The sequence below is a fragment of the Pseudomonas sp. genome (genome assembly GCF_032058845.1).
Classification (GTDB): Bacteria; Pseudomonadota; Gammaproteobacteria; order Pseudomonadales; family Pseudomonadaceae; genus Aquipseudomonas.
Window position 1 is genome coordinate 1 of record NZ_DAMCCR010000004.1, and the last position, 55,577, is coordinate 55,577.

The 55,577-nt window shown below is 62.1% G+C and carries 58 protein-coding genes and 1 pseudogene (1 of these 59 running past the window's edge); 19 read left to right on the forward strand and 40 right to left on the reverse strand.

Annotation, left to right across the window (positions count from 1 at the left end):
* The 17 genes and pseudogenes from RT028_RS01365 to rpmH all read right to left on the reverse strand — a co-directional run.
* Positions 1–1,007, reverse strand: a pseudogene (locus tag RT028_RS01365) (F0F1 ATP synthase subunit beta); the annotation flags it as partial.
* A gap of 27 nt (positions 1,008–1,034) precedes the next feature.
* On the reverse strand, positions 1,035–1,895 hold the full coding sequence (gene atpG / locus RT028_RS01370) for a F0F1 ATP synthase subunit gamma (protein WP_312931582.1): 861 nt from the start codon (positions 1,893–1,895) through the stop codon (positions 1,035–1,037).
* Positions 1,896–1,944: 49 nt separating this feature from the next.
* Complete coding sequence (atpA, locus tag RT028_RS01375) at positions 1,945–3,489, reverse strand: F0F1 ATP synthase subunit alpha (RefSeq protein WP_312931583.1); 1,545 nt, start codon at positions 3,487–3,489, stop codon at positions 1,945–1,947.
* A 21-nt stretch (positions 3,490–3,510) separates the two neighbouring features.
* Positions 3,511–4,047: a F0F1 ATP synthase subunit delta gene (locus RT028_RS01380; RefSeq protein ID WP_312931585.1), complete on the reverse strand. Its 537-nt coding sequence runs from the start codon at positions 4,045–4,047 to the stop codon at positions 3,511–3,513.
* Positions 4,048–4,059: 12 nt separating this feature from the next.
* A complete protein-coding gene (locus tag RT028_RS01385; protein ID WP_312931587.1) occupies positions 4,060–4,530 on the reverse strand; it encodes a F0F1 ATP synthase subunit B in 471 nt (156 codons plus the stop codon).
* A 58-nt stretch (positions 4,531–4,588) separates the two neighbouring features.
* Positions 4,589–4,846 carry a F0F1 ATP synthase subunit C gene (atpE, locus tag RT028_RS01390; protein ID WP_003097235.1) on the reverse strand — a complete coding sequence of 86 codons (258 nt, stop codon included), beginning with the start codon at positions 4,844–4,846 and terminating at the stop codon, positions 4,589–4,591.
* 142 nt (positions 4,847–4,988) lie between these two features.
* Entirely contained in the window at positions 4,989–5,858 is an 870-nt protein-coding gene (gene atpB / locus RT028_RS01395; protein WP_312931590.1) for a F0F1 ATP synthase subunit A, read from the reverse strand.
* Between the two features lie 7 nt (positions 5,859–5,865).
* A complete protein-coding gene (locus RT028_RS01400; RefSeq protein ID WP_312931592.1) occupies positions 5,866–6,282 on the reverse strand; it encodes a F0F1 ATP synthase subunit I in 417 nt (138 codons plus the stop codon).
* Positions 6,283–6,430: 148 nt separating this feature from the next.
* Positions 6,431–7,303 (reverse strand): ParB/RepB/Spo0J family partition protein, encoded by an 873-nt coding sequence (locus RT028_RS01405; RefSeq protein WP_312931594.1) that lies wholly within the window; start codon positions 7,301–7,303, stop codon positions 6,431–6,433.
* A gap of 9 nt (positions 7,304–7,312) precedes the next feature.
* Positions 7,313–8,104, reverse strand: a complete 792-nt coding sequence (locus RT028_RS01410; RefSeq protein ID WP_312931596.1) for a ParA family protein — start codon at positions 8,102–8,104, stop codon at positions 7,313–7,315.
* Between the two features lie 18 nt (positions 8,105–8,122).
* Positions 8,123–8,773 (reverse strand): 16S rRNA (guanine(527)-N(7))-methyltransferase RsmG, encoded by a 651-nt coding sequence (gene rsmG / locus RT028_RS01415; RefSeq protein WP_312931598.1) that lies wholly within the window; start codon positions 8,771–8,773, stop codon positions 8,123–8,125.
* Entirely contained in the window at positions 8,770–10,662 is a 1,893-nt protein-coding gene (gene mnmG, locus RT028_RS01420) for a tRNA uridine-5-carboxymethylaminomethyl(34) synthesis enzyme MnmG (protein ID WP_312931600.1), read from the reverse strand. The genes rsmG and mnmG overlap by 4 nt, the downstream gene beginning before the upstream one ends.
* Before the next feature lie 532 nt (positions 10,663–11,194).
* Positions 11,195–12,565 carry a tRNA uridine-5-carboxymethylaminomethyl(34) synthesis GTPase MnmE gene (gene mnmE / locus RT028_RS01425; RefSeq protein ID WP_312931603.1) on the reverse strand — a complete coding sequence of 457 codons (1,371 nt, stop codon included), beginning with the start codon at positions 12,563–12,565 and terminating at the stop codon, positions 11,195–11,197.
* Positions 12,566–12,659: 94 nt separating this feature from the next.
* A complete protein-coding gene (gene yidC, locus RT028_RS01430) occupies positions 12,660–14,342 on the reverse strand; it encodes a membrane protein insertase YidC (protein WP_312931605.1) in 1,683 nt (560 codons plus the stop codon).
* 2 nt (positions 14,343–14,344) lie between these two features.
* A complete protein-coding gene (gene yidD / locus RT028_RS01435; protein WP_081673786.1) occupies positions 14,345–14,590 on the reverse strand; it encodes a membrane protein insertion efficiency factor YidD in 246 nt (81 codons plus the stop codon).
* Positions 14,583–14,987, reverse strand: coding sequence for a ribonuclease P protein component (gene rnpA, locus RT028_RS01440; protein WP_312931772.1), 405 nt, complete (start codon positions 14,985–14,987; stop codon positions 14,583–14,585). The genes yidD and rnpA overlap by 8 nt, the downstream gene beginning before the upstream one ends.
* 13 nt (positions 14,988–15,000) lie before the next feature.
* On the reverse strand, positions 15,001–15,135 hold the full coding sequence (gene rpmH / locus RT028_RS01445; protein ID WP_002551315.1) for a 50S ribosomal protein L34: 135 nt from the start codon (positions 15,133–15,135) through the stop codon (positions 15,001–15,003).
* 589 nt (positions 15,136–15,724) lie between these two features.
* Here rpmH and dnaA point away from each other — a divergent pair.
* From dnaA to gyrB, 4 genes are read left to right on the forward strand one after another with little or no spacing between them, the layout of a single operon-like run.
* Positions 15,725–17,254: a chromosomal replication initiator protein DnaA gene (gene dnaA / locus RT028_RS01450; RefSeq protein WP_312931611.1), complete on the forward strand. Its 1,530-nt coding sequence runs from the start codon at positions 15,725–15,727 to the stop codon at positions 17,252–17,254.
* A 40-nt stretch (positions 17,255–17,294) separates the two neighbouring features.
* Complete coding sequence (dnaN, locus tag RT028_RS01455; protein ID WP_312931612.1) at positions 17,295–18,398, forward strand: DNA polymerase III subunit beta; 1,104 nt, start codon at positions 17,295–17,297, stop codon at positions 18,396–18,398.
* A 16-nt stretch (positions 18,399–18,414) separates the two neighbouring features.
* A complete protein-coding gene (gene recF / locus RT028_RS01460) occupies positions 18,415–19,518 on the forward strand; it encodes a DNA replication/repair protein RecF (protein ID WP_312931774.1) in 1,104 nt (367 codons plus the stop codon).
* A 4-nt stretch (positions 19,519–19,522) separates the two neighbouring features.
* Complete coding sequence (gene gyrB, locus RT028_RS01465) at positions 19,523–21,943, forward strand: DNA topoisomerase (ATP-hydrolyzing) subunit B (RefSeq protein ID WP_312931615.1); 2,421 nt, start codon at positions 19,523–19,525, stop codon at positions 21,941–21,943.
* 77 nt (positions 21,944–22,020) lie between these two features.
* Here the strand turns inward: gyrB and RT028_RS01470 are convergent, their stop codons facing one another.
* From RT028_RS01470 to glyQ, 5 genes are all read right to left on the reverse strand, one after another.
* Positions 22,021–22,458, reverse strand: a complete 438-nt coding sequence (locus RT028_RS01470; protein ID WP_312931617.1) for a hypothetical protein — start codon at positions 22,456–22,458, stop codon at positions 22,021–22,023.
* 324 nt (positions 22,459–22,782) lie between these two features.
* Complete coding sequence (locus tag RT028_RS01475; RefSeq protein ID WP_312931619.1) at positions 22,783–23,553, reverse strand: lysophospholipid acyltransferase family protein; 771 nt, start codon at positions 23,551–23,553, stop codon at positions 22,783–22,785.
* 63 nt (positions 23,554–23,616) lie between these two features.
* Positions 23,617–24,144, reverse strand: coding sequence for a D-glycero-beta-D-manno-heptose 1,7-bisphosphate 7-phosphatase (gene gmhB, locus RT028_RS01480; protein WP_312931621.1), 528 nt, complete (start codon positions 24,142–24,144; stop codon positions 23,617–23,619).
* A gap of 3 nt (positions 24,145–24,147) precedes the next feature.
* Complete coding sequence (gene glyS / locus RT028_RS01485; RefSeq protein WP_312931623.1) at positions 24,148–26,202, reverse strand: glycine--tRNA ligase subunit beta; 2,055 nt, start codon at positions 26,200–26,202, stop codon at positions 24,148–24,150.
* Positions 26,199–27,146, reverse strand: coding sequence for a glycine--tRNA ligase subunit alpha (gene glyQ, locus RT028_RS01490; RefSeq protein WP_312931625.1), 948 nt, complete (start codon positions 27,144–27,146; stop codon positions 26,199–26,201). The genes glyS and glyQ overlap by 4 nt, the downstream gene beginning before the upstream one ends.
* 83 nt (positions 27,147–27,229) lie before the next feature.
* Here glyQ and RT028_RS01495 point away from each other — a divergent pair, with 83 nt between their 5' ends.
* Positions 27,230–27,781 (forward strand): DNA-3-methyladenine glycosylase I, encoded by a 552-nt coding sequence (locus tag RT028_RS01495; RefSeq protein WP_312931627.1) that lies wholly within the window; start codon positions 27,230–27,232, stop codon positions 27,779–27,781.
* Between the two features lie 40 nt (positions 27,782–27,821).
* Positions 27,822–28,709 (forward strand): lysophospholipid acyltransferase, encoded by an 888-nt coding sequence (locus RT028_RS01500; protein ID WP_312931629.1) that lies wholly within the window; start codon positions 27,822–27,824, stop codon positions 28,707–28,709.
* A gap of 364 nt (positions 28,710–29,073) precedes the next feature.
* On the opposite strand, the gene RT028_RS01505 is transcribed toward RT028_RS01500, so the two are convergent.
* The 5 genes from RT028_RS01505 to def are packed head-to-tail and all read right to left on the reverse strand — an operon-like array spanning position 29,074 to position 33,597.
* On the reverse strand, positions 29,074–29,385 hold the full coding sequence (locus RT028_RS01505) for a tetratricopeptide repeat protein (RefSeq protein WP_312931630.1): 312 nt from the start codon (positions 29,383–29,385) through the stop codon (positions 29,074–29,076).
* A 9-nt stretch (positions 29,386–29,394) separates the two neighbouring features.
* On the reverse strand, positions 29,395–30,768 hold the full coding sequence (gene trkA / locus RT028_RS01510) for a Trk system potassium transporter TrkA (protein WP_312931632.1): 1,374 nt from the start codon (positions 30,766–30,768) through the stop codon (positions 29,395–29,397).
* A 22-nt stretch (positions 30,769–30,790) separates the two neighbouring features.
* The gene (rsmB, locus tag RT028_RS01515) at positions 30,791–32,101 is read right to left on the reverse strand and encodes a 16S rRNA (cytosine(967)-C(5))-methyltransferase RsmB (RefSeq protein WP_312931634.1); all 1,311 of its coding nucleotides are present in this window, start codon (positions 32,099–32,101) and stop codon (positions 30,791–30,793) included.
* Complete coding sequence (fmt, locus tag RT028_RS01520; protein WP_312931635.1) at positions 32,098–33,030, reverse strand: methionyl-tRNA formyltransferase; 933 nt, start codon at positions 33,028–33,030, stop codon at positions 32,098–32,100. Before fmt ends, rsmB begins: the two co-directional genes overlap by 4 nt.
* A 60-nt stretch (positions 33,031–33,090) precedes the next feature.
* Positions 33,091–33,597, reverse strand: coding sequence for a peptide deformylase (gene def / locus RT028_RS01525; RefSeq protein WP_312931636.1), 507 nt, complete (start codon positions 33,595–33,597; stop codon positions 33,091–33,093).
* Between the two features lie 208 nt (positions 33,598–33,805).
* Here def and dprA point away from each other — a divergent pair, with 208 nt between their 5' ends.
* Positions 33,806–34,915, forward strand: a complete 1,110-nt coding sequence (gene dprA / locus RT028_RS01530) for a DNA-processing protein DprA (protein ID WP_312931638.1) — start codon at positions 33,806–33,808, stop codon at positions 34,913–34,915.
* Between the two features lie 39 nt (positions 34,916–34,954).
* Positions 34,955–35,512: an L-threonylcarbamoyladenylate synthase gene (locus tag RT028_RS01535; RefSeq protein ID WP_312931640.1), complete on the forward strand. Its 558-nt coding sequence runs from the start codon at positions 34,955–34,957 to the stop codon at positions 35,510–35,512.
* Between the two features lie 150 nt (positions 35,513–35,662).
* Here RT028_RS01535 and RT028_RS01540 read toward each other — a convergent pair whose 3' ends face one another.
* Positions 35,663–36,640: an NADPH:quinone reductase gene (locus tag RT028_RS01540; protein ID WP_312931645.1), complete on the reverse strand. Its 978-nt coding sequence runs from the start codon at positions 36,638–36,640 to the stop codon at positions 35,663–35,665.
* Positions 36,641–36,790: 150 nt separating this feature from the next.
* Between RT028_RS01540 and hemF the strand changes: the two genes are divergently transcribed.
* Positions 36,791–37,714 (forward strand): oxygen-dependent coproporphyrinogen oxidase, encoded by a 924-nt coding sequence (gene hemF, locus RT028_RS01545; RefSeq protein WP_312931647.1) that lies wholly within the window; start codon positions 36,791–36,793, stop codon positions 37,712–37,714.
* Positions 37,715–37,730: 16 nt separating this feature from the next.
* Positions 37,731–38,555, forward strand: a complete 825-nt coding sequence (gene aroE / locus RT028_RS01550; RefSeq protein WP_312931649.1) for a shikimate dehydrogenase — start codon at positions 37,731–37,733, stop codon at positions 38,553–38,555.
* Positions 38,556–38,581: 26 nt separating this feature from the next.
* Here aroE and RT028_RS01555 read toward each other — a convergent pair whose 3' ends face one another.
* The 3 genes from RT028_RS01555 to betC all read right to left on the reverse strand — a co-directional run bounded on the left by RT028_RS01555 (position 38,582) and on the right by betC (position 42,836).
* Positions 38,582–40,147, reverse strand: a complete 1,566-nt coding sequence (locus RT028_RS01555) for a SulP family inorganic anion transporter (RefSeq protein WP_312931651.1) — start codon at positions 40,145–40,147, stop codon at positions 38,582–38,584.
* A gap of 230 nt (positions 40,148–40,377) precedes the next feature.
* Positions 40,378–41,304, reverse strand: a complete 927-nt coding sequence (gene choX, locus RT028_RS01560) for a choline ABC transporter substrate-binding protein (RefSeq protein WP_312931653.1) — start codon at positions 41,302–41,304, stop codon at positions 40,378–40,380.
* A 14-nt stretch (positions 41,305–41,318) separates the two neighbouring features.
* Positions 41,319–42,836 carry a choline-sulfatase gene (gene betC / locus RT028_RS01565; protein ID WP_312931656.1) on the reverse strand — a complete coding sequence of 506 codons (1,518 nt, stop codon included), beginning with the start codon at positions 42,834–42,836 and terminating at the stop codon, positions 41,319–41,321.
* A 109-nt stretch (positions 42,837–42,945) separates the two neighbouring features.
* On the opposite strand from betC, the gene RT028_RS01570 reads away from it, so the two are divergent.
* Together RT028_RS01570 and RT028_RS01575 are read left to right on the forward strand one after the other, a co-directional pair.
* On the forward strand, positions 42,946–43,848 hold the full coding sequence (locus RT028_RS01570; protein ID WP_312931777.1) for a choline sulfate utilization transcriptional regulator: 903 nt from the start codon (positions 42,946–42,948) through the stop codon (positions 43,846–43,848).
* A gap of 47 nt (positions 43,849–43,895) precedes the next feature.
* Entirely contained in the window at positions 43,896–44,228 is a 333-nt protein-coding gene (locus RT028_RS01575) for a DOPA 4,5-dioxygenase family protein (RefSeq protein ID WP_312931658.1), read from the forward strand.
* 9 nt (positions 44,229–44,237) lie between these two features.
* Here RT028_RS01575 and RT028_RS01580 read toward each other — a convergent pair whose 3' ends face one another.
* From RT028_RS01580 to trpB, 3 genes are all read right to left on the reverse strand, one after another.
* Entirely contained in the window at positions 44,238–44,579 is a 342-nt protein-coding gene (locus RT028_RS01580; RefSeq protein ID WP_312931660.1) for a hypothetical protein, read from the reverse strand.
* Positions 44,580–44,694: 115 nt separating this feature from the next.
* The gene (trpA, locus tag RT028_RS01585; protein ID WP_312931662.1) at positions 44,695–45,501 is read right to left on the reverse strand and encodes a tryptophan synthase subunit alpha; all 807 of its coding nucleotides are present in this window, start codon (positions 45,499–45,501) and stop codon (positions 44,695–44,697) included.
* A complete protein-coding gene (trpB, locus tag RT028_RS01590) occupies positions 45,498–46,715 on the reverse strand; it encodes a tryptophan synthase subunit beta (protein WP_312931664.1) in 1,218 nt (405 codons plus the stop codon). Before trpB ends, trpA begins: the two co-directional genes overlap by 4 nt.
* A gap of 108 nt (positions 46,716–46,823) precedes the next feature.
* Here trpB and RT028_RS01595 point away from each other — a divergent pair, with 108 nt between their 5' ends.
* Positions 46,824–47,720: a LysR family transcriptional regulator gene (locus RT028_RS01595; RefSeq protein ID WP_312931666.1), complete on the forward strand. Its 897-nt coding sequence runs from the start codon at positions 46,824–46,826 to the stop codon at positions 47,718–47,720.
* 12 nt (positions 47,721–47,732) lie between these two features.
* Here RT028_RS01595 and RT028_RS01600 read toward each other — a convergent pair whose 3' ends face one another.
* Entirely contained in the window at positions 47,733–48,056 is a 324-nt protein-coding gene (locus RT028_RS01600; protein WP_312931668.1) for a DUF883 family protein, read from the reverse strand.
* A gap of 150 nt (positions 48,057–48,206) precedes the next feature.
* Between RT028_RS01600 and RT028_RS01605 the strand changes: the two genes are divergently transcribed.
* Positions 48,207–48,422, forward strand: coding sequence for a dodecin (locus tag RT028_RS01605; protein ID WP_312931670.1), 216 nt, complete (start codon positions 48,207–48,209; stop codon positions 48,420–48,422).
* Positions 48,423–48,685: 263 nt separating this feature from the next.
* A complete protein-coding gene (locus tag RT028_RS01610) occupies positions 48,686–48,907 on the forward strand; it encodes a DUF1161 domain-containing protein (RefSeq protein ID WP_312931676.1) in 222 nt (73 codons plus the stop codon).
* Between the two features lie 55 nt (positions 48,908–48,962).
* Here RT028_RS01610 and RT028_RS01615 read toward each other — a convergent pair whose 3' ends face one another.
* The gene (locus RT028_RS01615; RefSeq protein ID WP_312931699.1) at positions 48,963–49,967 is read right to left on the reverse strand and encodes an LLM class flavin-dependent oxidoreductase; all 1,005 of its coding nucleotides are present in this window, start codon (positions 49,965–49,967) and stop codon (positions 48,963–48,965) included.
* Between the two features lie 204 nt (positions 49,968–50,171).
* Here RT028_RS01615 and RT028_RS01620 point away from each other — a divergent pair, with 204 nt between their 5' ends.
* Both RT028_RS01620 and RT028_RS01625 read left to right on the forward strand, forming a co-directional pair.
* Positions 50,172–50,603: an OsmC family protein gene (locus RT028_RS01620; protein WP_312931701.1), complete on the forward strand. Its 432-nt coding sequence runs from the start codon at positions 50,172–50,174 to the stop codon at positions 50,601–50,603.
* A gap of 73 nt (positions 50,604–50,676) precedes the next feature.
* Complete coding sequence (locus RT028_RS01625) at positions 50,677–50,910, forward strand: DUF1161 domain-containing protein (protein ID WP_312931704.1); 234 nt, start codon at positions 50,677–50,679, stop codon at positions 50,908–50,910.
* 48 nt (positions 50,911–50,958) lie between these two features.
* On the opposite strand, the gene RT028_RS01630 is transcribed toward RT028_RS01625, so the two are convergent.
* Together RT028_RS01630 and RT028_RS01635 are read right to left on the reverse strand one after the other, a co-directional pair.
* Positions 50,959–51,372: a hypothetical protein gene (locus tag RT028_RS01630; RefSeq protein WP_312931706.1), complete on the reverse strand. Its 414-nt coding sequence runs from the start codon at positions 51,370–51,372 to the stop codon at positions 50,959–50,961.
* A 52-nt stretch (positions 51,373–51,424) separates the two neighbouring features.
* A complete protein-coding gene (locus RT028_RS01635; RefSeq protein ID WP_312931708.1) occupies positions 51,425–51,838 on the reverse strand; it encodes a hypothetical protein in 414 nt (137 codons plus the stop codon).
* A gap of 81 nt (positions 51,839–51,919) precedes the next feature.
* On the opposite strand from RT028_RS01635, the gene RT028_RS01640 reads away from it, so the two are divergent.
* Complete coding sequence (locus RT028_RS01640; protein WP_312931779.1) at positions 51,920–53,011, forward strand: aminopeptidase; 1,092 nt, start codon at positions 51,920–51,922, stop codon at positions 53,009–53,011.
* On the opposite strand, the gene RT028_RS01645 is transcribed toward RT028_RS01640, so the two are convergent.
* Positions 53,001–53,651 carry an HAD family hydrolase gene (locus RT028_RS01645; RefSeq protein WP_312931710.1) on the reverse strand — a complete coding sequence of 217 codons (651 nt, stop codon included), beginning with the start codon at positions 53,649–53,651 and terminating at the stop codon, positions 53,001–53,003. The genes RT028_RS01640 and RT028_RS01645 overlap by 11 nt on opposite strands.
* Before the next feature lie 40 nt (positions 53,652–53,691).
* Positions 53,692–54,240 (reverse strand): gamma carbonic anhydrase family protein, encoded by a 549-nt coding sequence (locus tag RT028_RS01650; RefSeq protein WP_312931712.1) that lies wholly within the window; start codon positions 54,238–54,240, stop codon positions 53,692–53,694.
* Between the two features lie 104 nt (positions 54,241–54,344).
* On the opposite strand from RT028_RS01650, the gene prlC reads away from it, so the two are divergent.
* Positions 54,345–55,577: the 5' portion of an oligopeptidase A gene (gene prlC / locus RT028_RS01655; protein ID WP_312931714.1), read on the forward strand. It continues 819 nt past the right edge of the window; the window shows 1,233 of its 2,052 coding nt (coding positions 1–1,233); its start codon is at positions 54,345–54,347; the stop codon falls past the right edge of the window.

The following is a 55,577-nucleotide window of genomic DNA, read 5'->3' on the forward strand; positions in this document are numbered from 1 at the left end:
GCGACAGGAAACGCTGCATCTTGCGGGCGCGTGCGACGACCAGCTTGTCTTCCGGTGCCAGTTCGTCCATGCCCAGAATCGCGATGATGTCACGCAGTTCCTTGTAGCGCTGCAGGGTGTTCTGCACGGCGCGCGCGGTGGCGTAGTGCTCTTCACCGACGACCAGCGGATCCAGCTGGCGCGAGGTCGAATCGAGTGGGTCGACCGCAGGGTAGATACCCAGCGAAGCGATGTCACGCGACAGAACGACGGTCGAGTCCAGGTGGGCGAAGGTGATGGCAGGCGACGGGTCGGTCAAGTCATCCGCAGGGACGTACACGGCCGGTCAGCGCGACGCGCAGACGGTTGCCTGGTGGCTCGTTCATCTGACCGTAGACCATCGCCACTTTCGAGTTGGCTGGGTTTTCCAGGTCGACGACTTTTGCATCGGCCATTTCGTGGTAGAAGTCGTTACCTTCACGGGTACGCTCACCCACGCCGGCGAACACGGACAGACCCGAGTGTGCCTTGGCGATGTTGTTGATCAGTTCCATCATGTTGACGGTCTTGCCGACGCCGGCGCCGCCGAACAGGCCGACTTTACCGCCCTTGGCGAACGGGCAGACCAGGTCGATGACCTTGATGCCGGTTTCCAGCAGGTCGTTGCCGCCCGCTTGCTCAGCGAAGGAAGGCGCGGCACGGTGAATGCCCCAGCGCTCTTCTTCACCGATCGGACCGGCTTCGTCGATCGGGTTGCCCAGGACGTCCATGATGCGGCCCAGGGTAGCCTTGCCGACCGGCACGGAAATGGCAGCACCGGTATCGGTGACACCCAGACCGCGCTTCAGGCCTTCGGTAGAGCCCATCGCAATGGTACGAACCACGCCGTCGCCCAGCTGCTGCTGAACTTCGAGGGTGGTTTCCGCGCCTTGTACTTTCAGCGCGTTGTAAACACTCGGAACGCCGTCACGTGGGAATTCCACGTCGATGACGGCGCCGATGATTTGAACGATACGTCCGCTACTCATAGCTGGATCCTCTGAATATGTGAACCGTTAAACCGCGGCAGCGCCGCCGACGATTTCCGAGATCTCCTGGGTGATCGCAGCCTGACGCGCCTTGTTGTAGATCAACTGGAGTTCGCTGATCAGGTCACCGGCGTTGTCTGTGGCGTTTTTCATCGCGATCATCCGGGCCGCTTGTTCAGCAGCGTTGTTCTCGACCACCGCCTGATAGACCTGCGATTCCACGTAACGCACCATCAGGCCGTCAAGCAGCTCTTTGGCATCGGGTTCGTAGAGGTAGTCCCAGTGGTGCTTGAGTTCTTGATCCGGGGTTGCAACCAACGGTACCAACTGCTCGACCGTGGGTTTTTGCGTCATGGTATTGATGAACTTGTTCGATACCACGCTGAGACGGTCAATGCGGCCATCGAGGTAGGCATCGAGCATCACTTTGACGGAGCCGATCAGATCATTGATCGATGGCGCCTCGCCCAAGTGGCTGATGGCTGCTACGACGTTGCCACCAAAGCTGCGGAAGAATGCCGCACCCTTGCTGCCGATCACGCACAGGTCGACTTCAACGCCCTGTTCGCGGTTGTCGTTCATGTCCTTGACCAAGGCCTTGAACAGGTTGGTATTCAAGCCACCGCACAAGCCACGGTCACTGCTCACCACGATATAACCGGCGCGCTTCACAGGGCGATCGATCATGAACGAGTGGCGGTATTCCGGGTTGGCGTTGGCCAGATGACCGATCACCTGGCGGATACGCTCCGCATAAGGACGGCTAGCAGCCATGCGCATTTGAGCCTTGCGCATCTTGCTGACCGCCACTTTTTCCATGGCGCTGGTAATCTTTTGCGTGCTTTTGATGCTCGCAATCTTACTGCGAATCTCTTTTGCGCCTGCCATGTATCACCTATCAGGTTAGCAAGCGGGGGCACCAGGCCCCCGCTGCGGCTTACCAGGTCTGGGTGGCCTTGAACTTCTCGATGCCGGCCTTGAGGCCTGCGTCGATTTCGTCGTTGAAGTCGCCCTTGACGTTGATCTTGGCCATCAAATCAGCGTGATCGCGGTTGAAGAAGCCGATCAGTGCTTGTTCGAAGCTGCCGATCTTGGCGATTTCGACGTCGGTCAGGAAGCCACGCTCAGCGGCGTACAGCGACAGCGCCATGTCCGCGATGGACATCGGAGCGTATTGCTTCTGCTTCATCAGCTCGGTAACGCGCTGACCATGCTCAAGCTGCTTGCGGGTGGCTTCGTCCAGGTCAGAAGCGAACTGGGCGAATGCCGCCAGTTCACGGTACTGAGCCAGAGCGGTACGGATACCACCGGAGAGCTTCTTGATGATCTTGGTCTGTGCAGCACCACCCACACGGGATACCGAGATACCGGCGTTGACGGCCGGACGGATACCCGAGTTGAACATGGCCGATTCCAGGAAGATCTGACCGTCGGTGATGGAAATCACGTTGGTCGGAACGAACGCGGAAACGTCGCCAGCCTGGGTTTCGATGATCGGCAGAGCGGTCAGGGAACCGGTCTTGCCAGTCACGGCGCCATTGGTGAACTTCTCGACGTACTCTTCGGAAACGCGCGATGCACGCTCCAGCAGACGGGAGTGGAGATAGAACACGTCGCCTGGGTACGCTTCACGTCCTGGTGGACGGCGCAGCAGCAGGGAGATCTGACGGTAGGCAACGGCCTGCTTGGACAGGTCATCGTAGACGATCAGAGCGTCTTCGCCGCGGTCACGGAAGTACTCGCCCATGGTGCAACCGGAGTACGGTGCCAGGAACTGCAGTGCAGCCGATTCGGAGGCGCTGGCGGCAACGATGATGGTGTTGGCCAGGGCACCGTTTTCTTCCAGCTTGCGCACGACATTGGCAATGGTCGACTGCTTCTGGCCGATGGCCACGTAAACGCAGAAGATGCCGCTGTCTTTCTGGTTGATGATCGCGTCGATCGCCAGAGCGGTCTTGCCGATCTGACGGTCACCGATGATCAGCTCACGCTGACCACGGCCGACCGGGATCATGGCATCGACAGCCTTGTAGCCAGTCTGTACAGGCTGGTCTACCGACTTACGCCAGATCACGCCAGGCGCCACTTTCTCGACAGCGTCGGTCTCAGTGGTGGCCAGTGGGCCTTTGCCGTCGACCGGGTTACCCAGGGCGTCGACAACGCGGCCCAGCAGGCCTTTACCGACTGGGACTTCCAGGATGCGGCCGGTGCACTTGGCGCTCATGCCTTCGGCCAGGGTAGCGTACGCACCCAGGATTACGGCACCAACGGAGTCTTGCTCCAGGTTCAGCGCCATACCGTAGACACCGCCTGGGAACTCGATCATTTCACCGTACATGACGTCGGCGAGACCGTGGATCCGGACGATACCGTCAGAAACGCTGACGACGGTACCTTCGTTGCGGGCTTGGGAGCTGACATCGAGGTTCTCGATGCGGCCCTTGATGATTTCACTTATTTCGGAAGGATTGAGTTGCTGCATTGCTCTGCTGCCCCTTCAAACTCAAGATTTCAATGCTTCGGCCAGTTTCGCGATCTTGCCGCGAACAGAGCCATCGATTACCAGGTCGCCTGCGCGGATGACGACGCCGCCGATCAGGCTGGCATCCTCCGACGCGTGCAGGCGAACTTCCTGCCCTAGCCGTGCACTGAGAACCTTGGCGAGTTTGTCTTGCTGTTCTTGGTTCAATGCAAAAGCACTGGTGACTTCCACATCCACGGATTTTTCTTGCTCGGCCTTGTACAGCTCGAACAGCGACGCGATCTCCGGCAGAAGCAGGAGGCGGTCGTTTTCCGCGACGACGTGAATGAAATTACGTGCCTTTACATCGAACTTGTCACCGCACACGTCAATGAACGTGGCGGCCTTTTCTGCGCTCGTCAGTCGCGGGGCCTTGAGCAGGCGCTGCATCGTATCGTCTTCCGATACCGCAGCAGCCAGGCCGAGCATGGCTGACCAATTGGCCAGTTGCTGCTGGGCCTGGGCATGCTCAAAAGCAGCCTTAGCGTAAGGTCGGGCCAACGTGGTCAGTTCTGCCATGATCGCCCTCGCTTAAATTTCAGCGGCCAGTTTATTAACCAGCTCCGCATGCGCGTTTTGATCGATTGTGGCGCCAAGGATCTTTTCAGCACCGCCGACAGCCAGGGCACCCACTTGGGCACGCAAGGCATCTTTGACGCTGTTCAGTTCCTGTTCGATCTCGGCCAGAGCCTGAGCTTTGACGCGGTCAGCTTCGACACGAGCCTGTTCACGGGCCTCGTCTACAAGCTGAGCAGCACGTTTCTTGCTTTGCTCAATGATTTCAGCTGCCTGTGCTTTTGCTTCGCGCAGTTGCTGACCCGCTTTTTCTTGGGCCAGCTCCAGGTCACGAGCAGCGCGGTTGGCAGCGTCCAGGCCGTCGGCAATCTTCTTTTGACGCTCATGCAGAGCAGTGATGACCGGAGGCCATACGTACTTCATGCAGAAAACGACAAAAATCAGGAAGGCAACGGATTGGCCAATCAGGGTTGCATTAATATTCACGCCAACACCTCGCTCGGTCTTCGTTCATCACAGCCATTCACTCGTTGGAAACGAGTGATTAGCCGGCGATCTGACCAACGAAGGGGTTTGCGAAGGTGAAGAACAGAGCGATACCAACGCCGATCATGGTCACGGCGTCGAGCAGGCCCGCAACGATGAACATCTTGACCTGCAGCATCGGAACCATTTCTGGCTGGCGAGCAGCGCCTTCCAGGAATTTGCCGCCCAGCAGGCCGAAACCAATGGCGGTGCCCAGAGCGCCCAGACCGATCAGCAGAGCAACAGCGATAGCGGTAAGACCAACTACAGTTTCCATCTTTCCTCCCGACTTTTACGTCGTATTGGTTAGGTTTTTAGTTTGAAGCGGTAAAACAGGATCGTTTTGTACAACTGCCCTTGCGGACGTTTTAAGCCCTCCCCCGACAGCGGGGGAAGACTATCAGACACGCCAGGCGGTCTTAATGATTATCTTCGTGGGCCATCGACAGGTAGACGATGGTCAGCATCATGAAGATGAAAGCTTGCAGGGTGATGATCAGGATGTGGAACACCGCCCACGCCCATTGCAGCACCACGCCCAGGCCGCTCAGCCACAGCAGGCCGGAACCGAACATCACGGCGATCAGGATGAACACCAGCTCGCCGGCGTACATGTTGCCGAACAGTCGCAGTGCCAGCGAGATCGGCTTGGCGATCAGGGTGACGAACTCGAGCAGGAAGTTGATCGGGATCAGCAGGATCTGCACGAAGATGTTCTTGCTACCGAACGGGTGCAGGGTCAGCTCGCCGATGAAGCCGCCGATGCCCTTGACCTTGATGCTGTAGAAGATGATCAGCGCGAAGACGCTCAGGGCCATGCCCAGGGTCGCGTTCGGGTCGGTGGTGGACACGGCGCGGAACGGGATGTGCGGATCGCCCGAAATCAGGATCGCCAGTTGCGGGATCCAGTCGACCGGTACCAGGTCGACGGCGTTCATCAGGAACACCCAGACGAAGATGGTCAGCGCCAGCGGTGCAATCACCGGGCTGCGGCCATGGAAGGAGTCCTTCACGCTGCCGTGGACGAAGTCCACCATCACTTCGACGAAGTTCTGCAGGCCGCCTGGCTGGCCGGAAGTTGCCTTCTTGGCGGCCATGCGGAAGATGAACAGGAAGATCAGGCCCAGAGCGACCGACCAGCCAAGGGTGTCCACATGGAACGCCCAGAAGCCCATTGCCTTGGCTTCTGCAGCCGTATGGGCAAAGCCCCAGCCGCCGTCTGGTAGTTGACCGTAGGTCAGGTTCTGCAAGTGGTGCTGGATATAGCCCGAAGCGGTTTCTGCTGCCATGGTTGCCTCAAACGCCCTTAGGTCTCGAAAGTCTTGTATTCATGAGCAGAGGTGAGAACCAACTGACCAGAAGGGTCAGTACGAAGACGCCGAATACTGCCAGCGGCTCCAGGGGTTTCACGCCTGCGAAGGTCAGTGCGAACAGCACTGCCGTCAAAATCATCTTGCCTGCCTCGCCCGCATAGAACGACTTGACGATGGCCTGCGCTGCCCGGGCTCCGCTGAAGCGAAAAGCCTTCCAGGCGAAATACAGATTCGGCAGCCAGGCAATCAATCCTCCGCAGAGGCCTGAATAACCGCTGACCGTGCCTTGCCACAGCCACAACACCAGAGTCGCCAGCAAGAAAACGATGCATTGAGCCAGCAGTACCGGAAAAACCGCCCAGCGATGGAAAGGCAGGCGGTTTGGCGTGCGTATTTCCATCACAACTGCTCCTCGAAAGTCGACCGTCAAGCCAACAACGACTTGGCATAATTTGTGCCGACAAAATGCGCGCAGAGTATAGGGGTGGATTACCCCCTATTCAACTCTTGGTAGTGATTTCTGATTACCCGCTACAACGGCAATTGTTTCAGCGGATGTGGGCAAGTACACCCTGCAACTCATCCAGCGAGTTGTAGCGAATGACCAACTGGCCTTTGCCCTTGTTGCCGTGACGAATCTGCACTGCAGAGCCCAAACGCTCTGCCAGCCGCTGTTCAAGGCGGGTGATGTCCGGATCAGCTGGGCTCGGTTCGACCGGATCAGTCGGGCCATTGAGCCACTGGCGCACCAGGGCTTCGGTCTGGCGCACGGTCAGGCCACGTGCGACAACATGACGCGCCCCCTCGACCTGCCGTTGTTCTTCCAGACCCAGCAATGCACGCGCATGGCCCATTTCGAGGTCACCGTGCGCCAACATGGTCTTGATGGCCTCCGGCAGCGCGATCAGACGCAACAGGTTGGCCACGGTCACCCGCGACTTGCCGACCGCATCGGCTACCTGCTGCTGGGTCAATTCGAATTCCTGCTGCAGGCGCTGCAGCGCCATGGCCTCTTCCAGTGGATTGAGGTCTTCGCGCTGGATGTTCTCGATCAGGGCCATGGCGATGGCCACTTCGTCGGCCACTTCACGCACCATGGCCGGCACGGTATCGAGCCCGGCCAGCTGGGTCGCGCGCCAGCGGCGTTCACCGGCAATGATCTCGAAACGCTTGTCACCGATCGGACGCACCACGATGGGCTGCATCACCCCATGCGTGCGGATCGACTGCGCCAGTTCTTCCAACGCCTGCTGGTCCATGTCGCGGCGCGGCTGATACTTGCCACGCTGGATCAGCTCGACCGGCAGCTGTTGCAGCTCCCTGCGGTCGATCTGGACAGCCTGCTCTTCGAGCGCGCTGACGGAAGGGCCGCTGAGCAGCGCATCCAACCCGCGTCCGAGACCTCGTTTCTTAACGGCCATGCGGATTCCTCAAGTTGGCTGTGCAGTGCGGGATTGGCGACGCTGGCGGCGGACCAGCTCGCCGGCCAGGGCCAGATAGGCCTGGGCGCCGCGCGACTGCTTGTCGTAGGCCAGCGCCGGCATGCCGTAGCTCGGCGCTTCGGCAAGACGGATGTTGCGCGGAATGATCGTGTCGTAGAGCTGCTCGCCAAAGTGCTGCTTGAGCTGCGCGGACACTTCGTTGTTCAGGCTCAGGCGCGGGTCATACATGGTGCGCAGCAACCCTTCGATACGCAGCTCGGGGTTCAACTTGGCGGCAATGCGCTTGATGTTGTCGACCAGGTCGCTCAACCCTTCCAGTGCGTAGTACTCGCACTGCATGGGAATGATCACACCGTCGGAGGCCACCAGGGCGTTGAGTGTCAGCATCGACAGCGAGGGTGGGCAGTCGATGAGAATGAAATCGTAGCTGTCGCGGATCGGCGCCAGCGCATTACGCAGGCGGCTCTCCTTCATCTGCATTTCCAGCAGCACCACCTCGGCGGCGGTCAGGTCACGGTTGGCCGGCAGCAACTGGAACTCGCCATGCTCGGAGTAGTGAATGGCCTGGGTCAGGTCGCATTCACCGATCAGCAGGTCGTACACCGAGTGCTCGAGCTCATGCTTGTCGACGCCGCTACCCATGGTCGCGTTACCTTGCGGATCGAGGTCGATCAGCAGGACACGACGCTTGGTAGCCGCCAGCGAGGCAGCAAGATTGATACAGGTGGTGGTCTTGCCCACGCCACCTTTCTGGTTCGCGATCGCGAATACCTTAGCCATTGTTGCGCGTGTTCCCTGTCATGCCTTGCGGCGCAGTATCAGTAGATGGCGCTGGCCCTGGCAACCGGGGACGGTCAGGGCCTGTTCGCTTTCCACTGTGAAGTCAGGCGGCAATGCTACCAGTTCATCGGCAGGATGCAGCCCCTTCATTGCAAGCCATTGCGTGGACGTGTCGCCGAGGTGGCGCGTCCAGCTGGTGAAATTCTCCATGCTGCTGAATGCCCGCGAGACGATGCCGCAAAACGCTTGTGCCGGCTGGAAGGCTTCGACCCGGCTGTGGACAACCTGCAGGTTGTCCAGCTTGAGCTCCATTTTCACCTGGGTCAGGAAGCGGGTTTTCTTGCCGTTGCTGTCGAGCACCGTCACCTGTTTGTGCGGGTGCAGGATGGCCAGTGGAATACCGGGCATGCCGCCGCCACTGCCGACATCGAGCCAGCGTTGGGTCTCGCTGTGGATAAACGGCATCACGCTCAGGCTGTCGAGCAGGTGGCGCGACACCATTTCATCGGGATCACGAACGGCGGTCAGGTTGTACGCCTTGTTCCACTTGATCAGCAGACCGAGATAGCCGAGCAGCAATTCATGCTGCTGCTCGGTGAGTGTGACGCCAAGTTGCCTGGCGCCTGTGGACAACTCTTCGGCATGTTGCGGGGTGACCAGGACGCTCAAACGGTGTGCTCCAGTGCGCGACCGACGCCGCGTTTTTTCAGGTGAATCAGCAACAGGGAAATCGCTGCGGGGGTCACGCCAGGGATACGCGACGCCTGGCCGAGTGTTTCCGGACGCGTCTGGCTGAGCTTGCCCTGGATCTCCTTGGACAACCCGGAAATCCCGGTGTAGTCGATATCCACAGGCAAGCGCGTGTCTTCGCTGGCGCGCAGCCTGGCGATCTCATCCTGCTGGCGGTCGATGTAACCGGCGTACTTGGTCTTGATCTCGACCTGTTCGGCGACCTGGGCTGCAATCGGCTCGCCACCGGTCACCTCGATCAACCCGGCGTAGTCCACTTCAGGCCGGGTCAGCAGGTTGAGCAGGCTGTACTCGTGGCTGAGCGGCGTACCGAATTTTTCTGACAGCGCATCGCCTTGCGGCGTATTGGGGCGAATCCAGGTGGTTTTCAGCCGCTGTTCTTCGCGCTCGATGGCCTCACGCTTGGTGCTGAACGCCGCCCAGTGCACATCGTCGATCAGGCCCAGTTCACGGCCCTTTTCGGTCAGACGCAGGTCGGCGTTGTCTTCGCGCAGGATCAGCCGGTACTCGGCGCGCGACGTGAACATGCGGTACGGCTCCTGGGTACCGAGGGTGATCAGGTCATCGACCAGTACCCCGATGTACGCCTCGTCCCGACGCGGGCACCAGCTGTCGCGACCTTGCGCACGCAGCGCCGCGTTGGTGCCGGCGAGCAGGCCTTGCGCACCGGCTTCTTCGTAACCGGTGGTGCCATTGATCTGGCCGGCGAAGAACAGGCCTTCGATGACCTTGGTTTCCAGGCTGTACTTGAGGTCACGCGGGTCGAAGTAGTCGTACTCGATGGCGTAGCCGGGACGCACGATGTGCGCGTTTTCCATGCCGCGGATCGAGCGCACCACCTGCAGTTGCACATCGAAGGGCAACGAGGTGGAGATACCGTTGGGGTACAGCTCGTGGGTATTCAGGCCTTCGGGCTCGATGAATACCTGATGGCTGTCCTTGTCGGCAAAGCGATGAATCTTGTCTTCGATCGACGGGCAGTAACGCGGCCCAATGCCTTCGATCATTCCCGAATACATCGGCGACCGGTCGAGGTTGGCGGCAATGATCTCGTGGGTGCGGGCATTGGTATGGGTGATCCAGCAGCTGACCTGGCGTGGATGCATCTGCGCATCGCCCATGAACGACATCACTGGAATCGGGGTATCGCCTGGCTGCTCGGCCATGACCGAGAAATCCACCGAGCGCCCATCGATACGCGGTGGCGTACCGGTTTTCAAACGACCCACGCGCAGCGGCAGTTCGCGCATGCGCTGGGCCAGGGCCATGGCGGGAGGATCGCCTGCACGGCCGCCCGAGTAATTCTGCATGCCGATGTGGATAAGTCCGCCAAGGAAGGTACCGGTGGTCAGCACCACGGCGTCGGCATGGAAGCGCAGGCCCATCTGGGTGACCACGCCTTTGACCTGGCCTTGTTCAACGATCAGGTCATCGCAGGCTTGCTGGAATATCCACAGGTTGGGCTGGTTTTCCAGGATTTCGCGAACCACGGACTTGTAGATCGCCCGATCTGCCTGGGCACGGGTGGCCCGTACCGCAGGGCCTTTGCGGTTGTTCAACACACGGAACTGTATGCCGCTCATGTCGGTGGCCAGCGCCATGGCGCCGCCGAGCGCATCGATCTCCTTGACCAGATGGCTCTTGCCGATCCCACCGATGGCGGGGTTGCAGCTCATGTGACCGAGGGTTTCCACGTTGTGCGTCAGCAGCAGGGTTTTCACTCCCATGCGTGCTGAGGCAAGTGCAGCCTCGGTACCGGCATGGCCGCCGCCGATGACGATCACTTCAAAACGGGAAGGGAAATCCACCACGCACCTCGTGCCTGTTTTTGCGAATAGAGAAGGTAAGCGGACAAGTATAGGGAATTCCTACCCCTCAAAGGAACCTTCTGAACAAAATTTGACCAGCCTGTGGATGAATGGCGGTAATAGAAATAAACAAGGTAGATATTTAAAAAGCTTATTTCTATTACTACTCTTATGCACAGCCCTATCTGTGGATAGATTTATACAGGCCTTTATGCATGGAGTGTACAGCGATTCAAAACCCTGTGGTTCACTACCCTTGAGGGCTCTGCACAAGGGTGTGTAGCCTGTGCATAAAGAGGTGACTTACGCACAGGGGCATTTGTCCTCAACAAAAAAGCACGCTTATCAACTGAGCCCAAGCGCACTTTTCCACAGGGCTTATCCTGTTGGTGGTGGTTCGCATGGCGGGATGTTTTGAGATCGGAGGGGGCGTAGCGGGAACGACGAATGAGAAAGGAGGGCCAGCCTGTTGATAACAGGCCTGGCTTTGCGCGGCCCCCTCGCAGAAGAAGGGGGCGCGATGCGCTGTGGATTACTTGCCGATGCAGAAGCTCGAGAAAATGCGTCCCAGCAGGTCATCGGAGCTGAACGCACCGGTGATTTCGCCCAAAGCTTGCTGAGCCTGACGCAGATCCTCCGCCAGCAATTCACCGGCGCCTGCCAGTGTCAGCTGGGCATGGCCGTGCTGCAGGTGGTCGCTGGCCAGGCGCAAGGCATCCAGGTGACGCCGCCGGGCGCTGAAACCGCTCTCTGCGGTCTGCTCGAAGCCCATGCAGGCCTTGAGGTGGTCACGCAGCAGATCCAGCCCCAGGCCACTGTCGCTGGCACTGAGCGTGACCGTTGCATGGCCATCGTCGCTGTGCGTGATACCTATCGCTTCGCCGCTGAGGTCGGCCTTGTTGCGAATCAGGGTGACATTGCCCGGTGCCGGGCGCTGCTCGAGAAATTCCGGCCACAGGGCGAATGGATCGGCTGCTTCCGGCGCGGTGGAGTCCACCACCAGCAACACCCGGTCGGCTTCACTGATGGCCTTGAGCGCACGCTCGACCCCGATGCGCTCGACCTGATCGCTGGTCGCACGCAAGCCTGCGGTGTCGACCACGTGCAGCGGCATGCCGTCGATGTGGATATGTTCGCGCAGGATGTCCCGTGTGGTGCCGGCAATGTCGGTGACGATCGCGGCTTCACGGCCCGCCAGCTGGTTGAGCAGGCTGGATTTGCCGGCGTTGGGTCGGCCGGCAATGACCACTGTCATGCCATCACGCAGCAATGCACCCTGCCCGGCTTCGCGTTGCACTGTGGACAACGCTCGGCGTACCGCTTCAAGCATCGACAACACATGACCATCGGCCAGGAAATCGATTTCTTCCTCGGGAAAATCGATGGCCGCTTCGACGTAGATCCGCAGCGCGATCAGTGCTTCGGTCAGCGAGTGCACACGCTTGGAAAACTCGCCCTGCAACGAACGCAAGGCATTGCGCGCCGCCTGAGCAGAGCTGGCCTCGATCAGGTCGGCGATGGCCTCGGCCTGGGCCAGGTCGAGTTTGTCATTGAGGAATGCGCGCTCGCTGAACTCGCCCGGGCGCGCCAGGCGGCAGCCCAGCGCCACACAACGCTGCAGCAGCATGTCCAGGACGACCGGGCCGCCATGGCCTTGCAGTTCCAGTACGTCTTCGCCGGTAAACGAGTTGGGCCCCGGGAAGAACAGCGCAATGCCTTCATCCAGGACCAGGCCCTCTTCGGCACGAAACGGGCCGTAGTGAGCATGTCGGGGGGTCAGGACGCGTCCGGTGATGATCTCTCCCGCCTGTTTGGCCAAGGGGCCCGAGAGCCTGACGATACCGACTCCGCCGCGGCCCTGAGCGGTGGCGATGGCTGCAATGGTTTCACGCGGGGTGTTCATGCTCGAAAGCCTCCATATCCAGAATGACAGAATCACAGATAGCAAAACGCCCCACGAGGGGGCGTTTTTTATTCACAGGCTAGACCTCAGCCTGTCAGGCAGCCGCTTTTTTGCTGGCGGCTTCGATGCGACGAGTGATGTACCACTGCTGCGAGATCGACAGGCAGTTGTTCACAACCCAGTACAGCACCAGACCGGCCGGGAACCACAGGAAGAAGAAGGTGAAGATGATCGGCATCATTTTCATCACCTTGGCCTGCATCGGATCGGGCGGAGTCGGGTTCAGACGCTGCTGGATGAACATGGTCGCGCCCATGATGATCGGCAGGATGAAGAACGGATCCTTGATCGACAGGTCGGTAATCCACAGCATCCAAGGTGCCTGACGCATCTCGACGCTTTCCAGCAGTACCCAGTAAAGGGCCAGGAATACTGGCATCTGAACCAGGATCGGCAAGCAACCGCCCAGCGGGTTGATCTTCTCTTTCTTGTACAGCTCCATCATCGCCTGGGACATCTTCTGGCGATCGTCACCGAAGCGTTCCTTCAGCGCGGCAAGCTTGGGCGCCACGGCACGCATGCGCGCCATCGAGCGGTAGCTGGCGGCGGACAGCGGGAAGAACAGGCCCTTGATGAGCATGGTCAGGACGATGATCGACCAGCCCCAGTTACCCAGGATGCTGTGGATATGTTGCAACAGCCAGAAGATCGGCTGGGCAATGAACCACAGGAAGCCGTAGTCGACGGTCAGTTCCAGGCCTGGGGACAACTCTTTCAGCTTGGCCTGGCTCTTCGGACCTGCGTACAGCACGGCGCTGGTTTCGGCAGTGCTGCCAGCAGGTACGCTGATGGCCGGGCCGGTGTAACCGATGATGTAGTTGCCCTGGCCGTCCTTGCGGGTCTGAATGACATTGTTTTCAGACTTGGCCGGAATCCACGCGGTCACGAAGTAGTGCTGCAGCCATGCGACCCAACCACCGGATACCGTTTCCTGCAGGCTGCCCTTGTCCATGTCTTTCATCGACACTTTCTTGTAGGGCTCTTCCTTGGTCCACAGCGCAGCACCCAGGTAGGTGGCGGTGCCGGTTGCGGTGCTCGACGATGGGTCGGAGCTGGCATCGCGCTTGAGCTGGGCGAACAGGTTGCCGTTCCAGGCGTTGCCGCTCTGGTTGTCGATCAGGTAGCTGACGGTCAGGTCGTACTCACCGCGCTTGAAGCTGAAACGCTTGATGTAGTTGACGCCGTTGTCGCTGAACTTCAGGTCCACCACCAATTGGCTCTGGCCGTCGGCCAGCTGGTAGTTCTTCTGATCAGCGGCATACAGCGGGCGACCACCACTGCGGGCGTCCGGGCCGTTGGCGCCGGTCAGACCGCTTTGCGCGAGGTAGACACGCTCACCGCCGTTATCGAACAGCTGGAAAGGAATTTCCGGATGGTCCTGGCGGCGGGGATAGGTAGGCAGCGTCAGTTGGACGATGTCACCGCCAACGGGGTCGATAGCCAGGTTCAGGACATCCGTCTTGATCCGGATCAGGTCCTTGCTGACCGCTACAGGGGCCAGTTCGGCAGGGCTGGATTCAGCAGTGGTGCTTGGCACATCGGCATTGGCACCGCTGTTGCCGGTCGCCGCAGTATCCGGCAAGGCCGGTGCGGTGTTGCTGGCAGCAGCATGCTGAGTCGGCAGGGCAGCCTGTCCATAGTTCTCGTTCCATTTCAGAACCAGTACGTAGGACACGATTGCCAGGGCGACGATCAGGATCGTGCGTTTAATATCCATGATTACTCGGCTATCGAAGAAGTTCGGGAGGAAGGCGCTGGCGGAACGGGATCATAACCACCGTCGTTCCACGGATTACATCGCCCCAGGCGACGAACGGTTAGCCACCCACCACGCAAGAGGCCATGTGTTTCGATGGCTTCATAGGCGTAACAGGAGCAACTGGGGTAGAAACGACAGTGACTGGCCATCAGTGGACTAATGGCGTAACGGTAAAACTGGATCGGGACGAGTGCCAGTTTACGCATCGTGACTGTCTACCCCTGCGGTGTCGGCAGTGACCGCTGGAGAGGGACGACTGCGTGCGAGTCGCTTCCAGAGCTTGCCAAAATGTTGATGCAATTCTGGGTTTTCTATCTCGCCCAACCCCTTGCGCGCGATGATCACGATGTCGAGACCAGCAAGGCTTTGCTGGTTCCGGCGAAAGGAATCACGCATCAAACGTTTGAGGCGATTGCGCTGAACGGAGAGCTTGACGCTCTTTTTCCCTATCACCAGGCCAAGCCGTGGCAGATCGAGCCCGTTTTCACGCGCAAGGATCAGCAGGTTTTTCCCTGGAACCTTGCCGGTTGGGGAGTCGAAGACCGCTTTGAAGTGCCGGGGTGTAAGCAGTCGCTTGTCCCGACTGAAGTCCTGACTCACCACCTTTGCCGGAGAATCAAACAGCCAGACGCTTACGGCCTTTGGCGCGACGACGCGACAGGACGGCACGGCCGTTCTTGGTGGCCATACGGGCACGGAAGCCGTGGGTACGAGCGCGCTTGATGGTGCTGGGTTGGAAAGTACGTTTCATGGCGTGTTACCTGGATTGTAAACAACGGGTCGGAATGACCCCTTTTTAAGAGACCGGCGATTCTAGAGAAAGCAACGCCATAGGTCAATTTCCAACCAGCCTTTCCTTATGGGCGGCATCCGAGGGTCTGGAACGCGTGATGGCACGTCAGGGTTCCCACCCACGGACCAACCGATCAACATTGAAAATAAAGAGAGAGATATAAAAAGCTTTTTTAAAGAATCTATAACTCTTAAGGACGCCTGTTTCTGTGGATAACCTCGCAAAGGCCTTTGATCATGAGGGTTACAGCGATTTGAAAGCCTGTCGGAAACGCGTGCTGCGGCTGTGCGGGGGCTGCTTTCAAGCTGTGCATAACAAGGCTGGTTATCCACATGCAGGTTATGCACAAGCTGATCCACTGGGTTGTGCATAGCCCTCAAGTAGCGTTATCCACAGGGTTTATTCACAGGCTTAAACGCCATATACGTCAAAAAATGGCGCTTTCATCATGGAAGATCGGGCAACCTCATGTGGATAAGTTTCCTCTGCATGGGTACAATAGCCGGCTTGTCTTGGCCTTAGCGGCTCTCAAATTCAGGGGATATCCGTGTCAGTGGAACTTTGGCAGCAGTGCGTCGAGCTCTTGCGCGATGAGCTGCCTGCCCAGCAATTCAATACCTGGATCCGCCCACTACAGGTCGAGGCCGAAGGCACCGAGCTGCGTGTCTATGCGCCAAACCGCTTCGTGCTCGATTGGGTCAATGAAAAGTACCTTGGCCGTCTGCTCGAGCTGATTGGCGAGCGCGGCGATGGCATGGCCCCTGCGCTGTCGCTGTTGATCGGCAGCCGGCGCAGTTCTGCGCCTCGGGCCGCACCCAATGCGCCGGTCAGTGCGGCAATGGCTGCAGCTCACCAGCAGCAGGTGGCGCCGCCGCCTCCGAGCGTGCCGGCCAGCGAGCCTGTGAATAAGCCCACTGTCGAGTTTGCCCAGGTCAACCAGGTTGACCTGGCCTCTTCGCGTGACAGCTTCGATGCCATGGGTGAAACCGCGCCCACGCCCGCACCCAGCGCGCGCACCGAGCAACGCACCGTGCAGGTTGAAGGTGCGCTCAAGCACACCAGCTACCTGAACCGCACCTTCACCTTTGAAACCTTCGTCGAAGGTAAATCGAACCAGTTGGCGCGAGCGGCTGCCTGGCAGGTCGCGGATAACCCCAAGCATGGCTACAACCCACTGTTCCTTTATGGTGGTGTGGGCTTGGGTAAAACCCACTTGATGCATGCTGTGGGTAACCATCTGCTGAAGAAGAACCCCAATGCCAAGGTGGTCTACCTGCATTCGGAGCGCTTCGTCGCTGACATGGTCAAGGCCCTGCAGTTGAACGCGATCAACGAATTCAAGCGCTTCTACCGCTCGGTGGATGCCCTGCTGATCGACGACATCCAGTTCTTCGCCCGCAAGGAGCGTTCCCAGGAGGAGTTTTTCCACACCTTCAACGCCCTTCTCGAAGGTGGCCAGCAGGTGATTCTCACCAGCGACCGTTACCCGAAGGAAATCGAAGGCCTGGAAGAGCGGCTCAAGTCCCGCTTCGGCTGGGGCCTGACGGTTGCAGTGGAACCGCCTGAGCTGGAAACCCGCGTTGCGATCCTGATGAAGAAGGCCGACCAGGCGAAGGTCGACCTGCCGCACGATGCTGCTTTCTTCATTGCCCAACGCATCCGTTCGAACGTGCGTGAACTCGAAGGTGCGCTCAAGCGTGTCATTGCCCATTCGCACTTCATGGGGCGGGACATCACCATCGAGCTGATCCGCGAATCGCTCAAGGATCTGCTGGCGCTGCAAGACAAGCTGGTGAGTGTGGATAACATCCAACGCACTGTGGCGGACTACTACAAGATCAAGATCTCCGATCTGTTGTCCAAACGCCGCTCACGTTCGGTCGCTCGCCCACGCCAGGTAGCCATGGCCCTGTCCAAGGAGCTGACCAACCACAGTCTGCCCGAGATAGGCGACATGTTCGGTGGCCGGGACCACACAACGGTCTTGCATGCCTGCCGAAAGATCAACGAACTCAAGGAATCCGACGCGGACATCCGCGAGGACTACAAGAACCTGCTACGCACGCTGACCACCTGATGCGTACGTGCACTGCTTATTGAAGGCAAGGGACTAGACCATGCATTTCACCATTCAACGCGAAGCTTTGTTGAAACCCCTGCAACTGGTCGCAGGGGTCGTCGAGCGCCGTCAGACCTTGCCGGTCCTCTCCAACGTGCTGTTGGTCGTCGAGGGTCAGCAACTGTCACTGACCGGTACCGACCTGGAAGTGGAGCTGGTAGGCCGCGTGCAACTGGAAGAGCCAGCTGAGCCTGGTGAGATCACCGTTCCAGCGCGCAAGCTGATGGACATCTGCAAGAGCCTGCCAAGCGATGTGCTGATCGACATCAAGCTCGATGAGCAGAAGTTGCTGGTCAAGGCCGGCCGCAGCCGGTTCACGTTATCGACACTGCCGGCCAACGACTTCCCCAACGTCGAGGAAGGTCCGGGTTCGCTGACCTGTAACCTCGAGCAAAGCAAACTGCGTCGTCTGATCGAGCGCACCAGCTTTGCCATGGCGCAGCAGGATGTTCGCTATTACCTCAACGGCATGCTGCTGGAAGTCTCTACCGATACCCTGCGCGCAGTGGCCACCGATGGCCACCGCCTGGCGCTCTGCGCCATGCAGGCGAGCATTGGTCACGCTGAGCGTCACCAGGTGATCGTGCCGCGCAAGGGTATTCTGGAGCTGGCACGTCTGCTGACCGATCCCGAAGGCATGGTCAGCATCGTTCTGGGCCAGCATCACATTCGTGCCACTACCGGTGAGTTCACCTTCACGTCCAAGCTGGTCGATGGCAAATTCCCCGACTATGAGCGCGTGTTGCCTAAAGGTGGCGACAAGCTCGTCATCGGTGATCGTCAGGCGCTGCGCGAAGCCTTCAGCCGTACCGCGATTCTCTCGAACGAGAAATACCGCGGGATTCGCCTGCAACTGGCGAGCGGACAGCTGAAGATTCAGGCCAACAACCCCGAGCAGGAAGAAGCCGAAGAAGAGATCAGCGTCGACTACAACGGCGCCTCCCTGGAGATCGGCTTCAACGTCAGCTACTTGCTCGACGTGTTGGGTGTGATGACCACCGAGCAGGTGCGGTTGATCCTCTCGGACTCCAACAGCAGTGCGCTGCTGCAGGAAGCTGGCAACGACGATTCGTCGTACGTCGTCATGCCGATGCGTCTGTAACCGCACTGACGCCTCTATGTCCCTTCTACGCGTTTCGGTCACCGCGGTGCGCAATCTGCACCCGGTGACACTCTCCCCCTCCCCTCGAATCAACATCCTCTACGGCGACAACGGCAGCGGCAAGACCAGTGTGCTGGAGGCTGTTCACCTGTTGGGCCTGGCGCGTTCATTCCGCAGTGTTCGTCTCAACCCGGTGATTCAATACGAACAACCGACCTGCACGGTTTTTGGCCAGGTCGCCTTGAGCGAAGGCGGCACCAGCAACCTGGGTGTATCCAGAGAACGTCAGGGCGACTTCACCATTCGTATCGATGGGCAGAACGCTCGCAGTGCCGCGCAGCTTGCCGAGCTGTTACCGCTGCAGTTGATCAACCCAGACAGCTTCCGCCTTCTGGAAGGCGCACCCAAGGTACGTCGGCAGTTTCTCGACTGGGGAGTGTTCCACGTGGAACCCCGCTTCATGGCCACCTGGCAACGCCTGCAGAAGGCCTTGAGGCAGCGGAACTCGTGGCTGCGGCATGGTACACTTGACGCCGTTTCGCAAGCTGCCTGGGACCGCGAATTGAGTGCGTCCAGCGCGGAGATAGATGAGTACCGTCGCAGCTATATCGCGGCCTTGAAGCCGGTCTTTGAAAAGACCTTGAGTGAGTTGCTCGATCTTGAAGGTTTGACCCTCAGTTACTACCGAGGATGGGACAAAGATCGATCGCTGTCTGAAGTCCTGGCCACATCGCTTCAGCGTGACCAGCAAATGGGACATACCCAAGCCGGTCCTCAACGTGCTGACTTGCGCCTCAGACTGGGCGCGCACAACGCTGCCGACATCCTTTCACGGGGCCAGCAGAAGCTGGTGGTCTGTGCGCTGCGCATTGCCCAGGGTCACCTGGTCAACCAGACGCGTCGCGGTCAATGCATCTATCTGGTCGATGACTTGCCCTCTGAACTGGACGAGCAGCATCGACGCGCTCTGTGCCGCTTGCTTGAAGAATTGAACTGTCAGGTTTTCATCACCTGTGTAGACCACGAATTTCTGCGGGAGAGCTGGCAGAAGGAAACGCCAGTCGCCTTGTTCCACGTGGAACAAGGCCGTATCACCCAGACCCACGACCATCGGGAGTGAAGGCATGAGCGAAAATCAAACGTACGACTCTTCCAGCATCAAGGTGTTGAAAGGGCTGGATGCCGTGCGCAAGCGTCCCGGCATGTACATTGGCGATACCGATGACGGTAGCGGCCTGCACCACATGGTCTTCGAGGTCGTCGACAACTCGATCGACGAAGCCCTCGCTGGTCACTGTGACGACATCACGATCATCATTCACCCCGACGAGTCCATCAGCGTTCGGGACAATGGCCGGGGTATTCCGGTTGACGTGCACAAAGAAGAAGGCGTCTCCGCAGCCGAGGTCATCATGACCGTGCTGCACGCTGGCGGTAAGTTCGACGACAACTCGTACAAGGTGTCTGGTGGCCTGCACGGGGTTGGCGTTTCCGTAGTGAACGCGCTGTCCGAGCAGTTGATCCTTACCGTTCGCCGCAGTGGCAAGATCTGGGAACAGACCTATGTGCATGGTGTACCCCAGGAACCAATGGCCGTCGTGGGTGAAAGCGAAACCACCGGCACGCACATTCACTTCAAGCCTTCGGCTGACACCTTCAAGAACATCCACTTCAGCTGGGACATTCTGGCCAAGCGGATTCGTGAACTCTCGTTCCTCAACTCCGGCGTGGGCATCCTGCTCAAAGACGAGCGTTCGGGTAAGGAAGAGTTCTTCAAGTACGAAGGCGGCTTGCGCGCATTCGTTGAATACCTGAACACCAACAAGACGCCGGTCAACAGCCAGGTATTCCACTTCTCGGTACAGCGCGATGACGGTGTAGGGGTTGAAGTGGCGTTGCAGTGGAACGACAGCTTCAACGAAAACCTGCTGTGCTTCACCAACAACATTCCTCAGCGCGATGGTGGCACCCACCTTGTCGGTTTCCGTTCTTCCCTGACCCGTAGCCTGAACCACTACATCGAGCAGGAAGGCCTGGCGAAGAAGAACAAGGTCGCTACCACCGGTGACGACGCCCGCGAAGGCCTGACCGCGATCATTTCGGTGAAAGTGCCAGACCCCAAGTTCAGCTCGCAGACCAAGGACAAGCTGGTCTCTTCGGAGGTGAAAACCGCCGTCGAGCAAGAGATGAACAAGTACTTCTCTGACTTCCTGTTGGAAAACCCCAACGAAGCCAAGGCTGTGGTCGGCAAGATGATCGATGCCGCACGGGCGCGTGAAGCGGCACGTAAAGCGCGCGAGATGACCCGTCGTAAAGGCGCACTGGATATCGCCGGTCTCCCGGGCAAGCTGGCTGACTGCCAGGAGAAGGACCCTGCCCTCTCCGAACTGTACCTGGTGGAGGGTGACTCCGCAGGCGGCTCGGCCAAGCAAGGCCGTAACCGCCGCACGCAAGCGATCCTGCCGCTCAAGGGCAAGATCCTCAACGTCGAGAAAGCACGCTTCGACAAGATGATCTCGTCACAGGAAGTGGGCACGCTGATCACCGCACTGGGCTGTGGTATCGGCCGCGATGAGTACAACATCGACAAGTTGCGCTACCACAACATCATCATCATGACCGATGCTGACGTGGACGGTTCGCACATCCGTACCCTGCTGCTGACCTTCTTCTTCCGTCAGTTGCCGGAGCTGGTCGAGCGCGGTTACATCTACATCGCTCAGCCGCCGCTGTACAAGGTCAAGAAGGGCAAGCACGAGCAATACATCAAGGACGACGAGGCCATGGAGGAATACATGACCCAGTCGGCCCTGGAAGATGCGAGCCTGCACCTGGACGAGTCAGCGCCACCAGTGTCGGGTGTTCAGCTGGAAAGCCTGGTGAACGATTTCCGCGCGGTGATGAAAACGCTCAAGCGCCTGTCGCGTCTGTATCCCGAAGAGCTCACCGAGCACTTCATCTACATGACCGAAATCACCCAGGAGCAGCTCGGCGATCACGCGCACATGCAAGCCTGGCTGGCCAACTACCAAGAGCGCCTGCTTGGCACCCAGCGTTCTGGCCTGGCCTACAAAGCCACATTGCGTGAGGACAAGGAGCGCAGCGTCTGGTTGCCTGAGGTGGAGATCACATCCCACGGCCTGGCCAGCTATGTCACGTTCAACCGCGACTTCTTCGGCAGCAATGACTACCGCTCGGTGGTCAATATCGGCAACAAGCTCAGCACCCTGTTCGGTGAAGGCGCCTACGTGAAACGAGGCGAGCGCCGCAAGGCGGTGTCGGAGTTCAAGGACGTGCTGAACTGGCTGATGAATGAGTCGACCAAGCGGCACACCATTCAGCGCTATAAAGGTCTGGGCGAGATGAACCCCGACCAGCTGTGGGAAACCACCATGGACCCTGCAGTGCGCCGCATGCTGAAGGTCACGATCGAAGACGCCATTGGTGCTGACCAGCTGTTCAACACCCTCATGGGTGATGCGGTCGAGCCACGTCGCGAATTCATCGAAAGCAATGCCCTGTCGGTGTCCAACCTGGACTTCTAAGTCCGCGGATGGCCGATTGAAAAATGCCCCGGACCCAGGTTCGGGGCATTTTTTTATGCTCGGGATATGGACCTGACTCAGCGCTGGCCAATCAGATCCCACACCTGCGCCAACCCAATGCCATGACTTACTCCATAGATCAGACAAATCCCTGAACTGACCCAGATGAAGCGTGGAGATCGCCCAGACCCGCGCAGTGCGATAGGGCCCGCGATCCCACGTACCAGGTAGCACAGCGTGATGGCACACAGTGCCGGGCGAAGTGTTGGCAAGGGTGGCACCACGCCTGCCCCTGACAGCGCGTACACGCCGAACCCCGTGAGCACGACAGCGATGCCGAGAGTAATGACAGCGGGATAGCGTTTACCCGCTTCAGCAGCCCTGACGAAGCGTTTCCCTGCTCCAAGCCAGTCATACCAGGCTGGCCCGCCTGCAATGACGCCAAGGTGCAGCAAGGCTGCTGTAAAACTAAGGCCCGCCCCTACCATCAGCGCGATGTTGTAATCAGTCGTCAATCTCTCACTCCCTTGAGAACGCTCGTGGTCAATCGCCACGATCATAGCGGCAGACGTCTACTGCGAGGAGCATCCAATACGTTGCTTTTCAGCTTTTTTCAGGCGGGATCGCGGGATGTCTTGGCCGATCATCCGAGACGCAGAAAATCGCTAAAACAGCAGACACAAAAAAACCGACGCAAGCGCCGGTTTTTCAAATCCGAAAAAACTTATGCACGATTTTCGGAAAAAACTGTTCGATAAAAATAACCAGCTATTTCAAATACTTAGATATTGATTTGACGCATCTTCAGGAAAGTTGCTCACATCTTATCCACAGATTGGTCAAGCAACCTGCTCGGGCACGTTTTCCGTCAAAACGGGCAACGAACCCAACGCTCGCTGAGTGGCTTCATTCCAGGCCTGAGCGCGTTCATTGAGCTCGGCAATGGCACGTGGGCCCTCGCCTGTTGCGTACATCGGCTCACCGATCACCACCTCGATCACCCCTGCCCGCTTGCCCCAACCTGACTTGGGCCAGAACTTGCCGGCATTGTGTGCAATCGGCAGCACTGGCAGGCCGGCGTTGACCGCCAGCGCAGTGCCCCCGCGCGAGAACTTGCCGATTTCACCGTGAGGTACACGGGTGCCCTCGGGGAAGATCAGTACCCAGATGCCTTGCTTGAGCAGTTCATCACCCTTCTTGGCCACCTGGCGCAGGGCCGCTTTCGGGTTGTCCCGGTCGATGGCGATAGGCCGCAGCATGGCCATGGCCCAACCGAAGAACGGCACGTAGAGCAGCTCGCGCTTGAGCACCTGGCTTAGCGGCGAGAAATAGGCGGACAGGAAAAAGGTTTCCCAGGTGCTCTGGTGATTGGACAGGATCACACAAGGCGTTTGCGGGACATGTTCAGCGCCCGTGATCTTGTAGCGAATGCCCAGCATCACCCGCGTCAGCAGAACGGCGAAGCGGCACCAGTAGACGTTGATGAATCGATAGCGCTGGCGGAACGGCAGGAACGGCGCGATGAAGAAGCTCAGCGTGCACCAGAGCAGCGAGCTGCTGCCCAGCAGCAGGTAAAAAAGAAAGATTCTGATCGCCTGCAGGATCGACATAGTGACATGTACCGTTGCGGGACCTGCCCGCCTGAGAAAAAGCGCGCCGCAACGGCGCACTGTTTAAATTAGGGCTCTGGCCACGCTGGCCAGATCGTCATGAATCAATGTGCCAGCCGGCACGCCCTTGCTCAGGGTGCGCTCGCCTTTGCCGGTCTTGACCAGCACCGGTTGCGCGCCTGCGGCAAGCGCTGCGTCCAGGTCGCTGCGACTGTCGCCCACGAACCAGACGTCTTCGAGCGCATGCTGATAGTGCGCAGCGATCGTCTCCAGCATGCCCGGCTTGGGCTTGCGGCAGGCGCAGCCCTCGTCCGGACCATGTGGGCAGTGCACGATCAGCCCGACCGCCCCGCCCTGCTCGGCCACCAGCGCGCGCAAGCGCGCGTGCATGGCCTCCAGCGTGTCTGCCGAATAGTAGCCGCGCGCCAGGCCGGACTGGTTAGTGGCAACCGCCACCGTCCAGCCGGCCTTGCTCAACTGCGCAATCGCCTCGATCGAGCCGGGAATGGGAATCCACTCCTGCACCGACTTGATGTACGCGTCGGAATCGAAGTTGATCACCCCGTCCCGGTCAAGAATCAGCAGCTTCAAGGCTCACCCCAGCAGCGAGATGTCGGCAACACCCAGGAACAAACCGCGCAGGCGGCTGAGCAAGGCGTAACGGTTGGCGCGCACCTTGGCATCCTCGGCATTGACCATCACTGCCTCGAAGAAGGCGTCAACCGGCTCACGCAAGGCGGCCAGGCGGGCGAGGGTTTCGCTGTACTGGCGTGCCTGGGCCATGGGTTGCACGGCGTGGTCGGCCTGCTGGATGGCTGAGTACAGCGAGAACTCGTTGGCATTGTCGAAATACTTCGGTTCCACCTGGGGCGAGATCGCGCCTTCGGCTTTGCTCAGCAGGTTCGAGACGCGCTTGTTGACTGCGGCCAGGGCGTTGGCTTCCGGCAGCTTGCGGAAGGCCTGCACGGCTTGCACGCGCTGGTCGAAGTCCAGTGCAGAGGTGGGCTTGAGGGCCCGGACGGACAGGTAGGTGGCCACATCGACGCCTTCGTCTTCGTAACGTGCACGCAGGCGATCGAAGATGAATTCCAGCACCTGTTCGCTCAGGCCTTGCACCTTCACCGTGCTGCCGAACTGGGCCACGGCCGACTGCACCGCTTCGGTCAGGTCGAGGTCGAGCTTTTTCTCGATGAGGATGCGCAGCACACCCAATGCGGCACGCCGCAGGGCGTACGGGTCTTTGCTGCCAGTCGGCAGCATGCCAATGCCAAAGATGCCGACCAGGGTGTCGAGCTTGTCGGCAATGGCCACCGCCGCACCGGTCAGGGTCTCCGGCAGTTCGGCACCAGCGCCACGCGGCATGTACTGCTCGTTCAAGGCCTTGGCGACGTCATCAGGTTCGCCATCGTTGACGGCGTAGTAGTAACCGGCGATGCCCTGCATTTCCGGGAACTCGCCGACCATTTCAGTGGCCAGGTCGCACTTGGACAGCAGGCCGGCGCGGGCAGCACGCTGGGCGTCGCCACCGATGCGGGGGGCGATCAGTGCAGCCAGCCTGGAAACACGCACTGCCTTGTCGTAGACGCTGCCCAACTGGGCCTGGAAGACGACGTTCTTCAGCCGCTCGTTGAAGGTTTCCAGGGGCTGCTTCTTGTCTTGCTTGAAGAAGAACTCGGCGTCGGTCAGGCGTGGGCGCACGACCTTTTCGTTACCGTGAATGATCTGCTGCGGATCACGGCTTTCGATGTTGGCCACGGTGATGAAGCGCGGCAGCAATTTGCCGTCGTCATCGAGCAGGCAGAAATACTTCTGGTTGTCCTGCATGGTGGTGATCAGCGCTTCCTGCGGCACATCGAGGAAGCGTTCCTCGAACGAGCACACCAGCGGCACCGGCCATTCCACCAGCGCCGTCACTTCATCGAGCAGCGCAGGCGGCACGATGGCACTGCCGCCGTGCTGGCGGGCCAGCTCGTGGGTGCGCTTGGCGATCAGCTCGCGGCGCTCGGCGAAATCGGCGATGACCGAAGCCTTGCGCAGGTCTTCGGCATAATTTGCCGGGCTGCTGATCAGCACGGGTTCCGGATGATGGAAGCGGTGACCCCGCGAGTGCCGACCAGCCTTTTGCGACAGCAAGGTGCAATCCACCACGTCGTCGCCAAGCAGCATCACCAGCCATTGCGGTGGACGCACGAACTCTTCACGGCTCGCCGCCCAGCGCATGCGCTTGGGAATCGGCAGGTCGTTGAGGGAATCTTCGACGATGGTCGGCAGCAGGTCGCGGGTAGCTTTGCCCGGAATGTGCTGGGAGAAACGCAGCTTGGCGCCGCTCTGGTCGATCTCGGCCAGCTCGACACCGCATTTCTTGGCGAAGCCCAGTGCGGCCTGGGTCGGGTTGCCGTCGGCGTCGAAGGCAGCCTGACGGGGCGGGCCATCGATGTTGATGCTGCGGTCGGACTGCTGCAGCTCGAGCTGGCGAATCAGCACCGCCAGGCGCCGTGGCGCGGCATACACCTGTTTGCCGGCGTAGCCCAGGCCAGCGCCCTGCAGGCCTTTTTCGATGCCGGCCAGCAGTGCATCGCCGAGGGCGGCCAGCACTTTCGGGGGCAGCTCTTCGGTACCCAGTTCAATCAGGAAATCGTGGGCACTCATTGTGCAACCTCCAGCTTGGCCAACACTTCATCACGCAGTTCAGGGGTCGCCATGGGGAAGCCCATGCGCGCCCGTGCCATCAGGTAGCTCTGTGCCACGTCACGGGCCAGGGTACGTACGCGCAGGATGTAGCGCTGGCGTTCGGTGACCGAGATGGCGCGACGGGCATCGAGCAGGTTGAAGGTGTGCGAGGCCTTCAGGACCATTTCGTAGGTCGGCAGCGGCAGGTCCAGCTTGATCAGGCGGTTGGCTTCGCTTTCATAGAAGTCGAACAGCTCGAACAGTTTCTCGACGTTGGCGTGCTCGAAGTTGTAGGTCGACTGCTCCACTTCGTTCTGGTGGAACACGTCGCCGTAGGTGACCACGCCGAACGGGCCATCGGCCCAGATCAGGTCGTAGACCGAATCGACGCCCTGGATGTACATGGCCAGGCGCTCCAGGCCATAGGTGATTTCACCGGTGACCGGGTAGCACTCGATGCCGCCAGCCTGCTGGAAGTAGGTGAACTGCGAAACTTCCATGCCGTTCAGCCAGATTTCCCAGCCCAGACCCCAGGCACCGAGGGTCGGAGACTCCCAGTTGTCTTCGACGAAACGAATATCGTGCACCAGCGGATCAAGACCGATCGACTTCAGCGAGCCGAGGTACAGCTCCTGGAAATTGGAGGGGTTCGGCTTGAGCACGACCTGGAACTGGTAATAGTGCTGCAGGCGGTTGGGATTCTCGCCATACCGCCCGTCGCCAGGACGGCGGCTTGGCTGCACATAGGCCGCGTTCCAGCTTTCCGGGCCGACGGCGCGCAGGAAGGTGGCGGTATGGAAAGTGCCGGCGCCTACTTCCATATCGTAGGGCTGAAGCACCACACAACCTTGCTCGGCCCAGTACTTCTGCAGGGCGAGGATCAAGTCTTGGAAGGTACGCACGGCTGGCGTAGGCTGGCTCACGAAATTCACCTGTATCTGGGGATGCGGATGTAAAGAGCGGGAGTATAACCCGATTCGCCTCGCCCTCTACGTATTGGAGCCTTATGCCACGCTGCTTTTGGTGTACCGACGATCCGTTGTATCAGGCCTATCACGACCATGAATGGGGTACGCCGCGGCGTGATCCGGCGTTGCTCTTCGAGATGCTTTTGCTCGAAGGGTTCCAGGCCGGGTTGTCGTGGATCACCGTGCTGCGCAAACGCGAACGCTACCGCGAAGTGCTCTACGGGTTCGATCCGGTGCAACTGGCGCAGATGAGCGATGCGCGAATCGAGGAACTGATGCAGGAGCCCGGCATCATCCGCAATCGCCTCAAGCTCAACGCCGCGCGGCGCAATGCGCAGGCCTGGCTGGCTGTGGATAACCCCGCCGAGTGGCTGTGGTCGTTCGTCGGGGGCGAGCCCAAGGTCAATCATTTCGTCGACCGCAGCGAGATCCCGGTCTTTACCGAACAGGCCACCGCCATGAGCAAGGCCTTGAAGAAGGCCGGTTTCACCTTCGTCGGCCCGACCATCTGCTACGCCCTGATGCAGGCCACGGGCATGGTCATGGACCACACCACCGATTGCGATCGCTACGCCGAGCTGGTGCGCTGAGGGTTACAATGCGCGGCTTGCAGTCATAAGGAATCCTCCTGTGGAAAAATTCAAAGGCGCCGTGATGGTCGGGGCCTTGCGCCTGTTCGCCAAGCTCCCGTGGGCTGGCGTGCAGCGTGTGGGCGCTGGCATGGGATGGCTGATGTGGAAGTTGCCCACCGGTTCGCGCAATGTGGTGCGGATCAATCTGGCCAAGTGCTTCCCGGAGATGGACCCGATCGAACGCGAGCAGTTGGTCGGGCGCGCCCTGCGCGACATCGGCAAGTCGTTCGTGGAAAGCGCCTGCGCGTGGATCTGGGCGCCGCAGCGCTCGATCGACCTGGTCAAGGAGGTCGAGGGCCTGGAGGTGCTGGAGCAGGCGCTGGCCTCTGGCAAGGGCGTAGTGGGCATCACCAGCCACCTGGGTAACTGGGAAGTGCTCAATCATTTCTATTGCAGCCAGTGCAAGCCGATCATCTTCTACCGGCCGCCCAAGCTCAAGGCGGTGGACGACCTGCTGCGTGAACAACGTGTGCAGATGGGCAACCGGGTCGCGCCCTCCACCAAGGAAGGCATTCTCAGTGTCATCAAGGAGGTTCGCCGCGGTGGCCAGGTAGGGATTCCGGCTGATCCGGAGCCCGCAGAATCTGCCGGGGTCTTCGTGCCGTTCCTCGGCACCCAGGCGCTGACCAGCAAGTTCGTGCCGAACATGCTCGCCGGTGGCAAGGCGGTCGGCGTGTTCCTGCACGCCCTGCGCCTGCCCGATGGCTCGGGCTTCAAGGTGATCCTGGAGGCAGCGCCCGAGGCCATGTACAGCCTGGACGCTGCGGAGTCCGCAGCGGCGATGAGCCAGGTGGTGGAGCGTTATGTCCGGGCCTATCCGAGCCAGTACATGTGGAGCATGAAGCGCTTCAAGAAGCGCCCGGCCGGGGAAGCGCGCTGGTATTGAGCAGGCGGTGGCGCCTGGAGTGAGCCTGGCTCCACCCGTCTGGCGGGTATGAGGCCATTGGGGCCGCTTTGCGGCCCATCGCGACTGAAGTCGCTCCAACCGGGATCGCATTCGTCTCCTGAAATGATTTCGTCAGGCCTGCCGCGATCGGGTGGGAGCCAGCTGTCTTTCCCTAAGGGCCGACAAACGGTCGGATCAGGCTTTCTTCAACAGCAACGCGGTCCGTGTGGGAGCGGCTTCAGCCGCGATGGCCGGCAACGCCGGCCTGACTCAAGCAACGCGCAATAGCAGGCAGACAGTGATCGCAGTCTTGGGTCGGCTCTGCCGGCCCCATACCTGCCGCAGGTGCTGGCGGAGGGCGTTGTTACCGCGCTTTATCAAGCTTCTTGAGAAACACGGTCATCTCTTTCTCGGCCTGCTTGTCGCCATGGGCCTGCGCCGCGGCTACGCCCTCCTCCCAGGCCTTGCGTGCCGCCGCGACATCACCCGCCAGCTGATACGCCTTGCCCAACAGCTTCCAGGCGGCCGAGTATTTCGGGTCTTGCTCCACGCAGCGGGCCAGGTGTTGCGCAGCTTCGCTGCCGTTGCCCTCATCGAGCCAGGCCTTGCCCAGGCCGAAACGCAGCAGCGGGTTATCCACACCCTTGGCCAGCATCTTTTCCAGTGATTCGCGCATTGCCCTCTCCTAGAAGAAACTCAGCCCCACGTGGAACAGCTTTTCCACGTCACGAATGTGTTTTTTATCCACAACGAACAGAATCACATGGTCGCCGCTTTCGATCACCGTCACATCGTGCGCGATCAGCACCTGCTCGGCGCGGATGATGGCGCCGATGGTGGTCCCCGGCGGCAGCGAAATCTCTGCAATCGCCTTGCCCACCACCTTGCTCGACTTGGCATCGCCATGCGCCACGGCCTCGATGGCTTCCGCCGCGCCACGGCGCAGGGAGTGCACGCTGACGATGTCGCCCCGACGCACATGCGCCAGCAGTGTGCCGATGGTGGCGAGTTGCGGGCTGATGGCGATGTCGATGTCGCCGCCTTGCACCAGGTCGACGTAGGCCGGGTTGTTGATCAGCGTCATCACCTTGCGCGCGCCCAGGCGCTTGGCCAGCAAGGACGACATGATGTTGGCCTCGTCGTCGTTGGTCAGGGCCAGGAACACATCGGCCTGTGCAATGTTTTCCTCGAGCATCAAGTCTCGGTCCGAGGCGCTGCCCTGGAGCACCACGGTACTTTCCAGCGTGTCGGACAGGTGCCGGCAGCGGGCCGGATTCACTTCGATGATCTTCACCTGGTAGCGGCTCTCGATGGCCTCTGCCAGGCGCTCGCCGATCTGCCCGCCGCCGGCGATCACCACCCGCTTGTAGCTCTCATCGATTTGCCGCAGCTCGCCCATGACGGCGCGGATATCGCGTTTGGCGGCGATGAAGAACACTTCGTCGTCGGCCTCGATGACCGTGTCGCCTTGCGGCTTGATCGGCCGGTCGCGGCGGAAGATCGCGGCTACGCGGGTGTCGACGTTGGGCATGTGCGCGCGAATCTGGCGCAGTTGCTGGCCCACCAACGGGCCGCCGTAATAGGCCTTGACCGCCACCAGTTGCGCCTTGCCGCCGGCGAAGTCGATGACCTGCAGTGCGCCGGGCTGCTCGATCAGGCGCTTGATGTAGTGAGTCACCACCTGCTCGGGGCTGATCAACACGTCGACGGGAATCGCCTCGTTGTCGAACAGCTCGGTGCGCGTCAGGTATGCCGCCTCGCGCACCCGGGCGATCTTGGTCGGGGTGTGGAACAGGGTGTAGGCGACCTGGCAGGCGACCATGTTGGTTTCGTCGCTGTTGGTCACCGCCACCAGCATGTCGGCGTCTTCCGCGCCGGCCTGGCGCAGCACCGTGGGCAGCGAGCCGCGGCCCTGGATGGTACGAATGTCGAGGCGATCGCCGAGGTTGCGCAGGCGCTCGGCATCGGTGTCGATCACGGTGATGTCATTCGCTTCGCTGGCCAGGTTTTCCGCGAGCGTGCCGCCCACCTGACCGGCGCCGAGGATGATGATCTTCATCGGCTGGTTCTGCCTTTTGTTGTTATCCGCGCGAGGCGGCGATCTTGATCAGTTTGGCGTAGTAGAAACCGTCGTGGCCGCCTTCCTGGGCCAGTAACTGGCGCCCGTGTGGCTGGCGCAGGCCGGCCTCGGTGGCCAGGTCCAGCTCGCGGGCACCGGGGGTGCGGGCGAGGAACGCGGCGATCACCTCGGTGTTCTCGGTGGGCAGGCTGGAGCAGGTGGCATACAGCAGCATGCCGCCGACGTCCAGGGTTGGCCAGAGCGCATCGAGCAGTTCCCCTTGCAGGTTGGCCAGTGCCGGGATGTCTTCGGGCTGGCGGGTCAGCTTGATGTCGGGGTGGCGGCGAATCACGCCAGTGGCCGAGCAGGGCGCGTCGAGCAGGATGCGCTGGAACGGCGTGCCGTCCCACCAGCTGGCGGTGTCGCGGGCGTCGCAGGCGATCAGTTGCGCATCGAGCTGCAGCCGGCCGAGGTTCTCGCGCACGCGCACCAGGCGTTTGGCTTCCAGGTCGATGGCCACCATCTGCGCGAGGCCCGGTTCGGCTTCGAGCAGGTGGCAGGTCTTGCCGCCCGGCGCGCAGCAGGCGTCGAGCACGCGCTGACCGGGGGCCAGCTCGAGCAGGTCGGCCGACAGCTGCGCGGCTTCGTCCTGCACACTGATCCAGCCTTCGGCAAAGCCCGGCAGGCTGCGTACGTCGCACGGGGTGTCGAGCACGATGCCATCGCGGCTGTAGCGACAGGCCGTGGCGCCAGTGCCCGCCTCGGCCAGCAGCGCCAGGTAGGCGTCGCGCGCGTGATGGCGGCGGTTGACCCGCAGGATCATCGGCGGGTGCGCATTGTTGGCGGCGCAGATGGCTTCCCACTGTTCTGGCCAGAAGGCCTTGAGCGACTTTTGCAGCCAGCGCGGATGGGCGGTGCGCGCCACGGGGTCGCGTTCCAGGCCGGCCAACAGGTCGGCGCCCTCACGCTGTGCGCGGCGCAGCACGGCGTTGAGCAGGCCTTTGGCCCAAGGCTTTTTCAGCTTGTCAGCGCAGCCGACGGTTTCACCCAGCGCGGCATGGGCCGGGATGCGGGTGTAAAACAGCTGGTACAGGCCGACCAGCAGCAGCGCCTGAACATCGGCATCCGCCGCCTTGAACGGCTTCTGCAGCAATTGCGCGGCGAGCAGGTCCAGGCGCGGCTGCCAGCGGGCGGTGCCGAAGGCGAGGTCCTGGGTCAGGCCTCGGTCGCGCTCGTCGACCTTGTCCAGTTGCGCCGGCAAGGCGCTGTTCAGCGAGGCCTTGCCGCTGAGCACGGCAGCGAGGGCGCGGGCGGCAGCCAACCGTGGATTCATTGGCCCAGCACCTTGCCGTCAGCGAATTTCTCGCGGCGGCTGTTGAACAGGTCACTGAAGGCAAGCGCCTTGCCGCCAGGCAGTTGCAGGCGAGTCAGGCTCAGGGCCTGGTCACCGCAGGCGACCAGCAGGCCGTCTTTACTGGCCGACAGAATCTGCCCCGGGGCGCCTTGACCCGCCTTCACGCTGGCTGCGAGTATCTTCACGGTTTCGCCGTCGAGCGTGCTGTGGCAGACCGGCCAGGGGTTGAAGGCGCGCACCAGGCGCTCCAGCTCGACAGCCGGCTGGCGCCAGTCGAGGCGCGCTTCGTCCTTGTTCAGCTTGTGCGCGTAGGTGGCCAGTGCATCGTCTTGCACCTCGCCCTGCAGCGAGCCGTCGGCCAGGCCAGCGATGGCCTGGATAACGGCAGGCGGACCCATCTGCGCCAGACGATCGTGCAGGCTGCCGCCGGTGTCGTCGGCGCTTATCGGCGTCACGGCCTTGAGCAGCATGGGACCGGTGTCCAGGCCCGCTTCCATGCGCATCACGGTCACGCCGCTCTGGGCATCGCCCGCTTGCACGGCGCGCTGGATCGGCGCTGCACCGCGCCAGCGTGGCAGCAGGGACGCATGGCTGTTGATGCAGCCCAGGCGCGGGATGTCCAGCACCGCCTGGGGCAGGATCAGGCCGTAGGCCACCACCACCATGAGGTCGGGTTCGAGCGCGGCAAGCTCGGCCTGGGCGTCGGCGTTGCGCAAGGTGGGCGGCTGCATGACCGGGATGTCATGGGCCGCGGCCAACTGCTTGACCGGGCTGGGCATGAGCTTCTGGCCGCGACCGGCCGGGCGGTCCGGCTGGGTATAGACGGCCACCACCTGGTAGGGGCTGTCGAGCAGGGCCTTGAGGTGTTCGGCGGCAAACTCTGGGGTGCCCGCAAAGACAATGCGCATCACGTTCTCGCTTCGGAAAAGAAGAAGGCTTGCCGCAGCAAGCCTTCTGGAAGGTGGGGGTCAGGCCTGCTGGCGGTGCTGCTTTTCCAGCTTCTTCTTGATTCGGTCGCGTTTGAGCTGCGACAGGTAGTCAACGAACAGCTTGCCATTGAGGTGGTCCAGTTCGTGCTGGATACACACCGCCAGCAGCCCTTCGGCTTCGAGCTCGTACGGCTTGCCGTCGCGGTCTTGCGCTTTGATGCGCACACGCATCGGGCGGTCGACGTTCTCGTAGAAGCCGGGCACTGACAGGCAGCCTTCCTGGTACTGGCCCATGTCGTGGGTCAGCTCTTCGACCTCTGGGTTGATGAAGACGCGCGGTTCGCTGCGGTCTTCGCTCAGGTCCATCACCACCAGGCGCAGGTGCACGTCGACCTGCGAGGCAGCAAGACCGATACCCGGCGCTTCGTACATGGTTTCAAACATGTCATCGATCAGCTGGCGCAGGGCGTCATCGAACGCCGTCACCGGTTTGGCGATGGTGCGCAGGCGCGGGTCCGGAAATTCGAGGATGTTCAAAATGGCCATAAGGTCAGGCAGTCACTGTGCGGTCGGTTGAAAACTGGACACACATAATAAAGGGAATCAGCCGATTCATCACCTGGCAAAGGTCGGCTAGGGTTTCAACGGTCATTTTCCGGCCTGTTTGATCGACAGGTTTTCAAACTATTATCAACAGAGTTATCCACAGGTTGTGCAGCCTGCTGCAACCGCTCTGGATCAAGGATGATCGCTCATGTCGACTGACCTCTACCCAACCTGCCCGCCTGCTGAACTGCAAGCGCGCCTGCGCTTGCACAGCCTGCCCGAGATCGGCCCGCGACGCTTCCAGACGCTGATCGCAGCCTTTGGCAGTGCCAGCTCGGCGCTTGCCGCGCCTGCATCGGCCTGGCGCTCGCTGGGCGTTCCTGCGGCCAGCAGCGATGCCCGGCGCAGCCCCGAGGTACGCGCCTCTGCCACCGCCGCAATGGCCTGGCTAGAGCGTCCGGCCCAGCATTTGCTGATGTGGGACGACCCTCGCTACCCCGCCTTGCTGGCGGAAATCCCCGACGCCCCACCGTTGTTGTTCGTGGCCGGCGACCCAAGCCTGATGGACACACCGCAATTGGCCCTGGTCGGCAGCCGCCGTGCAACGCCGCCGGCGCTGGACACCGCCGCCGCGTTTTCTCGCTGCCTGGCCAAGGCCGGTTTCACCATCACCAGTGGCCTGGCCCTGGGCATTGACGGCGCCGCTCACCGTGCGGCGATGGACGCTGGCGGTCGCACGATTGCGGTCCTCGGCAGCGGCCTGCAAAAACTTTATCCACAGCGCCACCGCGACCTTGCCCGGCAGATATCCGAATGCGGTTCGGCGGTGGTTTCCGACTATCCGCTCGAGGCCGGGCCGATGCCGGCCAATTTTCCCCGGCGCAACCGCATCATCAGCGGGCTGTCGCTGGGCGTGCTGGTGGTCGAGGCAGGGCTGGCCAGTGGCTCGTTGATCACCGCCCGGCTTGCTGCCGAACAGGGCCGCGAGGTGTATGCCATTCCAGGGTCGATCCACCATCCGGGGTCCAAGGGCTGTCACCAGCTGATCCGCGATGGCGCATTGCTGGTCGAGAGCGTTCAACAGATTCTCGACACCTTGAGCGGCTGGCAGAACCTGCCGCCGGCACCGGCTGCTGGCACACCCGCGCCAGCGACCGATCCGCTGCTGGTGCTGCTGCACGCGGCCCCGCTCACCAGCGAAGGCCTGGCGCTGAGCAGTGGTCGGGCGCTGAGCGAGGTGTTGGCCAGCCTCAGCGAACTTGAGATCGATGGCAAAGTCAGCTGTGAAGCCGGCCGTTGGTTTGCGCGCTCCGGCTAAGTAAACTGCGCCTCGGCCTTGAATGCGGAGAAACAGCAAATGGTGAGCAGTTGGCGTGTGCAACAAGCCGCACGTGAGATTCGCGCGGGGGCGGTGATTGCTTATCCGACGGAAGCGGTCTGGGGCCTGGGCTGCGACCCCTGGGACGAGGACGCCGTGCATCGCCTGTTGGCACTCAAGTCACGGCCCCTGCACAAAGGCCTGATTCTGGTGGCCGACAACATCCGCCAGTTCGACTTCCTGTTCGAGGATTTCCCCGAAGAGTGGATCGACCGCATGAGCGCAACCTGGCCCGGGCCCAATACCTGGCTGGTGCCGCATCAGGACCTGCTGCCTGAATGGGTGACCGGTGAGCATGACAGCGTTGCCCTGCGCGTCAGCGACCATCCGCAGGTGCGTGAGCTGTGTGCGTTGGTCGGCCCGCTGATCTCGACCTCAGCCAACCCGGGCGGACGCCCGGCAGCCAAGACCCGCTTGCGCGTGGAGCAGTACTTCCATGGGCAGCTCGATCACGTACTGGGCGGCGCCTTGGGCGGGCGCAAGAACCCCAGCGTGATTCGTGACCTGATCACCGGCGAGGTCGTGCGTCCAGGCTGATTTCTTCGTGTGTGGGGTTCACCCGCGAGGGCCGGCAAAGCCGGCTCGACCTCGGCAGCGCGGGGTCGAACCCATTCGCTGTCTGACAGACCGTATTTCGAGCGCCACCCTCGCCGCTAACGCTCAGGTCCACGACGGCGAACCGACCCGTTATGGCACCAGGACCGTCGAGCCCATCGTGCGCCGCGCCGACAACTCGGCCTGCGCCTTGGCCGCATCACGCAGCGCGAACTGCTGCTGCACGTCCACCTTCACCTTGCCGCTGGCGATCATGGCGAACAGATCGTCGGCCATGGCCTGGGTGTTTTCCGGGGTGTTGGCGTAGGTCGCCAGGGTTGGCCGAGTGACGTACAGCGAGCCCTTCTGCGACAGGATGCCAAGGTTCACGCCGCTGACCGCGCCGGAGGCATTGCCGAAACTGACCATCAGCCCACGCGGTTGCAGACAATCGAGCGAGGTCAGCCAGGTATCGGCGCCTACCCCGTCATACACCACCGGCACTTTCTGCCCATCGGTCAGTTCCAGTACCCGCTTGGCCACGTCCTCGTGGCTGTAGTCGATGGTTTCCCAAGCGCCCAGCGCCTTGGCCCGTTCGGCCTTCTCGGCGCTGCTCACGGTCCCGATCACCTTCGCGCCCAGCGCTGCCGCCCACTGGCAGGCCAGCGAGCCGACGCCCCCGGCGGCGGCGTGGAACAGAATCACTTCGCCCGGCTTTACGGCGTAGGTCTGCTTGAGCAGGTATTGCACCGTGAGGCCCTTGAGCATCACTGCAGCGGCCTGCTCGAAACTGATGGCGTCCGGCAGCTTGACCAGATTGGCTTCAGGCAAGGTGTGCACTTCGCTGTACGCGCCCAATGGCCCAGTGGCGTAGGCCACGCGCTCGCCGACCTTGAAGCGGGTCACGCCCTCGCCCACCGCCTCGACCACACCGGCCCCTTCAGTGCCCAGCCCGGAGGGCAGAGACGGCGGTGCATACAGACCGTTGCGGAAATAGGTGTCGATGAAATTCAGGCCAATGGCGTGGTTGCGCACGCGCACCTGTTGCGCGGCCGGTGGGGCGGGGTCGAATTCGACCCATTGCAGGACCTCGGGGCCGCCGTGCTGGCTGAACTGGATTCGCTGGGCCATGGTTCACTCCGGTAGACAGTGGGGTGGAAGACAGTGGGTGCAGACAAGCCCTCTATCGGACGCCTTTGCTTGATGCCCGTCAACTGCGACGCGTCCTGGCCCGGTGGTATGCTACCCGGCGAATGTTTTCCTCCCCTTCCAGGTGATCCAATGTCCAGCCGCACCGAGGCCGTGAAGGCCTACCTGCTCGATCTGCAAGACCGCATCTGTTCTGCCCTGGAGCGTGAAGACGGCGGCGCCCGCTTCGTCGAAGACGCCTGGGTGCGTGAAGCAGGCGGCGGCGGGCGCACGCGGGTGATCGGCGAGGGCAAGGTCATCGAGAAGGGCGGCGTGAATTTTTCCCACGTGTTCGGCACGGGCCTGCCGCCGTCGGCCAGCGCTCACCGCCCCGAGCTGGCCGGGCGCGGCTTCGAAGCCCTGGGTGTGTCGCTGGTGATCCACCCACACAGCCCGCACGTGCCCACTTCCCACGCCAACGTGCGCTTCTTCATCGCCGAAAAAGAAGGTGAGGAAGCGGTCTGGTGGTTTGGTGGCGGCTTTGACCTGACCCCGTACTACGGCCACGAGGAAGACTGCATCCACTGGCACCGGGTGGCCGAACAGGCCTGCGCACCCTTTGGCGCCGACGTCTACCCGCGCTACAAGGCCTGGTGCGACCGCTACTTCCACCTCAAGCACCGCGGCGAGCCGCGCGGCATCGGCGGGCTGTTCTTCGACGACCTCAACGAATGGGGCTTCGACACCTGCTTCGCCTTCATCCGCGCCATCGGTGATGCCTATGTGGAGGCGTACCTGCCGATCGTGCAGCGCCGCAAGCACCTGCCCTTCACGGCCGAACAGCGGGCATTCCAGGAGTTTCGCCGTGGCCGTTACGTGGAATTCAACCTAGTGTATGACCGCGGCACGCTGTTCGGCCTGCAGTCGGGCGGGCGTACCGAGTCGATCCTCATGTCGCTGCCGCCACAGGTGCGCTGGGGCTACGACTGGAAACCGGCGCCAGGCAGTGAAGAAGCGCGCCTGACCGACTACTTCCTGCAAGACCGCGACTGGCTGACCGAGCCAACCTGTGGATAACCGAGGAGCCCTGCCCATGGACCAATACGTTGTTTTCGGTAACCCCATCGGTCACAGCAAGTCGCCGCTGATCCAGCGACTGTTCGCCGCGCAGACCGGTGAAGACCTTGCCTACACCACACTGCTGGCGCCGCTCGATGAATTCACCGACTGCGCGCTGGGCTTCTTCAAGCTCGGCCAGGGTGCCAACGTGACCGTGCCGTTCAAGGAGGAGGCTTATCGCCTGTGCGACAGCCTCACCGCCCGCGCCCAGCGCGCAGGGGCGGTGAATACCCTGAGCAAGCTCGCTGACGGCAGCCTGCGCGGTGACAACACCGACGGGGCTGGCCTGGTGCGTGACCTTACACTCAACGCCGGGCTCGACCTGACCGGCAAGCGCATCCTCATTCTCGGGGCCGGCGGCGCGGTGCGCGGCGTACTTGAACCGATCCTGGCGCTGCGCCCGCAATCGCTGGTGGTGGCCAACCGCACCGTGGAAAAGGCCGAGCAACTGGCCCACGAGTTCGCCGACCTGGGGCCGATCGTGGCCAGCGGCTTTGCCGGGTTGCACGAACCCGTTGACCTGATCATCAACGCCACCTCCGCGAGTCTGGCCGGCGAGCTGCCGCCGCTGGCCGACAGCCTGGTCGAATCCGGCCGCACGTTCTGCTACGACATGATGTACGGCAAGGCACCCACGCCGTTCTGCCTCTGGGCCGAACGCCTGGGCGCTGCCAAGGTGCTCGACGGCCTGGGCATGCTGGTGGAGCAGGCCGCGGAAGCGTTCCATGTCTGGCGCGGCGTGCGGCCGCAGACCGGGCCGGTGCTCGCCGAGCTGCGTCGGCAACTGGCCCTCGGCTGATGACCCGTGAGTGACGCCCGGTCCGTTCAGTCCCTGAACAGGATCGGGCAGGCCTCGGTGCCTTCGAGCTTCTGTAATTCCTCGATCACCTGCACCGGCGCCCTCAGCAGCGTCAGGCTGCCGCCAGTGCGGTTCAGGCGGCGGGCTTCACGGTGCAGCATGTCCACGCCGGAATAGTCGATGAAGTTGATCTGCCGGGCATCGATCACCACATGCGGGCCCTGGCAGCGCTGCAGGCGCACCTGCAGGTAATGGGCGGCGCCGAAGAAGATCGAGCCGCCTACGCGCAACAGGTCGGTGTCGCCGTCACGGCTCTGCAGCAGGCGTGGCCGCGAGGTGCGCTTGAGGTAGAAGAACAGCGACGCCAGCACCCCTGCATAGATCGCCGTCTGCAGTTCCAGCAGCAAGGTGGCGGCGGCGGTGAGCAGCATCACCAGAAACTCCGAGCGGCTCACCCGGAACAACGCCCGCACGGCGCGGTGATCGATCAGGCCCCAGCAGATCAGCAGAATGCTGCCCGCCATGGCCGGGATCGGCAGGTGCGCGATCAGCCCGGCCCCCACCATTGCGAACACGGCCACCCACAACGCCGAGCACACCCCGGCCATCGGCGAGCGCGCCCCGGCCTCGAGATTCAGCCCGGAACGGGTGAAGGAGCCGGCAGACAGGTAACCGGAAAAAAACGCACCGACCATGTTCGACACACCCTGCCCGCGAATTTCCTGGTCGGCATCGACCAGTTGCTCGGAGCGCGCCGACAGCGAGCGGGCAATCGACAGGCTGGTGACCAGGCCCAGCATGCCCACCGCCACCGCACTGGGCAGCAGTCGCAGGATCAGTTCGATGTCCAGCAGTGGCAGCGGGCTGAGCGGCGGTAACTGGCCGGTGAACGCTGGCACCCGCGGCACATGGCCAAACAGGCTCGGCAGCGCCCAGGCCACCAGGCTGACCGTCACCAGGCTGATCAGCAAACCCGGCCAGCGCGGGCGCAGCAGTTTTATCCACAGGCCGATGAGCAGGGTGGCCAGCCCAAGGGACAGTGACGGCACGTCTACCTCACCGGCATGGCTGAGCAACGCCTGCAGCGATTTCAGTGCGGTAGCCTCACTTGGCAGGTCGAGGCCCAGCAGGTTTGGCAGTTGGCCCAACGCGATGACCACTGCCGCACCCAGGGTGAAGCCCAGCACCACCGACTGCGAGACGAAGTTGACCACGGTGCCGAAGCGCAACAAGCCCAGCAACCACTGGAAGATGCCGGCCAGAAAGGTCAGCAACAGCACCAGGGTCACGTAATCATCGCTGCCGCTGAGCGCCAGCGGGCTGATGCTGGCGTACAGCACGATGGAAATGGCGGCAGTCGGGCCGCAGATCAGGTGCCACGACGAGCCCCACAGGCAAGCGATGATCACCGGAACGATGGCGGCGTAGAGGCCGTACTCGGCAGGCAGGCCGGCGATCAGCGCGTAGGCAATCGACTGCGGCAACGCCAGGATGGCGCCACTCAGGCCTACCAGCAGGTCCTGCCCCAGGCTGCGGCGAGACTGATGCGGCAGCCAGGCGAGAAAGGGCAGCAGGCGGGTCAGGCGGTGCATGGGCAGTCGATCCACAGGCGAGGTGTACCGGAGGGTGGATGGCGGGCGCATCCAGTGCAAGTACCGGTCTGCGCCTCGCCCATGAACAGGCTCTGTACGAAAAGCCCTGATACCTGGTCTTGCTTCGTTGAAAACAGGTGGGGCGCCTGGTCTGGGAAGCGGGCTGTGACGCAGTGCCCCCGCCTGTTTTCACTCGGCATGACCGTTGTCGCAGGGCATTTCACCTGGCCCTACAGCGCAGACTTGACTGCACTCAGCCCATCGCCGCCATCTTTGCGCGTGACCCCGGCCAGCCAGGCATCGAGCACCTGTGGATGCGCCTTGACCCAGGCCCTGGCAGCCTTGTCGACGCTGACCTTCTTGTCCACCACCTCGGCCATGATGGCGTTCTCCATCTCCAGGGTGAAACTCAGGTTGCTCAGCAGCTTGGCCGGATTGGGGCACTGTTTCGCGTAGTTATTGCGCACCAGCGTATAGACCTGCCCCTGTTTGCCGAACCACTGCTCGCCCCCGGTGAGGTAGTGCATCTTCAGCTGCACGTTCATCGGGTGCGGCGTCCAGCCGAGGAAGGTGATGAACTTCTTGTTCTTAACAGCCTTTTTGACCTGGGTGAGCATGGCCTGTTCGCTAGATTCCACCAGCGTCCATTTGCCCAGGTTGAAGGTGTTCTTGTCGATGATGTCCTTGAGCGACAGGTTGGCCGGGGAGCCTGCGCTGATGCCATAGAGTTTGCTGTCGAACTTGTCGGCGTTCTTCTGCAGGTCGGCAAAGTCCTTCACCCCCGCCTCCCACACGTAGTCCGGCACGGCCAGGGTGAACTCGGTGCCATCCAGGTTCTGCGACAGCCGTTGCACTTCGCCGCTGGCGACGAACTTGTCGTGGAAACCCTGCTGGGCCGGCATCCAGTTACCAAGGAACGCATCGACTTTGCCGTCCTTGAGCCCGCCGTAGATGATCGGCACGGCCAGGCTGTCGATCTTTACCTTGTAGCCGAGGTTCTCCAGCAGCAGGCGGGCAACGGCGTTGGTCGAGGCGATGTCGCTCCAGCCCGGGTCGGCCATTTTCACCGTGTCGCACTGGGCATCGCTGGCTGCGTGAGCTGCGGTGGCGCCAAGGCCGAGGGCCAGGGCGACGAAGACTGCAGGGTATTTGCTCATGAAGGTCTCTCTGTTCAATCCAGGGGGGCGGGCTGTGGATAACGTGCCTTGCGCTCGAGGTCGTCGAGATCGATGTGGTTACGCATGTACTGCTGGCTGGCATCCACCCAGGGTTGGTGGTCCCAGCTGGTCAGCTTGCCGATGGCCAGGGCCTGGCCAACCAGGCGCCGACGACGCTGGCTGGCCAGCACTTGCTGGCGCAGCGCTGGAACGTCCCAGCGTTGCCTGGCTTCGTCGACGAATGCCTGCAGCAGCGCCTGATGGTCGGCGCTGCCGGTGAGGTTCTCCCGCTCGTGCGGGTCGCGGCTCAGGTCGTAGAGTAGACAAGGGTCGTCTTCGCTGTACACGAACTTGTAGTCGCCGCGGCGAATCATCATCAGCGGGCCGACCGTGCCTTCAGCCATGTACTCGCCGATCACCTCGTCATGCCCGCCCTGCCCTTGCAGGTGGCCGAGCAACGAGCGGCCATCGAGATGAAGATCAGGCTCGACCGCGCCCCCGGCCAGTTCCACCAGGGTGGGCAGCAGGTCGCAGGTCGAGACCGAGGCGGCAACCCGCGCGGCCGGGAAGTGCTTCGGCGCATGGACCAGCAGCGGCACCCGCGCCGACATCTCGAACCAGTGCATCTTGTACCAGAGGCCCCGCTCGCCGAGCATGTCGCCGTGATCGCCCGAGAACACGATCAGGGTGTCGTCCGCCAGGTTGCACTCTTCCAGCGTGGCGAGCAGCTTGCCGATGTTGTCATCGATGTAACTGCAGGCGCCGAAGTAGGCACGGCGGGCATCGCGGACCTTGCTTGCGGGCAGCGGCTTGTCCCACAGGTCGTAGACCTTCAGCAGCCGCTGTGAATGCGGGTCCTGCGCGTGCTGGTCGAGGCTGTCGCGGGGCATGGGAATGTCGACGTCCTGGTACAGGTCCCAGTAGCTGCGGGGAATGGTGTAGGGGTCGTGAGGGTGGGTCATCGACACGGTCAGGCAGAAAGGCCGGTCGTCGTCCTCACGCACTCGGTCGTAGAGGTACTGGCGCGCCTTGAACACCACTTCTTCATCGAAATCCAGCTGATTGGTGCGCACGCACGGGCCGGCCTGCAGCACCGAGGCCATGTTGTGGTACCAGCTCGGGCGCTCGTCCGGTGCGTCCCAGTTCACCGCCCAGCCGTAGTCGGCCGGGTAGATGTCACTGGTCAGGCGTTCTTCGTAGCCGTGCAGCTGGTCCGGGCCGCAGAAATGCATCTTGCCCGACAGCGCTGTGTGGTAGCCCAGGCGGCGCAGGTAGTGGGCGTAGGTGGGAATGTCGGCGGGAAAGTCGGCGGCGTTGTCGTAGGCGCCGATGCGGCTGGGCAACTGGCCACTGACCAGCGTGAAGCGCGATGGCGCACACAGCGGGCTGTTGCAGTAGGCCGAATCGAACACCACAGCGTGCTCGGCCAGCCTGGCCAGGTGAGGCATCTTGATCGGTGACTCACCGTAGATCGGCAGCAGCGGCGCCGCCATCTGGTCGGCCATGATGAACAGGATATTGGGTCGCTTCACGGTCGCCTTCCATCGTCAACGGTTATGGGGAGTGCTTGCCGTCGAGCATGGAGCTGTGGATAACTGCGGTAAAGCCCATGGCGGGCAATGACTGGGATTAGCCATGCTTATGTTTGAACACCTGGCACAGTTGTCGCTGGACACCTTGCGCGTGTTCGAGGCGGCAGCCCGTTTGCGCAGCTTCACGGCAGCAGCGCTGATGCTGGGCACCACCCAGCCCGCCATCAGCCAGCAGATCAAGCGTCTGGAGGCGCAGCTGGACACGCGGCTGTTCGACCGGGTGTACCGCGGTATCGAGTTGACTGAAGCCGGGGCCGCGTTGTTCGAGCAGGTGCACCTGGGCTTGCAGGCGCTGGAAGAAGGCGTGGCCCAGGCCAGCGGTCGTGGCCAGCGCGAGGTGCTGCAGGTCGCCACCGACTTCGCGTTCGCCGCGTTCTGGTTGATGCCTCGCCTGCAACGGTTCCACGCGGCTTATCCACAGGTCGATGTCAGCCTGGTGACCAGCGAGCGTGGTCAGGCCATGCTGCGACCGGACATCGACGTCGCGGTGCTGTTTGGCGATGGGCGGCTGCACCAGGGCGAGAGTCGCTGGTTGTTCGACGAAGAGGTGTACCCGGTGTGCAGCCCGCGTCTGAGCGGCGGCCAGGGGTGGTCTGCCGCCGCGCTGCAGCAGCTGCCGTTGCTGCATCTGCGCGGCCAACAGGCGAGCCGCTGGTTCGACTGGGCCGGCCTGTTTCGCGGCTATGGCGTGACAACGCCGCCGCCGCCCGGGCAACTGCGTTTCGACAACTACACCCTGCTGATCCAGGCCGCCATTGCCGGCCAGGGCGTGGCCATCGGCTGGCGGCATCTGGTCGATGGGCTGATCGAGCAAGGCTTGCTGTGTCGGCCGCTCGCAGGCAGCCTGCGCTCGGCGCACGGTTATTACGTGCTGCTGCCACCACGCAAGCGCCGCAGCGCACTCATCGAACGTTTCGTCGACTGGCTGGAGCAGGAGCGTGCGCTTCAGTGATACTGGCGTTCAGCTATAAAGTTCAGCCATTCAAGCCAGGGGCCAACGTGCAGAGAATCAAGGGTTACCACGCCCACGTGTATTACGACGCCTCCACCTTCGAGCGCGCCCGCGAGTTGTGCGAAGAAGCCACGCGGCTGTTTCCGGTGAGCATGGGCCACATGCACCAACGGCCGGTGGGCCCGCATCCAGACTGGAGTTGTCAGCTGTCGTTCGGCCCGGAAGTGGTCGGTGTGGTGCTGCCGTGGCTGGCGCTGTACCGCAATGGCCTGGTGGTGTTTCTGCACCCGGTGACGGGGGACGACCTGGCCGATCACCGCGATCACGCAATCTGGATGGGCGCGGTCAGGCCGCTGAAGCTGGCGATGTTCGGCGGGTGAAGTGCTCGGTCAGGGCCGCAGGGTCAATGTGATCTCGACTTCATCATCGTTGCGGTAACGGCAGAGCGGCGGATACAGATGGAGCACCGCATTGATCAGCGTCAGCGTTTGCAGGTTGGCCTCGTTCGCTGACTCGACGAAGCCTGCCCATTCACCACTGCGACTCCAGGCGCTGTAGTGATAACCCATGACGGTAGGACCGCCCTCCGAGCACTTGCCCATTCTGGTTTCTGCACCTTGGGCCTGGGTGATCGAAGCAGGTGGCGGACATTCGAATGGCGGATCGGCCGTGGCGGCCACTAGGGGTTCAGCCACGGTAACCGCCAAGGCAATGCAGATCATCAGGCGCATAGCGAGCGTTCCTTCAGCGGAGGAATGGCTAGCGTGGTGTGGGCACCGGGATTGCGCTACTGGCAAAAATGACAGCCCCGCGACCGATCAACGGTCACGGGGCTGGGCGCTGGGTTCAGCGTGCCTTGCGCACGCCTTCTGCCAATGCCGAGCACAGGCTCAGCACATCGTCTACGGCCTGGCCGTCATGCTCGGCCTGGGCGATCTTGTCGACCAGTGCCGAACCCACCACTACGCCATCCGCCAACCGCGCGATGGCAGCGGCCTGCTCAGGCGTACGGATGCCAAAGCCCACACTGATGGGCAGGTCGGTGTGCCGACGCAGGCGGGCAACGGCGCTTTCGACATGCTCGCTGGTGGCCGAACCGGCTCCGGTGACACCCGCCACCGACACGTAGTAGACGAAGCCCGAGCTGCGCTCAAGGACGCGCGGCAGGCGAGCGTCGTCGGTGGTTGGCGTGGTCAGCCGGATGAAGTCGATGCCGGCTGCCTGGGCCGGAGTGGCCAGCTCGCCGTCATGCTCGGGCGGCAGGTCGACGATGATCAGGCCATCGACGCCGGCTTCCTTGGCATCGGCCACGAAACGTTGAACGCCGAAACGGTGGATCGGGTTGTAGTAGCCCATCAGTACGATCGGCGTGGTCTGGTTGCCGGTGCGGAACTCGCGAACCATCTGCAGGGTTTTCGCGAGGTTCTGGCCGGCCTCGAGGGCGCGCAGGGTGGCGAGCTGAATCGCCACGCCATCGGCCATCGGATCGGTGAACGGCATGCCCAGCTCGATCACATCGGCGCCAGCGTCCGGCAGGCCTTTGAGGATCGCCAGGGAGGCGTCGTAGCCCGGGTCACCGGCGGTGACGAAGGTCACCAGGGCTGCGCGGCCTTCGGCCTTCAGGTCGGCGAAACGTTGTTCGAGACGGCTCATGCCTGCTTCTCCTGGTCGGCCATGTGGTTCATCACGGTCTGCATGTCTTTGTCACCGCGCCCGGACAAGCACACCACCATCAGGTGATCCTTGGGCAAGGTAGGCGCGCGGCGCATGGCTTCGGCCAGGGCGTGAGCGGTTTCCAGGGCAGGAATGATGCCTTCCAGGCGGCAGCTGGCGTGGAAGGCGTCGAGCGCCTCGTGGTCGGTGATGCTGACGTATTCGACCCGCTTCACCTCGTGCAGGAACGCGTGCTCCGGGCCGATGCCGGGGTAGTCCAGGCCGGCGGAGATCGAGTGGGCATCGGTGATCTGGCCGTCGTCGTCCTGCAGCAGGTAGGTGCGGTTGCCGTGCAGCACGCCCGGCACACCGCCGTTGAGGCTGGCAGCGTGCTTGTCGGTGCTCACGCCATGGCCGCCGGCTTCCACGCCGATGATCTGCACGCTGGCGTCGTCAAGGAACTCATGGAACAGGCCCATGGCGTTCGAGCCACCGCCCACGCAGGCCACCAGGCTGTCGGGCACGCGGCCTTCCTTTTCCTGCATCTGGGCACGGGTTTCCTTGCCGATGATCGACTGGAAGTCACGCACCATGGCGGGGTACGGGTGCGGGCCGGCGACCGTACCGATCAGGTAGAAGGTGTCTTCGACATTGGTGACCCAGTCACGCAGGGCCTCGTTCATGGCGTCTTTCAGGGTGCCGGTACCGGCAGTCACCGGCACGATTTCAGCGCCCAGCAGCTTCATGCGGAACACGTTGGCCTGCTGGCGCTCGATGTCGGTGGCGCCCATGTAGATCACGCAAGGAATGCCAAAACGCGCGGCGACGGTGGCGGTAGCCACACCATGCATGCCGGCGCCGGTTTCGGCGATCAGGCGCTTTTTACCCATGCGCCGGGCCAGCAGCACCTGGCCGATGCAGTTGTTAACCTTGTGTGCGCCGGTGTGGTTGAGCTCTTCGCGCTTGAAGTAGATCTTCGCGCCGCCGCAGTGCTCGGTCAGGCGTTCGGCGAAATACAACGGGTTGGGACGGCCAATGTAATCACGCTGGAAGTACGCCAGCTCTTCGAGAAACGCTGGATCGGCCTTGGCGGCTTCGTATTCGCGGGCAAGGTCGAGTACCAGCGGCATCAGGGTTTCTGCCACATAGCGGCCACCGAATGCGCCGAACAGGCCGTTGGCATCAGGGCCGGCGCGGTATTGAGTCTGGGTCATGGGGGCTCCAGGGCGTGATGAATGAGTGATGGGCTTTACTCTACCCACGCCAGCGCCCGCTGAAAACCGATAAGATTGCGCAAACCTGTCAGGAAAACTCACAAGTCCATGGCCGATGATCTCCCTCCCCTGAATGCCTTGCGTGCCTTTGAAGCGACCGCCCGACTCAACAGCGTCAGCCAGGCCGCCGAAGCGCTGCATGTTACCCACGGCGCGGTAAGCCGGCAGATCAAGGTGCTCGAAACGCACCTGGGCGTCGCGCTGTTCGTGAAAGACGGGCGCGGCATCAAACTCACAGATGAAGGGCTGCGGCTGCGCGACGCCAGTCGTGAGGCATTCGACCGGTTGCGCAGCGTCTGTACGCAACTGGGCCGCGCTGGGCGCGAGGCGCCGTTCGTACTGGGGTGCTCGGGAAGCTTGCTGGCCCGTTGGTTCATTCCGCGCCTGGGCCGGCTCAGAGCCGATCTGCCAGCGCTGCGTCTGCATCTGTCTGCCGGTGAAGGCGATCTCGACCCGCGCCGCCCCGGTCTGGACGCGCTGCTGGTTTATGCCGAACCGCCGTGGCCGGTCGACATGCATGTGCATGTGCTACTCGAAGAGCGCATTGGCCCGGTACTGAGCCCGCATTTCGCCGGCTTCGTGCGGCTGCATGAGGCGCCCGTAACGGCGCTGCTCGATCAATCGCTGCTGCACACCACCTCAAGGCCGCAGGCGTGGCCTAGCTGGGCGCAGGAGCAGGGGCTGGCGGCCGCGCAGTTGCAACTGGGCCAGGCGTTCGAGCACCTGTATTACCTGTTGGAGGCGGCAGTGGCGGGATTGGGTGTGGCGATTGCGCCGGAGCCTCTGGTGGCCGATGACATCCGGGCAGGCCGGCTGGCGGCGCCGTGGGGCTTTACCCCAACGAAGGCTGCCTTGGCACTGTGGGTGCCGCGGCGCGCCGCAGACGGGCGCGCCGAGCAACTGGCGCAGTGGCTGCGCTGCGAGTTGCAGCGCCAGCTCAGTTGAGCGCCAGCTCGATCAGTCGCGGCGGCAGATCAGCCAGGCAGCCAGCAAGCCCAGGGCGCCAATCGCAACGCCAGCGGTGGCCAATGGGCGCTCTTGAGCGTAATCGCGGGCAGCGATGCCGGTTTCCTTGGTGCGGGTCTTCACTTCTTCGTAGGCATCGCTGATCAGGCCGCGGGAATGACGCAGGGCGTTTTCGGCATTGCCACGGATCGCCTTGATGGTCTTGTGCGACTCGTCAGTGGCGTCGTGCTTGAGGGTCTCCAGAGTGCTGAGCAGGCTTTCGATCTCGGCTTCCATGCTTTCCAGCGACGTCTTGCGCAGTGAGTTGCGAGCCATGGTGTTGCTCCTTAGCAGTGGTAGGGGATGTACGGAATGCGACTGCGAGCCTGCGCGAAAGTGCAATCGAACTTTTTCCTTCCGATACGGCTCGCAGGAAGACCAGGCCTGCGTCGCCAGGCACCGTCAAGCCATCCTAGGAGCATGTTCATGAGTGATCATCACACTTACAAGAAAGTCGAACTGGTCGGATCGTCGCGCACCAGCATCGAAGACGCGATCAACAATGCCCTGGCAGAGGCCAGCAGCAGCCTGAAGAACATGGAGTGGTTCGAGGTGACGGAAACCCGTGGCCACATCGAAGACAACAAGGTCGGCCATTTTCAGGTCACCTTGAAAGTCGGCTTCAAGATCGTTCAAAGCTGAGGAGTCCCTTGCCTGAGCGTGACACTGCTGTGGCTCGATGCCCTGTTCCGCTGGGTGACGCGTTGCAGTGTTGAACGTCTTTGCGTGGGAGACAGCGGTTCGTTCGCGTAGGGTTGCCTGGCAGCCTCTCGCGAGCTACCGCGCTCTGCGGTTCTGGCTGTATCCGTCATGTGGAATGCTGCGCACGCGTTTGCCGGAGCGCCATTCCCAAGACCAGGTCTACCGTTGTAATCCGATTTTCATCTGTACAAGGAAAGCCGTTGATGAAGAAGTTGCTATTGGCCTCTGGCCTGATGATGTTGGCGACCGGTGCTCTGGCAGCCGGCAAACCGTGCGAAGAGCTCAAGGCGGAGATCGCCGCCAAGCTCGATGCCAAAGGGGTGCAGCACTACACCCTGGATGTGGTCGACAAGGGCACACCTGAAGGCAAGGTCATCGGTAGTTGCGAAGGTGGAACCAAGGAAATCGTCTACCGTCGCGATTGAATCGAGGGTCGAGCTTTAGCGTCAAGGCGTGGCCGCCAGGCCACGCACTTAGCTATCAGGCCTGCTTGAGCGCCTGCGCCAGCAGTTCGTACGACCGCAACCGGTCGGCGTGCTCATACAGGTCACAGGTAAAGATCAGCTCGTCTGCGCCGGTCTGTTCCAGCAACACGTCCACCTTCGCCTTGACCTTCTGTGGGCTGCCGATCATCGCCAGGCCGAGGAAACTGCTGACCGCTTCGCGCTCATGGGGCAGCCACAGGCCGTCCATGCTCTTGACCGGTGGGCGCTGCATCAGGCTCTGCCCGCGCATCAGCGCCAGAATCCGCTGGTACACCGACGTGGCCAGGTACTCGGCGTGCTCATCGGTTTCGGCCACCACCATCGGCACGCCGAGCATGACGTAGGGCTTGTCCAGCACCGTCGAGGGCTTGAAGTGGTTACGGTAGGTGCGGATCGCTTCATGCAGGTAGCGCGGCGCAAAATGCGAGGCGAAGGCGTAGGGCAATCCGCGCATGCCCGCCAATTGCGCGCTGTACAGGCTCGAACCGAGCAGCCACAGCGGCACATCGGTGTCATACCCCGGCACGGCGATCACTTTTTGATCATCGGTACGCGGGCCGAGGTAACGCGACAGTTCTTCGACGTCTTCGGGAAAATCATCTGCGCTGCCGGAGCGTTCCCGGCGCAGCGCGCGGGCGGTCATCTGGTCCGAGCCTGGGGCGCGCCCCAAGCCCAGGTCGATACGGCCCGGATACAGGCTGGCCAGGGTGCCGAACTGCTCGGCGATGACCAGCGGGGCGTGGTTGGGCAGCATGACCCCACCCGAGCCCACGCGAATGCTCGAGGTGCCACCGGCCAGGTAACCGATCAGCACCGCCGTGGCGGAACTGGCAATGCCATCCATGTTGTGGTGCTCGGCCACCCAGAAGCGGTTGTAGCCCAGGCGTTCGGCGTGGCGGGCGAGGTCGAGCGAATTGTGCAGCGACTGTGCGGGCCCGGCGTCATCACGCACGGGCACCAGGTCGAGCACTGAATAGTTGAAGTCGGACAAAGCCGTCATGGGAGCCTCCGCTGAAAATGGTGGGCTTGGGCCCTGTACGCAAAAAGCCTGCGATTGGGCAGGCGTTTTGCGTACAGGGCCGATGCCCTTATGACTCAGTATGGGCAGAATCGGTCGATTCAATGCTGGGGCAGGGATTGGTCTGAACTTGCTGTCAGAGGTGTCCTCTGATTTTCAGTACTTCACCACTATCCAGGAGGCATCATGAGCATCAAGAAGACTGCATCGGCGATCTGGGAAGGCGACGTCAAAAAAGGTAAGGGTCAGCTGTCCACTGAAAGCGGCGCGCTGAAGCACAACCCCTATGGCTTCAATACCCGCTTTGAAGGCCAGGCAGGCACCAATCCTGAAGAGTTGATCGGCGCGGCGCATGCCGGCTGCTTCTCGATGGCCCTGTCGATGATGCTGGGCGAATCCCAGCTGACCCCGGAGCGCATCGACACCAAGGCCGAAGTGACCTTGGAAAAACAGGACGGCGGTTTTGCCATCACCGCGATTCACCTGACCTTGCAAGCCAAGGTGCCCGGCGCGACTGACGCGCAGTTCAAAGAGATCGCCAACAAGGCGAAGGAAGGCTGCCCGGTGTCGAAGGTGCTGAACGCCAAGATCACCCTGGACGCCACCCTGGTGTCCTGATCACGGCAACTGGAACGGCTTGCTGTAGTCTACTGCGTATCGGCAGCTCGCCTGCCACTACCGGAGCCGTTCCATGATTCGCCTCGCAATCGCTGTGCTGGCATCCCTGATGGCAACTGTCACTTTGGCGGCGCCCAAGCCGTGCGAAGAACTCAAGGCCGAGATCGAGGCCAAGATCCAGGCCAGCGGTGTGACGTCCTATACCTTGGAAATCGTCCCCAACGGCGAAGTGTCCGACCCCAACATGGTGGTGGGCAGCTGTGACAATCAGACCCAGAAGATCATTTACCAGAAAAACGATCAGTAACGCCTGATCGGACCGCCCGGCCTCGTATTCGAGGCCGGGCATTTTCATTCATGGCACGCAAAAGATGCGACTGGCTTCGTCGACCAGCACGGTGCGCTGCGCGTCGTACAGGTAGATCCGCGGCTGCATGGCCGGCGCGCGGGCCTCGAGGCGGTAGCGTTCACCGGCCTTGAACTGATTGAAGCGCACGGTCAGGTAACAGGTGCGGTCGGTGGGGTTGGTGGAGATCCCGCCCGAGTACACCTCATAGTCGAAACGCACCACGAGCTCGTGCTTGCCGGGGCTCACCTGAAAATAACGGCCATCGTTCAGACGCTCGCCATCCAGGCGATCGGCCATCAGCAGTCGGCCAGGGGTAATGGTGTAGAGGTCTACCCAGGCCTGTTTCGGATCGACGGGCGGCAGCGGGCTGGCGCACCCTCCCAATACGGTGAAGGCGAGCAGCATCATGGGCTGGCGCATGGTCAATCTCCTCAGGGGGTCACGCTTGCAGCATAGCGCCAAACCGTGCGTATCACGTACGTTGGCAACCGGCCGGCAGCCCCTGGCCGATCAGCTTCTGGCGCTCATCGTAAAGCTTGATCCACGGATGAAAGCCCGTGTTGCCCGCCTGCAAACGGTAACGCTCACCGGCGTTGAAATCCTTGAAGGACACATTGAGCTGGCAATCACGCTGCAGCGGCGCATCGACGGCGCCGATGTTGCTCGGTGCCACGGCAAACTGATAGCGCACGGTCAGCTCATGCTTGCCCGGTGGTACTTCGAAATAGCGCGTGTCGGCCCAGTCCCGCTCATCGACCTGCACGGCATCGAGCGAGGTGTCTTCGTGGGGCGCCAGATCGATCCAGGCTTGTTGCGGATCAGGATCAGGCAGTGTGGAACACGCAGATAGCAGCAACAGGCTGCTGACGGTAACCAGCGTACGCATGGCAAAGCTCCCCCGGGGCAAGATAGGCTTGGATGCATTGGCCATTGAGCGAGATCGACACCCTTGAAGCTTCGACTGTTTCTGTTCGAGCGCTCTGGCCGCGGGGCTCTGGACTGCATTTTCAGGTGCTTTGTTCCCGCCTTCGCGGTGCTTCTGCTGAGCGGTTGCAGCGCCTTGGGCTACTACGGCCAACTCGCCGAAGGCCAGTGGCAGCTGCTGCGCACCCGCCAGCCGGCGGCCCGCGTGGTGGCTGATCCACGCACCCGCCCTGCCCTGCGTCAGCACCTGCAACGTGCCGAAGCCGCCCGCGTTTTTGCCAGCCAGCACCTGCACTTGCCAGACAACCAGAGCTACCGGGTGTACGCCGACCTGGGCCGACCCTTCGTGGTGTGGAACGTGTTCGCGACCCCTGAGCTGTCATTGCAGCCGATCACCCACTGCTTTCCCATCGCCGGGTGCGTGGCCTATCGCGGGTACTACCGCCAGGGGGCTGCTCGTGGTGCGGCGGCGCTGCTGCGTCAGGACGGATTGGACGTGTACGTCGGCGGTGTGGAGGCCTATTCGACCTTGGGCTGGTTCGATGACCCGATCCTGTCTTCGATGCTCGGCTGGGGTGATGAGCGCCTGGCCACGCTGATCTTCCACGAGCTGTCGCACCAGCAGGTGTATGTGCAGGACGACACCGCCTTCAACGAGTCCTACGCCACCTTCGTCGAGCAGGAAGGCACCCGCCAGTGGCGCGCCGCGCGTGGCTTGAAGGCCGTCAGCGACGAGGGTCTGCGCCAGCGCGAGCAGTTCATTCACCTGGTATTGGCCAGCCGCGCGCGACTCGAATTGATTTACGCAGGCCCCGAGGATGACATCGCCAAGCGGGCGGCCAAACAGGCTGAATTCGCGCGCTTGCGCGCCGACTATCGACAGCTGCGCGATGGCCAGTGGCACGGCGACGGCCGATACGATGCCTGGATCTACGGCCCCTTGAACAACGCCAAGCTGCTGCCCTTCGGCCTCTACGATCAGTGGGTGCCGGCATTTGCCGCAGTATTCAAGCAGGTCGATGGTGACTGGCAACGCTTTCATCGGCGCGTTGCCGAACTGGGGCGGCTGCCAGCGGCGGTGCGTACCGCGCAGTTGCAGCAGCTTGCCCCACCGCGCCAGGCCGTCAGCGACTGACGAAGGCCTGATGCAGCTGCGCCAGGGTCTCGAAGTGGAAGGCCGGCGCCTCGGCCTGCAGCTCTTCAGGGGTGCCGAACCCATAGCCCACCGCCGCCGCTTGCAGGCCATTGCTGCGCGCGCCGATGAGGTCATGCTTGCGGTCGCCGATCATCAGGGTCTGGGCGGGGTCCAGGCCTTCCTCATCGAGCAGGTGGCGGATCAGCTCGACCTTGTTGGTGCGGGTGCCATCCAGTTCGCTGCCGTAGATCACCTTGAAATGCTGATCGAAGGCGAAGTGCCGGGCGATCTCGCGGGCGAACTCCCACGGCTTGGAGGTGGCGATGTACAGCGTGCGGCCCTGCTCGCCCAGCGCCGACAGCAGCTGCGGAACGCCGGCGTAGACCTGGTTCTCGTACAGCCCGGTGACACGGAAGCGCTCGCGGTAGAAATTCACCGCCTCCCAGGCCTTGGCCTCGTCGAAGCCGTAATTGAGCATGAAGGCTTGCAGCAGTGGCGGGCCGATGAAATGTTCCAGGCGCGCCAGGTCCGGCTCGTCGATGCCCAGCTTGGCCAACGCGTACTGGATCGAGCGGGTGATGCCCAGGCGCGGGTCGGTGAGCGTGCCGTCGAGGTCGAAGAGAATGTTTTGCTGGTGCATGTGGGGCGTGTCCAATCAGTGAATGCGTTGACGCGAAGCGTCACTCGGGGCGGTCGAAACCCTCGGCCAGGTGCTGGTCCTTGAGCTTGACGTAATTGCCGGCGGTGTAGGTGAAGAAGGCCCGCTCCTTGTCGGTGAGGGGGCGGCTGGCCTTGGCCGGGCTGCCCACGTAGAGGAAGCCGCTGGCCAGGCGCTTGCCCGGCGGCACGAGGCTGCCCGCGCCGATGATCACGTCGTCTTCGACCACTGCGCCGTCCATCACGGTGCTGCCCATGCCCACCAGAATGCGGCTGCCCAGGGTGCAGCCGTGCAGCATGACCTTGTGCCCGATGGTCACGTCATCGCCGATCAACAGGGGAAAGCCATCGGGGTTGAAGGGGCCGGCGTGGGTGATGTGCAGCACGCTGGCATCCTGCACGCTGGTGCGCGCGCCGATGCGGATGCGGTGCATGTCGCCGCGAATCACGGTCAGTGGCCACACCGAGCTGTCTTCGCCGATCTCGACGTCACCGATGACGACCGCCGAGCGGTCGACGAACGCGCGAGCGCCCAGGTGGGGTGTGTGCTGGGAAAATGAGCGAATGGCCATGGAAATAGTGCCTCTCTTGCAGACTCATAGGCAGGCTGCTTGCTGCGGTCGGCGTCGATTGTAATTAAGATGGGCCAGTGTTTCTTCTGCCAAGGTGCCAAACCGTGAGTGCGACCAACCCGCTTCTGCAGTCCTATGACCTGCCGCCCTTCTCGCTGATCCGCGCAGAGCACGTGCTGCCAGCGGTCGAGCAGATCCTGGCCGACAACCGCGCCGCCATCGCTCGCATCCTGGAAACCCAGGCCCAGCAACCGACCTGGGCCGGACTGGTCCTGGCCATGGACGAGCTCAATGACCGCCTGGGCGCCGCCTGGAGCCCGGTCAGCCACCTCAATGCGGTGTGCAACAGCAGCGAACTGCGCGAAGCCTACGAGGCTTGCCTGCCCGCATTGAGTGCCTATTCCACCGAACTGGGGCAGAACCGTGCGCTGTTCGAGGCCTACCAAGCCCTGGCCAACAGCCCGGAAGCCGCTGGCTTCGACCAGGCGCAGAAAACCATCCTGGAACAGGCCCTGCGCGATTTCCGTCTGTCGGGTATCGACCTGCCGGCCGAACAGCAACAGCGCTACGGTCAGGTGCAAAGCAACCTCAGCGAGCTGGGCAGCCGTTTCTCCAACCAACTGCTCGATGCCACGCAGGCCTGGAGCAAGCACGTCACCGACGACGCCATGCTGGCCGGGCTGCCGGATTCGGCCAAGGCGCAGATGGCTGCCGCCGCCCAGGCCAAAGGCCTCGACGGCTGGCTGATCACCCTGGAATTCCCCAGCTACTACGCGGTGATGACCTACGCCAGCGACCGCGCCCTGCGTGAAGAGCTGTATGCCGCCTATTGCACCCGTGCCTCGGACCAGGGCCCGAACGCCGGCCAGTTCGACAACGGCCCGTTGATGCAGGACATCCTCGACCTGCGCCAGGAACTGGCGCAGTTGCTCGGCTACCCGAACTACGCCGAACTCAGCCTGGCCACCAAGATGGCAGAGAGCAGCGACCAGGTGCTGAGCTTCCTGCGCGACCTGGCCAAGCGCAGCAAGCCCTTCGCCGCCCAGGACCTGGCCCAGCTCAAGGCCTATGCCGCCGAGCAGGGTTGCCCGGAACTGAGCAGCTGGGACGTCGGCTACTACGGCGAAAAACTGCGTGAGCAGCGCTACAGCGTGTCCCAGGAAGCGTTGCGCGCCTACTTCCCGATCGACACGGTGCTGACCGGCCTGTTCGCCATCGTCCAGCGCCTGTACGGCATCGAGATTGCGGAGCTGAAAGGCTTCGACAGCTGGCACCCGGACGTACGCCTGTTCGAGATCAAGGAAAATGGCCAGCACGTTGGCCGCTTCTTCTTCGAC

What these genes read in the sequence shown, in the direction of transcription:
- atpG (WP_312931582.1), bottom strand. Translation starts at nt 1,895, where the DNA reads ATGGCAGGCGCAAAAGAGATTCGCAGTAAGATTGCGAGCATCAAAAGC.
- atpA (WP_312931583.1), bottom strand. Translation starts at nt 3,489, where the DNA reads ATGCAGCAACTCAATCCTTCCGAAATAAGTGAAATCATCAAGGGCCGC.
- RT028_RS01380 (WP_312931585.1), bottom strand. Translation starts at nt 4,047, where the DNA reads ATGGCAGAACTGACCACGTTGGCCCGACCTTACGCTAAGGCTGCTTTT.
- atpE (WP_003097235.1), bottom strand. Translation starts at nt 4,846, where the DNA reads ATGGAAACTGTAGTTGGTCTTACCGCTATCGCTGTTGCTCTGCTGATC.
- atpB (WP_312931590.1), bottom strand. Translation starts at nt 5,858, where the DNA reads ATGGCAGCAGAAACCGCTTCGGGCTATATCCAGCACCACTTGCAGAAC.
- RT028_RS01400 (WP_312931592.1), bottom strand. Translation starts at nt 6,282, where the DNA reads ATGGAAATACGCACGCCAAACCGCCTGCCTTTCCATCGCTGGGCGGTT.
- RT028_RS01405 (WP_312931594.1), bottom strand. Translation starts at nt 7,303, where the DNA reads ATGGCCGTTAAGAAACGAGGTCTCGGACGCGGGTTGGATGCGCTGCTC.
- RT028_RS01410 (WP_312931596.1), bottom strand. Translation starts at nt 8,104, where the DNA reads ATGGCTAAGGTATTCGCGATCGCGAACCAGAAAGGTGGCGTGGGCAAG.
- mnmE (WP_312931603.1), bottom strand. Translation starts at nt 12,565, where the DNA reads ATGAACACCCCGCGTGAAACCATTGCAGCCATCGCCACCGCTCAGGGC.
- yidC (WP_312931605.1), bottom strand. Translation starts at nt 14,342, where the DNA reads ATGGATATTAAACGCACGATCCTGATCGTCGCCCTGGCAATCGTGTCC.
- yidD (WP_081673786.1), bottom strand. Translation starts at nt 14,590, where the DNA reads ATGCGTAAACTGGCACTCGTCCCGATCCAGTTTTACCGTTACGCCATT.
- rpmH (WP_002551315.1), bottom strand. Translation starts at nt 15,135, where the DNA reads ATGAAACGTACTTTCCAACCCAGCACCATCAAGCGCGCTCGTACCCAC.
- dnaN (WP_312931612.1), top strand. Translation starts at nt 17,295, where the DNA reads ATGCATTTCACCATTCAACGCGAAGCTTTGTTGAAACCCCTGCAACTG.
- recF (WP_312931774.1), top strand. Translation starts at nt 18,415, where the DNA reads ATGTCCCTTCTACGCGTTTCGGTCACCGCGGTGCGCAATCTGCACCCG.
- gyrB (WP_312931615.1), top strand. Translation starts at nt 19,523, where the DNA reads ATGAGCGAAAATCAAACGTACGACTCTTCCAGCATCAAGGTGTTGAAA.
- RT028_RS01475 (WP_312931619.1), bottom strand. Translation starts at nt 23,553, where the DNA reads ATGTCGATCCTGCAGGCGATCAGAATCTTTCTTTTTTACCTGCTGCTG.
- glyS (WP_312931623.1), bottom strand. Translation starts at nt 26,202, where the DNA reads ATGAGTGCCCACGATTTCCTGATTGAACTGGGTACCGAAGAGCTGCCC.
- RT028_RS01495 (WP_312931627.1), top strand. Translation starts at nt 27,230, where the DNA reads ATGCCACGCTGCTTTTGGTGTACCGACGATCCGTTGTATCAGGCCTAT.
- RT028_RS01505 (WP_312931630.1), bottom strand. Translation starts at nt 29,385, where the DNA reads ATGCGCGAATCACTGGAAAAGATGCTGGCCAAGGGTGTGGATAACCCG.
- trkA (WP_312931632.1), bottom strand. Translation starts at nt 30,768, where the DNA reads ATGAAGATCATCATCCTCGGCGCCGGTCAGGTGGGCGGCACGCTCGCG.
- rsmB (WP_312931634.1), bottom strand. Translation starts at nt 32,101, where the DNA reads ATGAATCCACGGTTGGCTGCCGCCCGCGCCCTCGCTGCCGTGCTCAGC.
- fmt (WP_312931635.1), bottom strand. Translation starts at nt 33,030, where the DNA reads ATGCGCATTGTCTTTGCGGGCACCCCAGAGTTTGCCGCCGAACACCTC.
- def (WP_312931636.1), bottom strand. Translation starts at nt 33,597, where the DNA reads ATGGCCATTTTGAACATCCTCGAATTTCCGGACCCGCGCCTGCGCACC.
- dprA (WP_312931638.1), top strand. Translation starts at nt 33,806, where the DNA reads ATGTCGACTGACCTCTACCCAACCTGCCCGCCTGCTGAACTGCAAGCG.
- RT028_RS01535 (WP_312931640.1), top strand. Translation starts at nt 34,955, where the DNA reads ATGGTGAGCAGTTGGCGTGTGCAACAAGCCGCACGTGAGATTCGCGCG.
- RT028_RS01540 (WP_312931645.1), bottom strand. Translation starts at nt 36,640, where the DNA reads ATGGCCCAGCGAATCCAGTTCAGCCAGCACGGCGGCCCCGAGGTCCTG.
- hemF (WP_312931647.1), top strand. Translation starts at nt 36,791, where the DNA reads ATGTCCAGCCGCACCGAGGCCGTGAAGGCCTACCTGCTCGATCTGCAA.
- aroE (WP_312931649.1), top strand. Translation starts at nt 37,731, where the DNA reads ATGGACCAATACGTTGTTTTCGGTAACCCCATCGGTCACAGCAAGTCG.
- RT028_RS01555 (WP_312931651.1), bottom strand. Translation starts at nt 40,147, where the DNA reads ATGCACCGCCTGACCCGCCTGCTGCCCTTTCTCGCCTGGCTGCCGCAT.
- choX (WP_312931653.1), bottom strand. Translation starts at nt 41,304, where the DNA reads ATGAGCAAATACCCTGCAGTCTTCGTCGCCCTGGCCCTCGGCCTTGGC.
- RT028_RS01570 (WP_312931777.1), top strand. Translation starts at nt 42,946, where the DNA reads ATGTTTGAACACCTGGCACAGTTGTCGCTGGACACCTTGCGCGTGTTC.
- RT028_RS01580 (WP_312931660.1), bottom strand. Translation starts at nt 44,579, where the DNA reads ATGCGCCTGATGATCTGCATTGCCTTGGCGGTTACCGTGGCTGAACCC.
- trpA (WP_312931662.1), bottom strand. Translation starts at nt 45,501, where the DNA reads ATGAGCCGTCTCGAACAACGTTTCGCCGACCTGAAGGCCGAAGGCCGC.
- trpB (WP_312931664.1), bottom strand. Translation starts at nt 46,715, where the DNA reads ATGACCCAGACTCAATACCGCGCCGGCCCTGATGCCAACGGCCTGTTC.
- RT028_RS01595 (WP_312931666.1), top strand. Translation starts at nt 46,824, where the DNA reads ATGGCCGATGATCTCCCTCCCCTGAATGCCTTGCGTGCCTTTGAAGCG.
- RT028_RS01600 (WP_312931668.1), bottom strand. Translation starts at nt 48,056, where the DNA reads ATGGCTCGCAACTCACTGCGCAAGACGTCGCTGGAAAGCATGGAAGCC.
- RT028_RS01605 (WP_312931670.1), top strand. Translation starts at nt 48,207, where the DNA reads ATGAGTGATCATCACACTTACAAGAAAGTCGAACTGGTCGGATCGTCG.
- RT028_RS01610 (WP_312931676.1), top strand. Translation starts at nt 48,686, where the DNA reads ATGAAGAAGTTGCTATTGGCCTCTGGCCTGATGATGTTGGCGACCGGT.
- RT028_RS01615 (WP_312931699.1), bottom strand. Translation starts at nt 49,967, where the DNA reads ATGACGGCTTTGTCCGACTTCAACTATTCAGTGCTCGACCTGGTGCCC.
- RT028_RS01620 (WP_312931701.1), top strand. Translation starts at nt 50,172, where the DNA reads ATGAGCATCAAGAAGACTGCATCGGCGATCTGGGAAGGCGACGTCAAA.
- RT028_RS01625 (WP_312931704.1), top strand. Translation starts at nt 50,677, where the DNA reads ATGATTCGCCTCGCAATCGCTGTGCTGGCATCCCTGATGGCAACTGTC.
- RT028_RS01630 (WP_312931706.1), bottom strand. Translation starts at nt 51,372, where the DNA reads ATGCGCCAGCCCATGATGCTGCTCGCCTTCACCGTATTGGGAGGGTGC.
- RT028_RS01635 (WP_312931708.1), bottom strand. Translation starts at nt 51,838, where the DNA reads ATGCGTACGCTGGTTACCGTCAGCAGCCTGTTGCTGCTATCTGCGTGT.
- RT028_RS01645 (WP_312931710.1), bottom strand. Translation starts at nt 53,651, where the DNA reads ATGCACCAGCAAAACATTCTCTTCGACCTCGACGGCACGCTCACCGAC.
- RT028_RS01650 (WP_312931712.1), bottom strand. Translation starts at nt 54,240, where the DNA reads ATGGCCATTCGCTCATTTTCCCAGCACACACCCCACCTGGGCGCTCGC.